Source organism: Hymenobacter saemangeumensis (assembly GCF_039541835.1).
GTDB classification, from domain to species: domain Bacteria; phylum Bacteroidota; class Bacteroidia; order Cytophagales; family Hymenobacteraceae; genus Hymenobacter; species Hymenobacter saemangeumensis.
The window spans coordinates 1-41,767 of the sequence record NZ_BAABGZ010000026.1; the positions used below are offsets into that span (position 1 = coordinate 1).

The window sequence follows — 41,767 nt, forward strand, 5'->3', positions numbered from 1 at the left end:
TAGCGGCGGTAGGAGGCCGCCCCGAGCAGGCCCACCACCAGCAGGGCCCCGGCCAGCAGGTTGCGGTACTGCCGCTGCCAGCTCGCCTCGGCCCGCTGCAAGGCCGCTTCGCCGCGTAGCTGCCGCAGCTGCGCTTCCTTTTGCTCGGATTCGTAGCGCGTACGCAGCTCGGCCATCTGCTCGGCTTTCTCGGCTGTAAACAAGGAGTCCTTGATGGCCTGGCCCCGGCTTTGGTAAGCGTATGCTGTAGCAAAGTCGCCGCTTTTTGCGCTGAATTGGGCAAAATCTGCATAGGCCCTGGCCAGGTCATTGGGTACTTTAAACTGCCGGCTCAGCGCCAGTGCCTGCCGGGCCGACTGCAGCGCCACGGCCCGTTGCCCGTGTTGCAGCTGCACTTCAGCCAAGGCGTAGAGGGCATCGCCCTGCTGGGTAATCAGGCCTGTGCGCGCAAATAGATTGGCTGAATTTAAGTAATGGCGTTCGGCTTTACGGTAGTTCTGCTCAGACGCGGCTACATCCCCCATACCGTATTCCAAGTAGCCGAGCCAGTCGAGCGCCTGAGCGGAACGCTGCTGCCGAGCCAGTTTGATGCCGGTCTGCAAGTGCGGTCGCGCCTGCTGATATTGCTGCTGGTCCACGTATAAAATGCTAAGCAAGGAATGAATCCCGATTAGGACCAAGGTATCAGGCCGGGGCTGCTTGTTCAGCAGCGTCAGCGCCCGACGGCTGTACTCAACCCCGGCGGCGGGGTCGTGGAGCAGTTGACTTAAGCTACCCAAGTTATGCAGGATTGCAATTTGAGCAGACTGGTTTGAGGAGCTTTCGGCCAGCTGCAGGCCCTGCAGATATGCCTGCATTGCCTCTGAGTAGTGTCCTTCCTCTCTGTAAATTCTGCCCAGATTGTTGTGGGCCGTTGCCAGCTCTTTCTGGTTACCCATCTGTCGCCACAACTTTATCTCGGTTCCATAGGCAGTGCGGGCTGCTGCCAGGTTTTTCCGGTTCTCTTCCACATTGCCCTCGCCCCGGTACGAGCGGGCCAGTGCGCTACGCAGCGCCTGCGTATAAGCTGAGCGGCGGGCTGCGCGCAGGTGAGCCAGCGCCCAGTTGGCGCGGGTCGTATCTGCCACCCCACACATTCCCAGTTGCACGTGGGCCAGGGTTGACAGTGTGTCGAGCCCGGCAGTGCGGGCCAGGGCATACGCCTGCTGGGCCGTGCGTCGGGAAGCGGCCGTGTCGGTAGTGAGCTTGCGCTGGCTGGCTGCCAGCAGGGCCTGCACCCGGGCCGCGGGGCCGGTCTGGGCCCAGCCGCCGACGGTGGCTGTAAGCAGCGTCAGTACCGTGAGGCAGCAGCGCCAGCGCAGGGGCGAGGGAAACATGCCAGCGTTAGCTAACTGTGGACCCACCGAGCAGGTTGAGTCTGCTCATCAGGGCCGATTGGTAGGTGCGGCCCACGGGCACGCTCTGCCCGGCTACCGTTACGGCCTGTCCGTCGACTGCCGTGATATGGGCCAGGGCCACCAGATACGACTTATGAATGCGCAGAAAGTCAGCCGGCGGCAGGTGTTCCTCAACCTGCTTGAGGGAGGCTACGGCCGTGTAGCGCTGGCCCGACCGGGTATGGAGCGTGGTGTAGTTGCCATCGGCTTCCAGCCAGCAGAGGTCGGCAAAGGCCACCTTCACCAGCTGCTTGTGGTCGCGCACAAAGAGGCTGGTGGGAGCGGGGGGCAATGGAGCGGCCGGTGCAGCGGTGCCGGCCGCCGGGGCCACGGCATCGAGGGCCATTTCCAGGGCTACAAATACTTCCTGCTCGTCGAAAGGCTTTACCAGATACCCCAGGGGGCGAGCCAGCTTGGCGCGGGCTACAGTGGCAGCGTCGGCCAGGGAGGTGACGAACACGAAGGGCAAGCCAAACTCCGCCCGCAGGCGCCCGGCCAGGTCGATGCCGTCGAGCTCCCCCCGCAGGGTAATGTCGAGCAGGGCCACGGCGGGTAGCGCAGGCAGGCTCCGGAGTATAGCCAGCGCCTCGGTGGCGCGGTCGGCTACGCCCACTACTTCGTGCCCCATGCCCTCCAGGATGGCCCGTAGGTGCTCGGCAATTATAAACTCGTCTTCAACAATCAGAATCTGCGCCATGGGAATTAGTAGAAAGGGTGTTTGGGATACCTAATGTTTGACGGCCTAACTGTTCTTAAGCCAGTGCCCGCAGCGCACTCGCCTGAAGGACGTGGCCGCGGGGGCACCATTCAAGGCCCGCTTGGTTTTCAGAAATGGGGCCGCTTCGGCTGGGCGGTGATTCACCTGAAAAGCCTCCTCGCGGCAGGTGACGGCACCTGACTGCCACAGTACCAAAGGGGCGGCGGCCTTCACCTTATGTTCCCTCATCCTGTATCCGTGCCCATGAGCCCGTACCGGGCGGGCCAGTGACCAGCCGAGGGCCAAATCAATAACGGCGGAGCAGGGTCTGAAAGCCACCTGAGCTTCTGCCTCGGCCCGTGGGCTGATGGGCGACACTCCTGCTGCCGCAGGCTCTTCTATCACCATGTCCAGCCAGGCGTTGAGTAGAAGTGGAGGCATAGGCAGCACGTAGGCAGTAGAAGCTCTGAGCGGGAGCAAGCAATATACACATGGTTGCGGCCTCCTGCCAAGCCTGTAGAAGTGCAGCCTGACTTGCTGGACGCCTTGCGCCCTTGCCCGGTATAGCGGCCCAGGTACAATTAGCCCTTTAGGCGGCCTTAACTGGGCATGCTGGGGGGCTGAAGCTGCTGAATCTGCGCGGTGAAGTAGGCGGCTTTCTCCGGCTGTTTGGCCATCAGGCGCTGGTAAATCTCAATCGCGCGCTCGTTCTTCCCCTGGCGGGCCAGGATGCGGGCCAGGCTTTCGGATGCCAGCTCGGGCTCGGGGCGGGTGCTGCGCACGCTCAGGTCGGCCTGGGCCTGGGCTTCGGTCATGGGGGTAGGCGCCGCGGGCCGGGTCAGGCGGGGCTGGCGCCGCAGGAAGTTGTTTATCAGGTCGAGCGAGCTGGGCGCCGGGGCGGGGCGGTGCTCGGCCCAATGCTCAGCCAGCAGCAGGTCGGGCTCGAAAAAGGAGCCCGGCGGCGGCAGGGCGGCGGGCACATCCCAGGAAGTGCCGGCAGGCAGCTGCTCGGGCTGGGTCATCATGGCAAAGCCGAAGCGGCTCCCCATGGGCAGGCCATAGCCAATGCTTTCGTCAGCTATAAAGGCTGCCGGGGTCAGGGCTGGGGCTGCCCGGCCGGGGGCGGCAGCCGGCTTCGGGTCGGGCAGCAGTATTTCCGTTTCCTCTTCCAGACCGGGCAGCACATAGGGCGTAGCCGGCAGGGAGGAAGGCTCGCTCAGGCCAAACTCAAAGCGGGCGGCGCCCTGCTCCACCGGCGGGCGAATGGGCGGGGCGGCAGCAGGCAGGTCGGCCCCCGCCTCGGCCAGGGGGTCTGGCTCCGGAATTAGGGGTGGCTCCGTCTGCTCGGGTGTCGGCGCGGTAAATTCGGCAGCAGCCTCCTGGGTGGCGGTGACCTCCGTGGCCACCGCTTCCGCAGGCTCCGGCGCTGCTGCGTCAGCCATAAGCTCCTGGTTCGTCTCTGCCACGGGGGCCGCAACGGGTGCGGGCTCAGCCAGCGGAGCTGGTACGGGCTCGGGCTCCGGGTCGGGAGCAGCCACGGCCAGGGCTGCCGGCTCAAACTCCGGCACCGCTTCCGAAACTGGCGCTTCCAGAGAGGCTACCTGCTCGGAAGGAGCGGGTGGCGTGATTGGCGCAGTAAGCTCTTCCAGAGCAGGCTCAATGACGGGTTCGGGCACTTCTACTACCTGCTCCATCAGGCGGCGCAGCAGCTCGCGGTCGGCGGCATAGGTGGCGGCACGCCGCAGGCGCTGCCCGGCCAGCATGGTGCCCTGGTCGTGCGCGGCTTTGGCCAGCAGCACATGCGCGGTCTGGCAGTAAGGAAACGCCTGGGCCAGCTGCTCCAGCTCCCGCACCTCCTCCGGGCTGATAGCCGCCGGGTGGTCGAGAATGTGCAGGAGAGTGGCGCGCGTCATGGAAGGGAATTATTAATTATGAGTTATGAATTATTTGCTTACCAGCCGGGCGGCGAATGTAAGGCGCGGCGGGACAATAGGTCCAGAACCACCCCGTCCGGCTTTAATAATTCATAATTAATAACTCATAACTCATAACTCATAACTCAACCTTACCAGTTAGCTACCGATTTATTGAAAATCTCGGTGATGACGTTGGTGGTGATGCGGCGCACGGCGTTTTGATCGTTGTTGACCGTGGCAATGTCCTGGCTGGCAGGGAAGTCGCCGAAGCTCTGGAAGGTCTGGTCGAAGCTTTGGGTGTCGTCCTTGGTGTTGACGAAGCGGATTTTCACCTGAATGGTCAGGCGGTTTTGGCCCGCCACATCGGTGCCGCCCACCTGCTGAATAGCGGCCGGCGAGAAGTCGTAGGCCACGATGGCGCCCTCAAACTGCAGGTCGCCGTCGCGGTTCACCATCTGCAGGTTGGTGTTGCGCTGGAAGTAGTCCTTCATGTCTTCCGTGAAGCGCTGGGTGAGAAATGCCGGCCCCGTGGGCGAGTTATTCTGGATGGTCTGAATGGAGAAGGTGCGAACGGCCGGGTCGATGTTGGTACCGCTAAACGAGTACACCCCGCAGCCACTGAGGGCAAAGCACAGTGGTACAAAAAGGCCAAGCACCAAGCACCGAGCACTAAGCACCAACTTAAATCTGCTCCAAATCATACTGCTTCAGCTTGCGGTAGAGGGTGCGCTCGGAGATGCCCAGGTCGTGGGCCGCGTACTTGCGCTTGTTGTTGTGCTTTTTCAGAGCCTTGAGTATCATTTCCTTTTCCTTCACGTCCAGGGAAAGGGTTTCTTCCTCGGTTTCGTGGGAGATGTCTTCCACGCGGTGGCTCTCGTCATCGTCGTAGCTAACGACAGGCTCCACGTTTAGTGTGCCCGAGGACGGGGCGGGCAGGAAATATTCGCTGGCATGGCCGGTTTCGTAGGCTGTGCTGCCGGCGCCCGCGAAGAGGTGGCTGTTCTGGCGCAGCAGCTCCTGGGCGTCGTGGGGGCGCTGCCCGGCGGCCAGCTCCAGCACCAGCTTTTTCAGGTCCGTCATGTCGCGGCGCATGTCGAACAGGATTTTGTACATCAGGTCCCGCTCGGAATAGCCGGCGGCCTGGCTTTCCTGGCCGGCACCCAGCAGCATGGGCAGCTGGCTGCTTTGCTCCACGGGCAGGTACTTGGCCAGCTGCCGGGCGTCGAGCTCACGCTCGAGCTCCAGCACCGAAATCTGCTCGGCAATGTTCTTGAGCTGGCGGATGTTGCCGGGGAAGCGGAAGCGGTTGAGCAGCTGCACCGCATCGGGCAGCAGGGTGATGGGCTTCACGCGGTGCTTCTCGGAGAAGTCGGACGTGAACTTGCGGAACAGCAGGTAAATATCCTCGCCGCGCTCGCGCAGGGGCGGCACCGTAATGGGCACCGTGCTCAGGCGGTAGTACAGGTCTTCGCGGAACCGGCCGTTGCGCACGCTTTCCATCAGGTTCACGTTGGTGGCGGCCACCACGCGCACGTCGGTTTTCTGCACTTTGCTGGAGCCCACCCGAATAAACTCGCCGTTTTCGAGCACGCGCAGCAGGCGGGCCTGGGTGCCCAGCGGCATCTCTCCAATCTCATCCAGGAAAATGGTGCCGCCGTTGGTTACCTCAAAGTAACCCTTACGGGCCTCGTTGGCGCCCGTGAAGGAGCCTTTCTCGTGCCCGAACAGCTCCGAGTCGATGGTGCCCTCCGGGATAGCGCCGCAGTTGATGGCAATGAACTGCCCGTGCTTGCGCGGCGACAGCGCATGGATAATCTTGGAAAACGACTCCTTGCCCGACCCGCTTTCGCCGGTAATGAGCACCGTCATGTCGGTCGGCGCAACTTGCGCCGCTACCTGAATGGCGTAGTTCAGCGCAGGGGCGTTGCCAATGATGCCGAAGCGGAGCTTGATAGATTGGATTTCTTGTTGGGTCAAGTTTTAGTTGTCAGTTGTCAGTTGTCCGTTGTCAGGAAAATAAGCGGGTGCTTCTTCGGCTGTGTGTGACGACTGAGGAAGTGAACGATAGTATCGAATGAAGCCCTGCAGCAGTTTTTTACACTCATGGAGTGCCTGCAGTAGTTCACTCAGGTGTGGTGCAGCTAAATAGCCTAAATCATTAGCTAAGTAAAGCTGCGTTTCAAGTTCAAATAAGGAGCCGCGGGCAATGAAGAGAAAACGAACGGTATCGGCTGAAGATTGCCGGCCACATCCTTCTGCAATATTGGAGGGCACAGAAACAGCTGCCCGGCGCATTTGATTAGTTAACCCAAACAATTCCTCTTTTGGGAAGCCTTGTGTTTGCTCATATGTACGCTAGGCTAATTGCCGGCTTTTAAGCCAAACCGCTAATTCTGTGTAAGCCTTTTCCATCACAGACGCGGTTAAGATTATTTAAAAGAACAAGCTGACAACTGACAACGAACAACTGACAACTAAATAGCTTCGCCCAGCAGCGCCGCCCCAGTTGTGCTGGTTGCTAGTACGTTCACATAGTCGCCCTTCTTAGCCGTACCCTTCGGAAAAATCACGACTTGATTCTGGCTGTTGCGGCCGCTCAGGTGCTCGGCCGAGCGTTTGGAGGGGCCTTCTACCAGCACCTGGTGCACCTTGCCAACCATGCGGGTGTAGCGGGCGCGGGCGTGCAGCTGCTGGCGGTCGATGATTTCCTGCAGGCGGCGCTTTTTCACTTCCAGCGGAATATCATCGGCGAGCTTGCGGGCGGCCAGGGTGCCGGGGCGCTCCGAGTAGAAGAAGTTGTAGCCCATGTCGTACTGCACGAAGTCGAGCAGGCTGAGGCTGTCCTGGTGCTCCTCCTCGGTTTCGGAGCAGAAGCCCGAAATCATGTCGGTCGAGATGGCGCAGTCTTCTCCCAGGATGCGGCGGATGGCCAGCACCCGCTCCTCGTACCAGGGCCGGTCGTAGGTGCGGTTCATCAGCTTGAGCACGCGGGAGTTGCCGCTCTGGGCCGGCAGGTGAATGTACTTACAGATGTTGTCGTACCGGGCCATGGTATGCAGCACCTCGTCGGTAATGTCCTTGGGGTGGGAGGTGGAGAAGCGCACACGCAGCTCGGGGCTGATGAGGGCCACCATTTCCAGCAGCTGGGCGAAGTTGACGTGCTCGGCGCCATCGGCCGAGGTCCACTTGTAGGAGTCCACGTTCTGGCCTAGCAGGGTTACTTCCTTGTAGCCCTGGGCCACCAGGTCGCTGGCTTCGCGCACGATGCTGTGGGCATCGCGGCTGCGCTCGCGCCCGCGGGTGAAGGGCACCACGCAGAACGAGCACATGTTGTCGCAGCCCCGCATGATGCTGATGAAGGCCGTGATGCCGTTGGAGTTCAGGCGCACCGGCGTGATGTCGGCGTAGGTTTCGTCGCGGCTCAGCAGCACGTTCACGCCCTTCTGCCCGCTATCCACTTGCGCAATCAGGCCGGGCAGGTCGCGGTAGGCGTCGGGGCCTACTACCAGGTCAACGATTTTCTCTTCTTCCAGGAACTTGCTTTTCAGGCGCTCGGCCATGCAGCCCAGCACGCCCACCAGCATGCCGGGGCGACGCTTCTTGTGGGAGTTAATCTGCTTGAGGCGCATGCGCACGGTCTGCTCGGCCTTTTCGCGGATGGAGCAGGTGTTGAGCAGCACCAGGTCGGCGTTGGCCAGGTCCTCGGTGGTATCGAAGCCTTCCTCGAACAGGATGCTGGACACGATTTCCGAGTCGGAGAAGTTCATCTGACACCCGTAGCTCTCAATGTAGAGCTTGCGCTCGCGGCCGGTGCGGGTGGCCGCGCTCACGCGCACCTCGCCGCTGGGCGTGTGCTCGGCGGCAGGGGCTTGCTTGTCAAGAAAATCGAGGGTTAACAGAGGCTGGGACATGGATAAACTCACTTTTGGGCGGATTACAAAGATACGTCTTATGGGCTGAAATGACAGAATGGCAGCAAGGCCACGGCCGGGAAACCTCACCCCCGGCCCCTCTCCAAAAGAGAGGGGAGCCTGTTCCGGTTGTTCTCATAGTAGCATTTGCCATCATAAAAGGGTTTGTTGCCTTCGTAACATACCCTTTCGCTTTTAATCGTCCGGCTCCCCTCTCCGCGGGAGAGGGGCCGGGGGTGAGGTTCCTTAGGCTGAGGCAGCCCTTACTCCACTACCCTCGTTCCCAGCACTTCCAGCATGGCGCGGGCTTTTAGCAGGCACTCTTCGTACTCGCGCTCGGGCACCGAGTCGTAGGTGATGGCCGAGCCTACCTGGAACGAGAGGTAGCCGGTATCCGCCCGGTACTGCAGGCTGCGAATCACCACGTTGAACTCAAACGCGCCACTGGGCCAGACATAGCCGATGCTGCCGCTGTAGAGGCCGCGGCGGCTGCGCTCATAGTGCTCAATGAGCTGCATGGCCCGGATTTTTGGGGCGCCGGTCATGGAGCCCATGGGGAAGGTGGCCTTCAGCACATCTACCAGTCCGGTACCGGGGCGCAGCTCGGCCGCCACGGTGGATATCATCTGCCAGACGTGGCGGAAAGGATAGAGGCCGAACAGCTCGGGCACGCGCACAGTGCCGGTGCGGGCCACGCGGGCCAGGTCGTTGCGCACCAGGTCCACAATCATCAGGTTTTCTGCGCGCTCCTTTTCGTCGTGCAGCAGGGCGTGGCGCTGCTGCTCGTCTTCGGCCGGGGTGCTGCCGCGCCGGATGGTGCCTTTGATGGGCTGGGAAATAATGGACGGCGGCCGGTGGGCCAGAAAACGCTCGGGCGAGGCGCAAAGCAGGTAGTGCTGCTGGTGGCGGTAGAAGCCCGCAAAAGGGGCGGGCGAGGCTGCATTCAGGCGCAGAAAAACATCCACCGGGTCCAGGGCCACGTTTTCGGCGTAAAATTCCTGGCAGAGGTTGAGCTCGTACACCTCGCCGTTGAGAATGTCTTCGCGCACGGCGGCCACGGCTTGCAGGTAGTCGGCCCGGGGCAGACGCGGCGTAAGGGAGGGCACTTGCAGGGGAGCTGGAGCTTGCGGCTCCGAAGCCAAAATCTGGGCTAGCACATCAGTTGTCTGCCCGTAGATTTCCAGGCTCTCGTTGTGCCAGCGCAGCCAGGTTTCAGGCCGGAAGAAGTGCAGCTGCGGCCAGCTAAACCCGGCGTAGTTGGAGCTGCTCAGCGCCTCAATCTCATTCTTGACATCATAGGTAATAAAGCCGCAGCCCGGTGCCGAGCCCGGCGCCTGCTGCAGCCAGGCTTCCAGGTCCACCAGCGAGGCTGGCGTATCAGCAGCCGAATCGGCCACTGCCAGCAGGCGCTGAAAGGGGCCTTCGGGGTAGCTTAGGTCGTTGGGCTCGAAGTAGGCGCAGTAAGCGAAGCGGGCAGCCCAGCGAAGCGCGCGGGCCCGAAAATCGGCGGGCAGCTGGGCAAGCGGGACGGTAAGCATGGTCCAAAGGTAGGAGGAGAGAGGAGGCTACGGCAGTCGTTGAGCTCAGAAAACGAGCCTTTGGGCAGCTTCCTGGCTTACGGCAGCTACTTCAGCTCGCGCAAGGCCAGCTTGGCTTTGGCATCGGTACTGTTCTTGTACTCGTGCCAGGGGTAGTTCAGGGCTTTCTCGAAGTACATTTTTGCCTGGGCCCGCTGCCCATCGGCCAGGCAGAGGTAGCCCAGCTGCAGGGCGGCCTGCGGCGCAAAGTAGTAGGGGGCATTGTCGCCGGAAACCTTCAGCGTCAGCTCATAGCCCAGGCGGGCTGAGTCGAGGCGGCCCAGGCCGTGCAGGGCGCGGGCCCAGCGGTAGGGGTTTTCGATGTTGTCGCGCTGCGGCGTGGTGGGCGTGCCGCGGAAGGTGCGCAGCGTAGCCAGGGCGGGGCGGTAGTAGCCGCCGTCAATCTGCAGCCGGGCCCTGGTGAGTATGGGGTTCAGGGCCAGCGCTTTGTTGTAGTACTGCTGGGCGTAGTTGTCTTCCTCCACGTCGGTGGGACCGGCCAGGTTGATTTGCTGGCGGTAAGCTGCCACGCTGGCCGCCGGCTGCCCGCCCAGCCAGGCGGCCAGGTAAAGCTTAAAGGCGGCGTCCTTGCGGTAGTGGCGGCCCTTGTACTCGCGCAGAAAGGCCAGGTTTTCCCGCTCCGAAGCCGCGTAGCTGCCCTGGTAGAGCAGCAGGTCGGCCACCATGTGGCGCAGGTAGGGCAGGGGCTGGTAGCCCGGGCCCTGGGGGCGGGCTTCGTAGGCAGCCAAGGCTGCTTCGGCCCGGTGCTGGCGCTTGTTGCAGCTGATGCGCAGAAACGTAAACAGCAGGTTGTCGGGCTGCTGGGCGTGCAGGCGCTCGGCCAGGCGAATGCCCTCTTCGGGCTGCTTGAGGTAGGCTTCCCGAATCAGGGCCAGGTAAATTTGGCTTTCGGTCTGGAAGTCGTGCCTTTGGGTTGCCGCCAGCTGCAGGTTTTTCAGGCCCGCGTCGACGTCGCCGGGCAGGCCGAGCAGGCGCAGCAGCCAGTGGTAGCCCTGGGGCAGGGAGCCCACCGCAAACTGGCAGATACCAAGCGTTTTGCGGGCCGGCAGAAAGGTCGGGTAGCGCTTCACCACGGCCTGCATCTGCTGAAAGGCCTGGCGCAGGTTCCAGGTACCCAGCACCTCGTGCTGAAACACCAGCTGGTTAAGGCCCAGGTGCATGCGAATCTCCGCCCGGGCGTAGTCGCGCAGGGCACTGGCCGGCGCCTTGCCCAGGGCGCTGAGGCGGGCCTGCTGGGCATCCACAATGGCCTCGTAGCGGGAAGCATCCTGCGATACCAGCAGCTCGGCGAAGTCGGCGCAGTCGGCCACCAGCAGGGGAGCGGGGGCGTTGGGGGTAAGGGCCAGCTCCGGCCGCAGCATCATGCGAGCCGGCCCGATGCGCAGCTTCAGCACCTCCTCGTAGGCCCGGCGGCTGGTAGGGGTGAGGGCGCCTGCAACGTTGCTGGCTTCCTGTTCCTGGTTGCTGGTTTCGGGTTCCTGGTTTCTTGTTTCTTGTTTCTTGTTGTTGGCTCCAGCTCTTTTCTCTGGGAAAAAGGATGTATGCTGAACGGGGCTGGCCATGCCCAAAAGCAGGCCGGAAGTGGCCACCGCTGCTAGCATGCGAACTTGCCGCACAAGGGAGCGGGGCATTTTTGACGTGAAGCTGGCAGGGGAAAAATACATCGAACAAGCAACAAAAAAGGAACGGCACTGCCGTTCCTTTTTCAATTTATAACCAGTAGCTAGAAACCAGCAACAAGAAACCGGCCCTTAGCCGTTGTTGCGGCCTTCCACGTCGGCCAGGATACGGCCGCAGTGCTCGCACACGATGATTTTCTTGTGCGAGATAATGTCGGCCTGGCGCTGGGGCGGCACGGTGTTGAAGCAGCCGCCGCAGGCGTCGCGGCGCACCAGCACCACGGCCAGGCCGTTGCGCACGTTGCCGCGGATGCGGGTGTAGGCCGTCAGCAGGCGGTCTTCCACCGGCTTGGTAGCATCCTCACGCTGCACCAGGATGGTGCGCTCTTCCTCTTCGTTTTCGGCAACGATGGTTTCGAGCTCGCCTTTCTTGTTGTCGAGGTCCTTGCGGCGCTCGTCGAGCTTCTGCTTGGTACCGCTGATTTCGGCGTTTTTCACGTCAATCTGGTACTGAGCCTCCTTGATTTTCTTGTCGGCAATCTGGATTTCCAGGCGCTGCAGCTCGATTTCCTTGGCAATGGCCTCGTACTCGCGGTTGTTGCGCACGTTCTGCTGCTGCTCATCGTACTTCTTGATGAGGTTTTCAGCGTCCTTGCTGGCTTGCTTGCGGCTCTTGATGAAGTCGTTCAGGGCCTGAATCTCCTCGTCGAATTTCTTGACGCGCACTTCATAGCCGGCGATTTCATCTTCCAAATCCCGCACTTCTTCGGGCAAATCGCCACGTACGCGCCGGATTTCGTCGAGCTGCGAATCGAGGCTCTGCAGGGTGAGCAGGGCTTCGAGCTTGGCGGCTACGGGAATATCAGCGGGGGCCACGGCGGCACTTTTAGCAGTCATACTGAACGGGGTTCGTGTTAGTTTCGGCGATTAAGACCGCAAAAGTACGTTCAAATCCGGCCGTTAGCAAATCGGCGAACACCTCGCCGGTGTACTGCTCGCTTTCGAAGTGGCCCACGTCGCAGAGCATGAGCCGGCCTTCGGCCCCAAAAAACTCGTGGTACTTCACGTCGCCGGTCACGTAGGCGTCGGCCCCGGCGGCGCGGGCGGCCCCAATCAGAAAGGCGCCGGCCCCGCCGCACAGCGCTACTTTTCTGATTTCCTTGTCGAAGGCCGTGAAGCGCACCACGGGCACCTGCAGCCGCTCTTTCAACAGCTGGCGGAAGGCCGCCGGGGCCAGGGGCTCCGCCAGCTCGCCCACCAGGCCTGCGCCCACGTCCTGGTGGGTATTTTCGAGCTTAATCAGCTCGTATGCCACTTCCTCGTAAGGATGGGCGGCGCGCAGGGCCTGCAGCACGGCGCTTTGCCGGTGCAGGGGCAGCAGCACTTCCAGGCGCAGCTCCGCCACCTGCTCGGCCTGCCGGGGCTTGCCAATGGCGGGCCGGGTACCGCTGCCGGGCGTGAAGGTGCCGGTGCCGGCCGTGCGGAAGCTGCACTCGCTGTAGTCACCCACCTGGCCCGCCCCGGCCTGGTACAGTGCGGCCAGTACGCGCCCGGCCAGGTCGGCCTGCTGGTCTTCGGGCCGGTTGGGCACGTAGGTGATAAGGCGGCCCAGGGTGCCGCTCTGCGGCGCCAGAATGCGCGTTTTTGTCAGGCCCAGCTTGTCGGCCAGCTTGTCGTTGACGCCCTGGCGCACGTTGTCGAGGTTGGTGTGAGCGGCGTAGATGGCCACGTCGTTTTTCAGGGCCATGATGATGGTCTGCTCCACCTCATTGGCCCCGGTAAGGCGCTTGAGCGGCCGGAAAATGACGGGGTGGTGGCATACCACCACGTTGCAGCCCCGGCGCAGGGCTTCGGCTACGATGGCCGGGGTGCAGTCCAGGGAGATAAGCACGCCCTTTACTTCGGCCCGCGGGTCGCCGCACTGCAGGCCGGCATTGTCGTAGCTTTCCTGGTAGGCGAGGGGGGCGCGGCTTTCCAGCAGGCGCGCCAGGTCTTGAACGGTAGGCACCTTTTGAGTTATGAGTTTTGAGTTATGAGTTAGTGGGCAGGCAGGCAGGCTCCCAGAGTTTGCACGTAGTGGGCCACGTTGGCGTCGAGGTCGCGGCGGCGGTACTGCATGAGGTAGCGCGGGTGGTCGAGCACGAGTAGCTGGTCGAATAGGCCTAGCTCATCATTGAGCTGCTGGAAGAACTTGCCATTGCGCTTGCCCAGGCACACGGCCACGTCGCGGCGCAGGCCTACTTCCTCCACCTGCTGGCGCAGGGAGCGGCGCATGTCGTCCCACAGGGCTTTAATCAGGGCGGGGGAGTCGTAGTAGTTGTAGTTCAGGCCCTGGCGCAGCAGCACCAGCGGGTAGATGGAGCCCAGGTAGAAGTGCTGGTAGAAAATGCCGGGGCCGCCCAGGGCTTCCACTACTTTGTACACAAACTGGCTGGACAGCTCGGGCTGCTTCAGGGGCAGGCCGTGCGCGATGCCGCAGTGCCGGGTAAGGGCAAATGGGTCGGTGAAGGCCACGCCGGTGCGCCCGCCGCCCAGCCGGCCGGGGTTGATGCCGAGCAGGGCCACGCGGGCCTGGCTGCCAGCGTAGTAGCGCCGGGCGAACTCCGTAAGCAAGGGCAACACCTCGGGCTCCCGGTAAGGGTTGTAGGCCTGCACGCCCTCGGGCAGGGCGGCCGGGGCCGGAAAACCGGTCAGGAAGGCAAGCAGGCGGTGGGAAAAGCTGGACATGCGGCAGGGCAAAGATAGGAGCGGGGCGGGGCGCCCCCGGGCTTATACGCCACGCTTTATCCGGACGTACTTTTGTACACTTTATGTCGCGTCTGCTCACCTGGTTGCTGCTGCCCTTGTCCTGGCTTTACGCCGCCGTGCTGGCCGTGCGCAACAAGCTGTACGACTGGGGCTGGAAGGCTTCGGAATCTTTCGATGTCCCCCTGCTCAACGTGGGCAACCTGCGCGTGGGCGGCACCGGCAAAACGCCGCACGTAGCCTGGCTGGTGGCCGAGCTGCTGCGCCTGGGCCACCGCCCGGCCATCCTCAGCCGCGGCTACGGCCGCCAGACCCGCGGCCCGCGCCTGGCCACGCCCAAAGACTCCGCCGCCACCGTCGGCGACGAGCCCTGGCAGTACTACCAGCAGTTTGCCGCGGCCGGCGTGCCCATCGCCGTGGCCGAGGCGCGCCGCCTGGGGTTGCTGCTGCTGCGGCAGCAGCAACCGGAAGTCAGCGTGGTGGTGCTCGACGATGCCTACCAGCACCGGGCCGTGCGCCCCACGCTCAACATCCTGCTCACGGAGCTGGCCCGGCCGTTTTATGCCGACTACGTGCTGCCCGCCGGCCGCCTGCGCGAAAGCCGGGCCGGCGCGGCGCGGGCCGACGTGGTGGTCGTAACCAAGTGCCTGCCCGGGCTGGATGAGGCTACCAGGCAAGCTGTGACCCAGCGCATCCGGGCTTATTCCACGGCGCCGGTGCTTTTCTCCGCCTATGCCTACGGGGAAGCCCGCGCCCTGACGCCGGGCCCGGCGCCCTGCCCGCCGCCCCCGGCTACGGCCTTGCTGCTCACCGGCATTGCCCAGCCCGGGCCGCTGCGCGACTACCTGGAAAGCCTCGGCTACACCATTGCCTTTCACGCCGATTTTCCCGACCACCACCGCTTCCAGCCCAGCGATTTTGAAGCCCTGCGCCGTCACTGGCAGCCGGGCCGGGTTATTTTTACCACCGAAAAGGACGCTACCCGCCTGCAGGCGCCTGCCCTGGCTGCTGTGCTGACGGACCTTCCCCTGTATATTATTCCGGTGCAGGCTGCGTTGCTAGGCGACGGCGCCGAGCAGCTGCGCCGCCGCTTACCACCGCCCCCGGCTCCGCAGCCGTAAAGCGTTTACCCTTCAGATAATACGCCGGGGAAAGGCAGCCTCTACCCGGCTTTGACAGTGTTTGCTTGAACTTCTTGCTGTATTCTTCTTTACCCCTAGTGGCCAGTAGACGCGTGAAAGCGCCGGGTAAGCCGGTCCTGCTGCTTGTGCTGGCCGCTTTCCTGTTGCTGCTGGCCAGCCCCCGCCAGGCCCGGGCCCAGGTGCTCGACGACTCCACCAAGGTGCTGTACGGGCCCAAAACCACCCGCGTGATTTACGAGGCCGAGGTGCTGCGCGACTCCACCAGCGGCACCATGCTCGACACCACGCTTACGCGCTGGACCCAGCACCGCTTCTGGTTTCACGACACCACCTTTCAGCAGGATTTGGGGCAGATTGGTACGGCCTCGCGCCCCATGCTTTATCAGCCCAACCTGCAGCTGGGCGCCCGCTTTGGCCGCAACGTGTTCGACAAGTACGCCCGCGACGCCAGCAGCATTCCCTACTACGACTCCCGCTCGCCCTACTCCTTTTTTCGGGTGGTGCAGTCGGGCGAAGGCGAGCAGGTGTTTGAGTTCAGCTACAGCCGCAGCCTGCGCAAAAACTTCAGCGTGGGCGTGGCCTATGAGCGGTTTGCTTCCAACAAGGTGCTGGCCGCCAACGGCCGCTCGGGCCTGGTAGAGCATTCCAACCTGCTGTTTTTCGGGCGCTACCAGACCGAGAACGACCGGTACCGCCTGCTGTTCAACTTCAGCAACGTGCGCCACCGCGCCATCGAGCAGGGCGGCATCCGGCCCATTATCAACGTCACACGGCTGCCCACGGGCGAAGTCATGCTCAGTGGCGAAACCCGGCCCCAGGACCTGTTCAAGTACGAGCGCCAAAGCATCAACCTGCTCAAGGCCGCCAACACCGAGGACCGCGACCGGCTGCACTTTGCCCAAACCTACCGCCTGCTCAGCCGCGGCCTCACCCTGTTTCACATCTTCGACGGCCACCGCCAGTACAACAGCTACCTCGACACCGAGCTGCCCCGCGTCAACATCACGGGGCGCCCGGCCAGCCTGCTGTTTTACCCCCGCACCCGCCTTAGCTTCTCCGCCACGCTCGACCGGGCCGAGTACCGGCAGATAGAAAACACCCTGGGCGTGCTCGGCCGCACCGAGGCCGTGGAGTACCGCCTCTACGCCCGCCGCCGCGATGCCGAGCTGCTCACCCAAACCCTGAAGCCGGGCAGCGCCGGCAACTCCCTCAACCTGATGGAGGCCGCCCCCCGCCGCAGCTTCGGCCAGGTGTTCCTGGGCGGCACGGCTGCTTTCAACTACCGGAAAATCTACGCCATCGAAGCTGCAGGCGAATACAAGCTCTTCGATGAGTATTGGGCCCGCGCCTCCGTGCGTACCGGCCCGCTCTCGGCCGAAGTGCTGCGCACCTCTTACTCGCCCACGCTCACCCAGCAGGAGTTTGTGGGTAACCACTACGCCTGGCGCAATCTGGACGAGGACGGCAACTCCAGCTTCCGCAACACCACTGCCGACCACCTCACGCTGCGCGTCAGCCAGCGCCTGCCCCTGTTCAGCGACCACCTCGTTGAAGCCAGCGGCAGTGCCGTCAACCTCAGCCGCCTGGTGTACTACGGCCCCAACGCCGAGCCTGCCCAGCTCGAGGCCGGCCAGGACCAGCAGCTGCTCATCATCACGGGGCGCCACCGGGTGCGGTTTGGGAAGGTGGCGTTCGACAACCAGGCCACCTACACCCAGGGCGGCGACGGCCGGGCCATCCGCATTCCCCGCCTGGTCACGTTCTCGCGCCTGTACTACCAGAGCTACATCTTCCGCAAAGCCATGTTCAGCCAGATTGGGGCCGAGGTGTACTACCAGTCGACGTTCCGGGCCTACAACTACAGCCCCAGCAACCAGCAGTTCTACGTGCAGGACAACTTCACCATCCGCAACTACCCCGTCGTGGACCTGTTCCTGGTGGCCGACATCAAAACCGTTTCCATCTTCCTGAAGTGGGCCTACGTGAACGAGGGCGTGTTTTACGATGGCTACTTCACCACACCCTACTACACCGGCTACCCCCGGCGTATCATCCTGGGCGTGAAGTGGAATTTCTTTAATTAGGGGAGTTGTCAGTTGTCAGTTGTCAGTTGTCAGTTGTCAGTTGTCAGTTGTCAGTTGTCAGTTGTCAGTTGTCAGTTGTCAGTTGTCAGGAATAGGCCTATAGAACAATCTGACAACTAACAACGAGCAACTGACAACTATATCAAGTCATGAAAGAAAAAACCATCCTCAAGCTTAAGCTCAACACCGACCCGCGCTGGGTCGACATTGCCAGCAAAAACATCGAGGACATCCTCGTCGACCATGCCTGGTGCGAGCAGAAAGCGGCCAGCACCGGCATTAGCATGATTATCCACTACCCCGAGAAAGCCCGGCTGGTGGAAGAGTTGACCGCCCTGGTGGCCGAGGAGTGGGCCCATTTCGAGCGGGTGCTGGAGGAGCTGCGCAAGCGGGGCTACGCCCTGGGCCGCCCCCGCAAGGATGAGTACGTGGTGCAGCTGCTCACCCACGTGCGCAAGGGCGGCGCCCGCGAGCGCCAGCTCATGGACCAGCTCCTGGTGTCGGCCCTCATCGAGGCCCGCAGCTGCGAGCGGTTCAAGCTGCTCTGGAAACACATTCCCGACCCCGAGCTGAGCAAATTTTACTACGAGCTGATGGTGTCCGAAGCCGGCCACTTCGTAAGCTACGTGGACCTGGCCAAGGAATATTGCGACCCGAAAGAGGTAGATGTGCGCCTGCAGGAATTGTTGAAGATTGAAGGCGAGATTGTGACCAGCCTGCCTGTGCGCGACGACCGGATGCACTAGCATTTTCTGCAGCCTCTGCCCGGTTTTTAAGTCCTTATTCTATTCAATTGCACTTGGCCGGTAGGCCGTCTGAAAAGCCCGAGAATGTCTCAGCTAGCTAAAATTGCCGGCCTGGCCCTGGCCGCGGCGACCATTGCAGTACAGGGCTGCAACTATGCAAAATCCAACCAGCAGGTGGTCGTTTCCACCGACTGCGGCATGAGCTGGAAACGTATTGTGGCCGGGGAGTCGGTACCGAAAGGTATAGGAAACCCCTGCTTTATGAAGGTAGTAATGCCCAACTACCCCATGCAGGGCGACAGCCGCTTCGTGTCGAACTTCAAAGACCGGGTCCGGGCCGCCGTGCACATCGACTACGACTATTCCATTACCGACCCCCTGGCGTTTATCAAGCAGGCCAAATACCTGGGCAAAGCCAACAAGGACGCCGACTCCAACGGCGCCCTGGACCCGCAGGCGTTTGAAGGCGCTGAGAACATGGTCATCGACAAGCGCATCCGCGACATCAGCAAAGGGCTATTGCTTTCCGAAGACATTGTAGAGCTGGAGCAGGCCGAATTGGAAAACAAGCTGTTTGTGGAGTCCAACAAAGTGTTGGAGCCCCTGGGCGTGCACCTGAACTTCATTACCCTGACCTTCGACCTGGACGAGCAAACCCGGGAAGCCATTGACGTATCGACGGCCATGAAAATCTACGACAGTAAGTCCCTGTCGGAGCTGGGCAAGGAGGTTATTGCCGCCAAGGCCGGTGCCAGTAAGCTGGTAATAGAATCCAAGCAGCCGGAGCCGGCTAAGGAAGCCGATTAACTCAGAATGGGCTTGTCGCTCGATGAAATAGCAATTAGATGAAATAGCAAAAGGGCATTACGAGCTGATAGTTTCCGAAGCTGGCTATTTCGTGAGCTATGTGGAACTGGCCAAGCTGTACTGCGACGCTAAGGAAATGGACGTGCGCCGGCAGAAATTATTAAAGCTTGAAGGCGAGATTGTGACCAGTCTGCCGGTACTGGACTACCGGATGCATTAGCAGCGGCTGATTGGTAAGCCCCGTTTCAGCATGACGTTCAAAAAGCCTTATAAACAACAAAAATTTCGGATGACCTAAAAAAGTAACGCTAGCTCCTGCTAGCGTTACTTTTTTTAATGGGAATGTAAATGCCCTCTTCCGAGGCGGTGTCGTTGTTCCGGTACTTCTCCCCAAGCAATTCGAACTGGGGCCGGTCGTCCAGCACATAGGCCGAAGCTGGCAGCCAGGAGGAGAAGATGTACTGATAGATGGAGGTATCGGCGCTGGAGCCTTTGTAAGAGAAAACTGCATACAAGCCCGCTGGCAATTGAAACGACTCCAGGCCCGCCGGCACGGTACCCAATTCGAAAACTGCGACCGCGGCCCATTTTTCAAATTCCCGACCTGGGTTAAAGGCCGCGAAGTAGTCCAGTGGATACACCTGCAAGGAGTACAGCTCCGGGCCTGCAGCGTATGGCACCTGCGGGAGCAGCGGCATAAAGCGCTGCCAAAGCACGCTCGTCTGATTATTCGCCAGCGACATCGTCAGCTTCAGGCCAATGAGCTGCCGGGCAGGCAGGGTTTCAATGCGGGGTTCCACCAGCTACCGGCTTGCTAATTCGTTTCTACGTTCTCGTCGTACTTGAGCACGAAGTTTTCCACCTTGGCCGGCACCAGCGCGCAATTCGTCAGGGTGCCATCGGTTATTAGCTTTTTTACCAGCAGCTTCTTCGTGAAAATGTACGACTTCGACGTCATGGTCAGCTTCTGATTAAGGAAGGTGACTTTGGTATAGAGGGGCGCGTACTTGCTGTTGCGAATAAATTTTAGGAAGAATATTTCATTACCCTCCAAATCCAGAAAAGACACGTTATTCGGGTCGCTGTCATTGACTTTTAAGCAGTCTTTGCCATCGACGGAAATAATATCTTTTTTGTAGACAATTTCCTGGGAAAACGCCACTTGGCTTAGCAGGATGAAGAATAGGAAAGTAAATAAACTTTTCATCGATTTTAATTAAGTGCTGTGTGGATTTGTAGAAAGAAATTAAGGTACTAGATTTAATTAGCAGCGCTACTTTATGAATGTGCCAATTAGTGTTATATTTTCGGTATGAAATAGCCCATTAACTCCTGGTCATAATTGTAGCCGGTTTCAGTTGGAAAATTGCCATTCGTGTCTGGATAGACAGCCTGAAGGTACTTGTAGGGTTGTTCTTCATAAAATTTTGCACTGGAAAGGACATAATCTTTCAAGTTTGAAACAGGCACGTCAATTAAATAAACCGCAAACTTATCTGTTAAAAAATCTAATGGCTCATTAAGCGGAATTGCCATCTTTGTTTTAAATGCTTCCACGTAATTATCTGCTATATCAGCACAAATCCCTTGCGGTAAGGATGAAATAATTATCTCGGGGATTTTGTGCGTCAGATAAATACCAGTTGAATAACAAAAAGGAATTGGGGCTGAGACGTAAGTTAGTTGATAACCGAAACGGTCGATATTGTCTTTCAACTTATCAAAATAAGCTTTTTTAACCTCTTTATCCATCTCAGTGGTTAATATGAAGCATAATGGGAGCTATATGAACACATGCTGTGAATAGGGGCAAGACAACCAACAGAAGCTGTCTTGCCCCTATCTATTTATCCTACAGCGCCGGCAGCACCTTTCCACTCACCTCGCCAAACCCAATGCGCACGCCATCCTTCTCGGCATAGCCGCGCATGGTCACGGTGTCGCCGTCCTGAATGAATTTGCGCTCCGAGCCATCGGCTAGTGGGATGGGGCGGGTGCCGCGCCAGGCCAGCTCCAGCATGGAGCCCAGGGAGTCGGGCGTAGTGCCGGAGATGGTGCCGGAGGCGTACAGGTCGCCCGCTTCGAGGTTGCAGCCATTGGAGGCGTGGTGGGCCAGCTGCTGGGCCATGCTCCAGTACATGAGTCCGAAGTTCGAGCGGCTGATGGTGGTTTCTTGGCCGCCTTCGGGGCGCAGGGCCACCTCCAGGTGCACGTCGAAGTTGTGGGCGCCGGGCAGCTGCAGGTAGGGCAGGGGCATGGGCTCCTGCACGGGGCCGGCCACGCGGAAGGGCTCCAGCGCATCCAGCGTCACCACCCAGGGGGCCACACTGCTGCCGAAGTTTTTGCCCAGGAAGGGGCCCAGCGGCACGTACTCCCAGCTTTGCAGGTCGCGGGCGCTCCAGTCATTGAACAGGCAGAGGCCGAAGATGTGGTCTTCGGCCTGCTCAATGGGCACGGGCTGGCCCAGCTGCGTGGTCTGACCCACCACGAAGGCCATTTCCAGCTCGAAGTCCAGCTGCCGGCTGGGGCCGAAGGTGGGCAGCGCCTCATCCGGGCCCTTGCGCTGCCCATTGGGGCGGCGGATGTCGGTGCCGCTCACCACGATGCTGCTGGTGCGGCCGTGGTAGCCGATGGGAATGTGGCGCCAGTTGGGCAGCAGGGCATTGGCCGGGTCGCGGAACATGATGCCCACGTTGGTGGCGTGCTCGATGCTGCTGTAGAAGTCGGTGTAGTTGTTGGGCTTCACCGGGCGCAGCATCTGCACGTCGCGCTGGCGCACAAGGCATTCGCGCACGGCTTCCTCGTGGTCGCGCAGGCTATGGTTGTCGTGGCGCAGCAGCTCGCTCACGCGCTGGCGCACGGCCCGCCAGGCCGGGCGGCCCAGGCGCAGGAAGCCGTTGAGGGAGCGGCGGCGGAACACCCGCGGCTGGGCATCGCCCAGCTCGGCCAGGTCTTCGAAGAAGCCGTACTGGCTCAGGGCATAAAGGTCCAGGGCGTAGTCGCCGATGGCCACGGCCAGGCGCGGGCCCCGCCTCTCGGTAAAGAACACGCCGAAGGGCAGGTTCTGGATGGGAAAGTCGTGGTGGGGTGGGATGTCAATCCAGGAGCGCAGGGTGGGCGAGTTGGGCGAAGTAGCCATAGGAAAGCAAGCAGGTGAATGCGGAAGCCCAAAAGTAAGTCCAGGCTAATGGAAACGTAATGAAGAGCCAGTGGAAACGCACCAGGGCTAAAAGTTAAAAGCCTGAATTTTTTGGCAGAGGTCTAAACCGTGGTGGTGCCACGAATTCCGCGCAGCGGTTCGTGGTACCACTAATATCCCAGAACGACAGGCGTAAGCTCGTTCTATGAATTAGTGGTACCACGACTAAAAAGTCGTGGCACCATTGTGTAGACCACAGCCAATTTTTTAACTTTTACTCTCAACTTTTAACTAGACTTACGCCGCTTTATTCCACCTCGCCCCATGATTCACCCCGACACCGAGCTTCGCTTCATCAGTCCCGAAATCGGGTTTGGGGTGGTAGCTACCAAGCTGATTCCCAAGGGCACCATCACCTGGGTGTTCGATTCGCTCGACCAGATAATTACGCCCGCTGAGCTGCAGGCCCTGGAGCCGCTGCAGCGGGCTTTCGTGGACAAGTACAGCTACCGCGACCACCTCGGCGACTACGTGCTCTGCGCCGACAATGCCCGCTTCGTCAACCACAGCTTCCGCTCTTCCTGCATGAGCACGGCCTACAACTGCGAGCTGGCCGTACGCGACATACAGCCCGGCGAGGAGCTCACCGACGACTACGGCTACCTCAACCCCACCGAGCCCTTCGACTGCGTGCCCGAGCCCGGCAGCAACCGCACCCGCGTCATGCCCGACGACCTGCTCAACTTCCACCAGGAATGGGACGCCCAGCTGCTCGACGCCTTCGCGCAGTTCAACGCCGTGGCACAGCCCCTGCTGCCCCTGCTGGCCGCCCCGGAGCGGACCCAGATGCAAGCCGTGGCCAATGGCGAGACAAAGATGGAGTCCATTCTGAGCTGCTATTACCCCGGAGACGGATTGTAAGCAGCTGAAGCAGCGGCTGCCGGCCGCAGTTTATCAACCGCAGGTCGTAAAACTGCCAGCCGATAGTAGGGCAATTTGTAACTCGACCTACCCAAGAGAGCGCACTCGTCGCGGCGCTTAGACAGCGGCCAGCAAGCTGTACCTATAAGCCCCAGCGGGGCGACCCTCGACCGGGGAGGGCCGCCCCGCTGGGGCTTTGGTGTTTTATAATCCTTAAGCTACCGGCGTGCGGCACTGCTGGGCTTAGTTGCCCGGAATGTTTGCTTACTTCGCCTCTACAGCCGTGATTTCGGGTACGGCTTTCTTCACGGTGTCTTCCAGGCCGGCGCGAGTCATGGGCGACATGGGGCAGGCCCCGCAGGCGCCTTCCCATTCCAGCTGGAGAACGCCCTCGGGCGTGATGTTGGCCACGCGCACGTTGCCGCCATCGGTCACGAGGTAGGGGCGCAGCGCATCCAGGGCAGCTTCGACGCGCGGAAGGAGAGGGTGATTTTCCATTGGTATGATTAACTGGGGGCAATTAGCAAGGAAGGCAAATGAGTCAACAGCGAACAAAAAGACAATTGTTCATTGCTCATTGCTAATTGTTCATTGTCACGACCTGGGTTTTCGGGGCTACGTTGTTGCGGATGCTGATTTGGCGGGCCACCGACTCGGCCAGCTCGGCAAAGGCCAGGCCGACCGGCGACTTGGGGTCGAGCACAGCCGGCTGGCCCTGGTCGCCGTTTTCGCGGATGCTCTGCACCAGCGGCAGCTGGCCCAGCAGCGGGATGTCGTGCTGCGCGGCCAGGCGCTGCCCACCGCCTTCGCCGAAGATGAAGTACTTGTTCTCGGGCAGCTCGGCCGGCGTAAACCAGGCCATATTCTCCACCACGCCCAGCACGGGCACGTTAATCTGGGGCTGGCGGAACATCTGCAGGCCTTTCTGGGCATCGGCCAGGGCCACTTTCTGCGGCGTGGTCACGATGACGGTGCCCGTTACGGGCACGGTCTGCACCAGGGTGAGGTGAATGTCGGAGGTACCGGGCGGCAGGTCGAGCAGCAGGTAGTCGAGCTCGCCCCAATCCACTTCGGTGATGAACTGCTTGAGGGCCGAGGAGGCCATGGGGCCGCGCCACACAATGGCCGACTCGGCCGGGGCCAGGAAGCCGATGCTCATCAGCTTCACGCCGTACTTGACGATGGGCTGAATCAGGTTTTTGCCGTTGGGGCCCTGAAATACGTGGGGCTGGGCGTCTTCCACGCCAAACATGACCGGCATGCTGGGGCCGGAGATGTCGGCATCGACCAGGCCCACCTTGGCGCCGGAGGCGGCCAGGGCCACGGCCAGGTTGGCCGTCACGGTGCTTTTGCCCACGCCGCCCTTGCCCGAGGCAATGGCCACTATGTTTTTCACGCCCGGCAGCAGGTCGCCGCGGTTGTTGCGCATGCTGGTCACCCGCGAGGTCATCTGAATCACCACGTTGGCGTCTTTGTCGACCATGGTGTGAATGGCGCGCTCGCAGGCATCGTGAATCATCTGCTTGAGCGGGCAGGCTGGCGTGGTGAGCACCACCGTGAACGACACGGTTTTGCCTTCTACCACCACGTTTTCAATCATGTTGAGCGTCACCAGGTCCTGGCCCAGGTCGGGCTCTTCCACGTAGCTGAGGGCTTTCAGGATGGCGTCGGTCGTATAGGCAGCGGGTGCAGACATAGCAGGAATCAGCGGGTAAAGCTGCGGCAAAAGGGCCGCATCAACACAACAAAGATACGCCGGCAATGGCCCGCAACGGCCAAAAAAACACCGGCCCCTGGGTGGGGGCCGGCGAATTCGGGGTACTTGCAGGAAAAATAGCGGTGAGAAAAGCCTCAGGGGTAACTGAGGCAAATCTCCGGCTATTCCCAACGGGTAGCAATACCTACTTTTGGGTATTTTGAGGTCGTAAGCCAGTATGCCCGTGTGCCCTATCTGGTTGGTGATAATTCCCCTGCCCTTTGCTCAAAAGGTTAAGTTGAAGGTGCCGCTGATGGTGATATTAGGAGGGGACGGAATCCTCATTGGATACATATTTATGCAGGTAAAGGTGCCGGATATAGTGCGAGTAGCAGGGTCGTAGGCAGCAACTTGCATGTTGCTAGGGGAAGTACTTGTGCGGTAGTTTATTCGGTAGCCATCAAGAAAGCGTCCATAATTTGCCTCGTGATACGGGTAACTGCTACTTGTATTAATGGGGAACGTGTAAGTGCCAACACCCGAAAAATTCGGTACCATAATGTTAATTCCTCGCTCTGCTGTGCCTTGTCCGAAAGTAGCGTTCAAAATAATTGTATTGCCGGGTAGCGGGACAAAGCCACCAACTACGGTTGTGGTATAGGTAGTATCATTGGCCCGCAATTCCATCCTGCCGCTGGGTGGGCCAGATAATAGTCGCACCGCTGCGATGGTCCCGAGCGCGGTATGCTGTCCCGCTACTACTTGCACCGTGCGTGGCCTAGGTGCAGTATAGTTGCTATTTGCCTGGAAGGTTAATGTATAGTCGTCCGAAGCGAGGTTTTTCAACGAGAAAGCCCCTGTTGCAGCATTCGGCAATACCGTAATAAGCTGGCCACCTGAGCTTAGTATTGATAACTGCGTAACTGCCCCGGCCGGGCTTACGATGCCATCGAGCGTGCCGGTGGAAGGTATAGGTTCCTCCTTTTTTGAGCATCCGCTGACTGAAAGTAGAAAAAAAGCGCTCAACAGCAGCCAGTAGCAAGACAAGGATTTCATGAGCAAAGAGAAGCCGAGCGAGAGGATAAGTAAATGTATACAATCTTCATTGCCCGGCTGACCTTTCCCTATAATCACCTATAAAAGTCGCTTTTTCAGCAAATCTTGGTCTTCAGTCACCCTTGTGGCTTTTCCTCTCCATGCGATTTCAACAGTCCCTCGGGCACGCTCAAGGCTCCGCTGTGCGGGTCAATCAGCCCGTTGCGCTCGTCTTCGATGTTGGTGGCCTGGGTGTAGACGTCGCCGGCGATGGGGCGGCGGCGCAGCTCCTGCTTGAAGGCGGCGATGCTGGCCGTGCGCGCCTCCGCATCCTGCGGCCCGCCGTAGTCGGGAAAGCCGAAGCCGCCCCATTCGCTTACAATCAGCGGTACCTGGCGGCGGTAGAAAAACGGGTCGCCCACCACCAGCGGAAAGGCTGCGGTGCCTTCCATCTCCCCGTTTACCAGGCGGTCGAGCAGCTCCTGCCAGCGCGTGAGGTCGGGGGTGTAGAGGTGGGCCGTGAGCAGGTCCGACTTCAGGCGGCCGGTGTGGGAAATGTGGTGCCAGCCATCGTTGTCGACCACCAGGAACTGGGGGTGGGCAATCTGCATGTAGTGGTAGGTATCCACGATGTAGCGCCGGGTTTCGGGGTTGGTGGCAATGTCCTGGGCGCCCCAGTCTTCATTGTAAAGGCTCCAGATAACCACCGAGGGGTGGGTTTCGATGAGGGCCAGCATGCGCAGCAGCTCGGCCTGGTGGTTTTCGCGGCTGCGGGGCGTGGAGCTGTGCGGGCTGGGCACTTCCACCCACAGCAGCAGGCCCAGCTCGTCGGCCAGGTTGTAGAGGCGGGGGTCGACGCCGGCGATGTGTACCCGCACCAGGTTGCAGCCCAGGGCTTTCATGGCGTGCATGTGGCGGCGCATCTCCTCGTAAGTGGCCGTGCCGGGCTGGTAGAGGATGCCGTCGAGGTAGGTGCGCTCGTTGTTGAGGTACACGTAGCAGCCGCGCGACTCAATCTTGCGCAGGCCGAAGTGCGACTCAATCTGCGCCACGTAGCCAGATTCGTCGATGAGCTGGGCCACCAGGCGGTAGAGGTTGGGCGAGTCCGGCGACCACAGCCGGGCGCCGGGCAGCTCCATGGGCAGGCGCTGCTCGCGCTGCCCGGCTTCGAGGCGCATGGGAAAGTCGGAGGAGGCCAGGGGCACCGAGTCGGGTGACGCACTGCGCTCGAATACCTGCAGGCGCACCACGTAGTGGCCTGGGTCGTGAATGCGCAGGGTAAAGTTGAAGCGCACGAGCTGGTCTTCCACCACGCTCACCACGCCCACGCGGGAGCGCAGGCGGTTGCGCTCCACCATTTCCAGCCACACGCTGCGCACGGCCCCGGTGTAGGTCTGGTACCAGATGCCGCCGCGCTTGTACACGTGGCTTTCCTGCTTGCCGCGGGGCGTTTCGGCGTCCATGGTGTCGGCAATGCGCACGGTGAGGCGGTTCACGGGGCGCAGGTTTTCCTCGCGCAGCTCGTACGAAAACGAGGTGTACTCGCCGTAGTGCACTTCCTCGCCCTCGATGGTGCGCAGCAGGCGGCCGTTGAGCCACACGCGGGTTTCGTAGCCGCAGGCGCCGAAGGTGAGCTGAAACATGGAGCTGTCCTGGGGCTCGCCACGGGTGGGGAGCTCAAACTCCCGCTCGTACCATACCACCACCTTATCGTGCCAGGCAGCCGGCTCGGGCTGCCCGTGGGCCTTGGCAATGTGCTCTTCCACCGAGCCGGGCCAGCTGGCTTTGTACTCGTAGTAACGGCCCAGGTGCCAGCCGTCGCGCAGGCCCACATCTTCGGTGTCGATGGCAAAGCGCCACTCGCCGTCGAGCAGCACGTGGTTGTTGAGGCGCAGTACTGCCCGGGGCAGGGGGTTGGCTGCTGTTTCTTCAGCCGGCTCTTCGCGGCTGGCCGAGAGGCCGTAGTTCGTGGGGTGGTTGAGGTCTTCCATGCAGAGACAGTCGGACAAGCGCTGCCGGCGAGCGGAGTGCCCGCCAGGTTCGGCTTTAAAACTGTTCTAACGGGAGGGGCGGGCTGAATGATGCACGGCCGGGTTGGAATGAGCTGCCAGCCCTGAATAGCTGCTGTTACGCACGAACTTGTGCGATGCGTGCTGTAGCCGGGTGTCTCTGGTTGCTGGTTTCTGGTTGTCGTTCTGACCAGAAACAAAAACCGATGCTTCGGCAGCTACTGCCAAACAGCAGTGATTAAAGAATCTAAGCCGGATACTAGTGCGAAGCGCTTTCCTGCACCCTCAAGCAAAAGTCTATGCGGATAGAGTCGCCGGCCTCCACGGTCAGGTCGCGCACATAGGCAGTGTTTATACCTATCATTCCAGCTTTTAGCAGATGAGTGCCGGGCATCAATGTGCGGACGTAGCGGCCTTCCTCATTCGTAAAATGAAAACGCTCAGGGTTCTGCTTTGTGTCGTCATCCACCCAGATACAAATTCCCACACCCGTGAAAAGCTTCTGGTACTGCACCAACTTCACCTGGCCCGTTAGCACGGGAGCTCCGGATAAGTCACGCCGCTTGTAGCGGGTTACCTCATATTCGCGAGGCAGCTCTGGTGCTTGGCTGAGGGTGGGGCGCGGAGCGGCGCAGGCTGTTAGCAAAAGGCCCAATAGCAGGGCGCAGGCGCGAAGGCATTCGATGAAACCGGATGGGCTCAAGCGGGCTAAAAAGCTAAGCATTCTGACTATTGTTAACACAGTGAGCCCCTGCTGTCACATAGGACAGGGGCTTCGGCTATCAGGAATAGGCTAGTAGCTCAGCGTAAAGCTGCCATTCGACACCGTGACGCTGCCCGTGGCCAGCGGGGGCTCGTAGGCCACAAAGCCAAAGGTGCCGCTGAGGGTGCGGGCGGTAGCGTCGATGGCCGTAATCGTGACGGTGCCGTTGGTGCCGTTGCGGTTGCGCGTTTCGTAGGAGGGGCCCGGCACCCCGCCGTAGGTGCGCAGGTAAGTGCCGGTGTTGCTGGTGGTGGTGCTCAGGTAGTACACCCCGGGAGCGGTGCAGCCGCTGGACAAGCCCAGCAAATCGGCCACGGTGCCGTTAAGTGAGGTGGCCGACAAGGAAAACGAGCTGGGGGCGCCGTTGTTGAGGAACATGTTGCCCGTCAGGCTGGTGCTGCTGTAGCCCGTGCCGTTGGTAGTCCAGCGAACCGTGCCGCTCAGGGGGCGGGAGGTGGGGCCCGTAGGAGTTACGGCGATTACACCCAGCGAGGAGGTGCCGCCGCTCACCGTGATGGTGCGCGGGGCCGGCTGCTGAAAGCCCGAATTGGCGTCGAAGGAAACGTTGTAGGTGCCGGGCGCCACGTTGGGAAAGCGGAAGTAGCCGTTCACATCGGGGTACACGATGGGGCCGCCCTGGGTGCCGGGCTCGCTGAGCACAATGGCGCGCAGGCCGTTGGCCGGGCTGCAGCTGCCCTCTACGCTGCCAATGACGAAGGCCGTGGCCCGGATGGTGCCCACGTTGTTGGTTTCACCCGCCGCCACCGACACGTTGCGGTCGGCCGGGTTGGTGTAGCCGGTCGCGGCCGAAAAGCGCAGCACATAGCTGCCGGCCTTCAGGTTGGCAATGGAAAACTCCCCGTTATCGGTGTTCGGCGAAACCGTGGTCGAGCTGCCGTCCGGGCCTTCGGCCAGGATGCTGGCCACGGCGGCGGCCGGCACAATGGTGCCGGTGATTTTACCGACGGTGGGCGCAGCGCTGTCTTTGCTGCAGGAAGTCAGCAAGGCAAAAAACAGTGAGAAGCAGGCGAGGAAGGATGAGGAACGGTTGAGGCGTAGAAAATTCATTGTGAAATCGAATAGGCTACTAAGGTCGGGGCAAAAGCCTGTTCAAGCACCAACCCAGGGCCGTTTCCTTTGCGCTAGGGCTGAAAGGCCAGGGCAATGCCGGCCCCGCCGGGCAAATACGTGGGCACCAGCAAAAGCTTCTGGCCTACTTTCTCGGGCATCAGCTTGGTCAGCAGGGGGAAAACATGCCACGCCGCTTCCGCTGAGAGAAAGCCGATGGCGCCGCCTGCCAGCACGTCGTTTACCCAGTGGCGGTTGCCCAGCACGCGCAGGGCGCCGGTGGCGGTGGCCACGGCGTAGCCGCTCACGCTCAGCCAGGGATATTCCCGTCCGTACTGCTCATGCAGCAGCGTAGCCGTAAGGAAGGCCTGGGAGGTATGCGACGAGGGAAAGGACGTGAGCGAGTTGGGGTCGAAAGGCCGGGCAATGGCTGTTTCGCGCTTGAGGTTGCTCACTACGGCGCCATCCAGCTCGTGGGCCATCACATAAATCAGGGTAAAGGCCAGGGGCGTGCGCTCGCCCCGGCGGCCGGTGGCCATCATGGCGTAGGCCATGGCCAGGGGAGCATGGCGGGAGTAGTCGTCGAGCCCGTTGGCGTCGAAGTTCGGGAATGCCGCCTGGGTGCGGGTCTGCAGGTCCGATTTAGCCGTATTGACGACGTTGCCCTGGGTATGCCCCAGCCAGGCCAGGCCCACTAGGCCTACCGGCACGCCGACCTTTAGTGCCGTGCGGCGAAGCGCCCCATTGTGGCAGGATGCCTTACGTAGGGAGTCGCCGGCAGCCAGCGGGCTCACTACCTGGGCCTGCGCATTGGTAAATAAAGAAAGAACCAGTAGAAGTGCAATCAGAAGATAACGCATAAAATAAGGAAGGGGACATAGTGGGGGCAATGCAAGTTAAGCCCTTTTCAACTAATAAGCCTGATTTTATGGGCTGAGCATGGATAATTGATGTAAATAGTTGGCCAGGCACAATTGCTTCTTGTTTCAGGATAAAAGACAAAAAAGCAAACGCAGCTAAACGAATGAAAAAAGCCCCGGCTTCTGGGGCCGGGGCTTGAGGTTTGGCTCACGAGGTGTGGGCCGGGCTTAGGTTTTCTGCTTCTTCTTCTTGGCGGCCGGAAACAGCACGTTGTTCAAGATGAGGCGGTAGCCGGGCGAGTTGGGGTGCAGGGTGAGGTCGGTCGGGTCTTCGCCTACCAAATGCTGGTAGTCTTCGGGGTCGTGGCCGCCATAGAACGTCCAGGTGCCCTTGCCCAGGGTGCCGTGAATGTAGCGGGCTTCGCCGGTCTGCTTGGTGTCGCCCATAATCACCACGTCCGACTTAATCAGGCTTTTGCGGAAGGCCGTGGTCTGGCCCATGAAGCCGTGAATGGTTTTTTCGTGGTTCTGGCACAGCATGGTCGGCACGGGGTCGTACTTGGCCGAGAAGGTAAAGAGCGAGAAAAAGTCGTTCTGCTCGTACAGGCCGCGCTCCTGCTGCTGCATGTCGATGTTGGAGTACTCGTACTGGTAAGGGTCGCGCACGAGCTGGAAGTTGTGGAAAGCCAGGCAGCGGTTGTAGTTGAGCTTGGACTGGGCTGCGGGGTCGGAGCCGTCGCCGTCGTACATGCTCTCCACCATGTCGACGCCCAGGCCCGCCAGGGCAATGTCGTAGGAGTCGGTGGCCGAGCACATGGCAAACTGGAAGCCGCCGCCGGCAATAAACTCCTGCATCTTCACGGCCACGGCGGCCTTCATCTGGCTGACCTTGGCGAAGTTGTTGCGCTTGGCAGCCGCTTCGGCGTCGCGCTGCTGCTGCTGGTACCAGGAGGCAAAGCGGTAAGTAGCGTAGAACTTGCCGTACTGCCCGGTAAAGTCTTCGTGGTGCAGGTGCAGCCAGTCGTACTTGGGCAGCACGCCGGCCAGCACCTCGTCGTCGTAAATCTGGTCGTAGGGAATCTCGGCGTAGGTCAGCACCATGGTTACGGCGTCGTCCCAGGGCTGCTTGCCCTTGGGCGTGTACACCGCAATCTTGGGCACCTTCTCCAGCTTCATCACGTCCATGTTGGCGTTGGGGTCGGCAATCTCGGAGAGAATGCCGGTGTACTGGGCCTCGGAAATCACCTGGTAGGTGATGCCACGCACGGCCAGTTCGTTTTCGGCGCCGCTCACGGTTTCAAAGGCAAAGGACCCGCCGCGGTAGTTCAGCAGCCAGTCGACGGGCACCTCGCGCTGCAGCAGCCAGAAGGCCAGCCCATAGGCTTTAAGGTGCTCCTTCTGGGTGTTGTCCATGGGAATGAACACGTGGTTGGCGCGGGCCGCAAGCGGAGCCGCCAGCCAGCCCACCAGCAGCAGCAGGGATAGAATAAAGCGCTTCAAAAGCATAGTTTTTATAAAAAGAGACGCAAACAGCAAACGGGGTTGCCGCAAAGGTGGTTCAAGTTACGCCGCAGGGGCGAACTTTGGGGCGTCCATTGTTACCCGACCTGCGCACATTGGCCGCAGTGCCCTGGTTGCAAACTGCCTACTACTCGCCCCATGAATCTGCTCGAAAACATCCGGGAATCGCTGCGCTCCATTCACGGCAACCTGCTGCGCACGGTGCTTACCGCCCTTATTGTCAGCATCGGCCTGTTTGCGCTGGTGGGCATTCTTACCGGCATCGATGCCATGAAGGCGTCCCTGACCGACACCTTTGCCAGCCTGGGAGCCAACTCCTTCGACCTGCGGGCCAAGGGCTACACCAACCGCTTCCGGCGCGGCGGGCGTAGCGGCAAGCAGTACCCGGCCATCAACTACCTGCAGGCCCGGCAGTACAAGCAGCAAATGAGCGAGCAGCTGGGCGCCGATGCCCAGGTGGGCATCTCTGCTTTTATCGCCGGGGCCACGGAGGTGAAAGCCAACGGCCAGAAAACCAACCCCAACATGGAGGTGGTGGCCGGTGATGAAAACTACCTGCGCATCAAAGGCTACAACATGGCCGAGGGGCGGGTATTTTCCCAGGCCGAGCTCAGCAGCGGGGCCAACGTGATGATTGTGGGCCAGGAAATCCGCGACAAGCTGTTTCCGCGGCAGTCGCCCGTGGGCAAGTACGTGTTTGCGCTGGGCCGCCGCTTTCAGGTGGTGGGCCTGCTCGAAAAAAGCGGCAGCACCATGGGTGGGGGCGGGGCCGACCGCATCGCGCTGGTGCCGCTGGAAACCGGCAACCAGCTGCCACGGCAGCGGGCCCTGACCTACGACATCAAAACGGCGACTATGCGGCCCGAAACCATGCGCTTTCTGATGGGCCAGGCCACCGGCATTATGCGGGCCGTGCGCCACGACAAGCTGGGGCAGGAAGACAGCTTCGAGGTAGAAAGCAGCGAGTCGCTGGCCAACGACCTGGACAGCCTCTCCGGTAAGATGAAAATGGGCGGCGGCATCATTGCCTTTATCACCCTGCTCGGCGCCAGCATCGCCCTGATGAACATCATGCTGGTGTCGGTAACGGAGCGCACCCGCGAGATTGGCATCCGCAAAGCCCTGGGGGCAACGGCCCGGCAGATACGGCAGCAGTTTTTGATTGAGGCCATCGTTATCTGCGTGCTGGGCGGGGCGCTGGGCATTCTGCTGGGCGTGCTGGGCGGCAACGGCGTGGCCCTGCTGGTAGGCACCGGCAGCTTCCTGGTGCCCTGGGGCTGGATGATGCTGGGCCTGTTCATCTGCGTGACCGTGGGCCTGGCTTCGGGCTACTACCCGGCCGGTAAGGCGGCGGCGCTCGACCCGATTGAAAGCCTGCGCTACGAGTAGGAACGCAGCTTTTAACGGGTTTGACGGATGATGCGGAATGTCTGTTTGCTTGTGGCCGTGGCCTGGCTGCCAGCGGGAGTGCAGGCCCAAGCTGTTGCCGCGGGCCGTGCCCAAATTACTACTGTGACCGAAGGGCGTCGGGACGGCCGCTTTCAGGTTCCACAGGTAAAGCTGCCTGATGCGACTGTGGCTGGGCTCATCAATCGCCGCATCGCGGAGCTGATGACCCAGTCGGAAGCCAGGCCCGGGCAAAGCCTGCGCCAGCGGCTGCGCGCGGCGGAGCTCGAATGCTGCTACGATGCGGAAGCCAAACGCTGGATGGCCGCCGGCTCCGGGCTCACCGGCAGCAGCTACGCAGTGCTGCTCAATCAGCAAGGGCTGCTGTCGTTGGCGTACACGCTGGAATCTACCGGTGCTTATTCGTGGGAGGCGTTTCGTCACGTCACGTTCGACCTGCGCACCGGCCGCGAGCTGCAGCTTTTCGACCTGGTGGCCGAGTCGCCGGAACAATTGGAAGCCCGAATGCGCGGCGCCATCAACCGCCGGTTTGGCGAGGCGCTGGCCAAGGCCCGCACGGCGCGGGTCGATTCCGAAACCCTGGCATATATGACCGAGACCCTTCATTGGAACCAACAGGCCGGGCGGGTGCGGTTTGGCACCGAAATCGAAGACGGTGCTAGTCCGCCCGACTTTCAGGATTTTGCCCTCACGCCCAAGCAGCTGCTGATTTTCTATAGCGCCGGCTTCCACCGCCTGCGGCCCAGCGGCGAGCCCGACGCCACCTACCGCTTTCCCTACACCCGGCTCCGCCTGAGCCCCTTGTTGCAGCCGTTGCTGTTGCCTGAAGCGGTAGGAAAAAGCGTTAAGAAGTAGGATGCGGCTTTACATTTGTGCGAAACCACATTTGTGTAAGTGCTATGGCGCCCAAATCTTCTGAAACCATCAACCAGCGCTTTGCCCAGCTAATCAAGCAGCTAGGCATAAGCAAAAATGCTTTTGCGCTCTCTCTGGGAAAAACCGCCAGTGTAATCCAGCACCTGATGGATGGGCGCAACAAGCCCGGCTACGACCTGCTGTACAAGGTTTTCGAGATTTACCCAAATGTATCAAGAGACTGGCTGCTGCTTGGCAAAGGCCCCATGATGCTTGACGCTGAGCCAGCAGAAGCTTTGCCGCCAAAGGCGAGTCCGGCCATACCGCCCACAGTGAAACAGGAGGCTCTGGAGTTTGAAGAGTTGGAAATACCAGCCCCCCGTCGCGCCGCAGCGGGCAACGCCCTGCAGCCGGCCGACATTGCTGCTACCCTGGCTTTGGCAGCTTCGGCCACGGTGCCGGCCCGCGCATCGGTTACCCCGCCGCAGGAACAATCGGCACCAATACCGGATTCAACTTCGGCTCCTGCTCCAGCACCGGCACCAGCAGCCCCCCAGCCCACTGCCCTGCCCCCCACAGCGGCCCCGGCCGCGCCTGCCCCAGCACCTGCGGCCCCGGCCGATGCCAGCCTGGCCCTGGCCCTGCAAACCCAGCACCTGCAGCACCAGCTGGCCCTGGCCGAGCTGCGCAATCAGCACCTGCTGGAGCAGCAGCAAATGCTGCGCGAGATGCTGGAGCTGACCCGAAAAGCTGTCTGAACCGCAGATTGACGCGGATTTAACGGATAAGAACGGATTCAGGACCGCAGATTTGACGGATAAGAACGGATTCAACGCAGCCTATTCTTCTTTCAAAAGCAAAATGGCCACTGCTCCTGTTGCAGTGGCCATTTCATTTGGTGTTTGCTGACAACTGGACTTTCGAATCTGTGTAATCCGTTAAATCTGCGTCAATCTGCGGTTCAGACGAGAATGCCTACTTCTTCAGCTTCCATCAGACCCAGGTTATTGATTTGGGTAAGCCGCAGGGTTTTCAGCTCGCCTACCAGCAGCGGGTCGTATTTAGCGGCTACGCGGATGTAGTTGGGGGTGAAGCCTTCCATACGGCCGTCGGTAACGTCGTCCTCGAACAGCACATCGGTTTCCAGGCCCAGGTGCTGCTCGTAGAAAAAGCGCTTTTTCTTTTCCGACAGGCTGCGCAGCTGGGTGGTGCGCTCGTGCCGCACCCGGTCCTGCACCCGCCCAGGCAAGGTGGGGGCCAGGGTGTCGGTCCGCTCGGAGTAGGGGAATACGTGCAGGTAGCTGATGGGCAGCTCGTTCAGGAAGTGATAGGTGTCGAGGAAATCGGCATCGGTTTCGCCGGGAAAGCCCACAATCACGTCCACGCCAATGCAGGCGTGGGGCATCAGCTCCTTGATGCGGGCCACGCGGCTGGCGTAAAGCTCGCGGCGGTAGCGGCGGCGCATCAGGCCCAGAATCTTATCGGACCCGCTTTGCAGGGGGATGTGGAAATGGGGCATGAAGCGCGAGGAGGCCGCCACAGTTTCCAGAATCTGGTCGGTGAGCAGGTTGGGCTCGCAGCTGCTGATGCGGAAGCGGCGGATGCCATTTACCTGGTCGAGGGCTTTCACCAAATCCGTAAAGTTTTCCAGCCGCGCTCGCTCCGGCCCCTGCAGGCCGAAGTCGCCAAGGTTGACGCCGGTAAGCACAATCTCCTTCACGCCGGTTTCGGCCAGCTTCTCCACGCGCTCCACCACGCTGGCCACGCTGCCCGAGCGGCTGCCGCCCCGCGCCAGCGGAATGGTGCAGAACGAGCAGGAGTAGTCGCAGCCGTCCTGCACCTTCAGGAAGGTGCGGGTGCGGTCGCCAAAGGAATGAGCCGCCACAAACTCCGTGGCCTCGCTGATGGGCGAGGCATGCACCGCGCCGGGCTGCCCGGCAGCTGGCTTCTGAAAACCGGCCAGGATATCCACGAGCTGAAACTTCTCCGCGGCACCCAGCACGGCACTCACGCCCGGAATTCCGGCAATTTCCTGGGGCTTGAGCTGGGCATAGCAGCCCACGATGGCCACAAACGCCTCGGGATTATGCTTCAGCGCCTGCTGCACTACCTTACGGCACTTGCGGTCGGCATGGTCCGTAACGGAGCAGGTATTAATAATGTATAAGTCGGCCCCGGCTTCAAAAGCCACCTTCTGAAAGCCCTTTTCTTCGAACTGCCGGCCAATAGCCGAGGTTTCAGAAAAGTTAAGCTTGCAGCCGAGGGTATAAAAGGCAACGGATTGGGGAGTAGGCATAGCAGGCGCAAAGGTACGTCGGCATTGCCTGATGGGGTGATGGGGTGAAGAGGTGATGAAGTGAGGAGGTGATGTGCTGATGTGCTGATGTGGCAATAAGAACGTCATGCTGAGCGCAGCGTAGCGGAGTCAAAGCATCTCTACCACGAGAGTAAGCCCAATCAAATGGAATTACTGCTGCGGGCAAGATGCTTAGCCTACGCCTTCGGCTCCGCTCAGCATGACGTTCTTCTTTCTACTTCCTCACCTCCTCACCTCTTCACCCCATCCCAAACTCACTTACGCGAGAAGTCGGCCATCGATACCTGCTCCATGGCCTGCCCCAGGCGCTTCAACGAGCTGAGGGCCATTGAGTCGCCTACTGTTACTTTCCGGCTCACATTATCGAAAGCCAGCCAGCCATTGGGGCCGACGGCGCCGAAGCCGTCATTATAGCAGTAATATGCAAAGGGCCTGGCGGCGGGTGCGAGCAGGTCGCGGCTCCAGACAAACGCGTTGGCGGGCAGCTGCAGCTGCCGCAGCAGGGTGGCGGCCACGTCTGTCTGCGAGCCAATGGTGGCCACTACTTTGCCGCGTACCTCGGGGCGCAGAGCGCCGCCGGCCAGCACCAGCGGGATGTGAAACTTGGTGTATTCGTCGGTAGTCCAGGGGCCAGGCAGCATGTGGCCGTGGTCGGCCACGAGCACCAGCAGGGTATGGGCATACCAGGGCTGCTTACGGGCTTCACGCAGGAAATTGCCCAGCGCATAGTCGGTGTAATGCACCGAGTTGCGGAACAAAGCTGTCTCGTCGCTGCCCGCAAACCTGGGCTTTGTGGGTATCTCGAAGGGCTCGTGGCTGCTCAGGGTAAAAGCAGTAGCGAAAAATGGCTGGGGCTGCTGCCGCAAATCGCGCAGCAGCCGGTTGAACAGCACGTGGTCGTGGGCTCCCCACTTGGAGTTCTGCTCGGCCTGGCTAAAGTCGTCGCGCTCGGTAAACTGCTCGTAGCCGCCGGTGCGCAGGTAGCTTTTCATGTTGGCGAAGGCCAGCTCGCCGCCGTAGTAGTAGCTGGAGCGGTAGCCGGCCCCTTTCAGTGTGCGGCAGAGGTGGGGGAGCTGCTCAATCTTACGCGGAAACTTGATGATGCTGGTGGTAGGCTGGCTCGGGTAGCCCGACAGCAGCGACACCAGGCCTTTCTGGCTGCGGTCGCCCGAGGCATACACCTGGGTGAAGGCCACCCCCGTGCGGGCCAGGCTGTCGAGGTTGGGCGTCACGCCTTGCTCGCCGCCCATGCTGCCCACCAGCTTGGCAGTGAAGCTTTCCAGAATGATGAACAGCACGTTGGGCCGGGGCTCGGCCAGAATAGAAGGCGTGGAGTTGACCGGAGCCGGAGCCCCCACCGCCAGGGGGTAAACGCTGGCTACCAGCCGGCGGGCCGCGCTATCGGGCATGAAAGCCACCGGCGCCTGCTCTTCCTTGCGAAGCAGCAGCGCGCTCATCAGGTTCCAGGGGGCGTTCAGGGCCGCGTGGTTGGCAAACTGCTGCTCGGAAAAGTAAGCGTCGCTTTGGTTTAGCGGTACCTGCTGGGTGCCGCCCCGCATGGGTACAAACAAGAGGGCCAGGTACAGCAGCCCGGCCAGAGCAGCCCGCCGCCGCCCAAACCAGGCGGGTAGCGCAGGTAGCGGCCGCAACAGCAGCCGGTACAAGCCCCAGCCGGCGCTCAGCAAGACCAGCAGGGCCATTCCTAATAGTAGGAGAGGGGCGCTCCCGGCCGATGCCGCCATTTCGGCCGGGGAGTTGAGATATTGCAGCGGGGTGTCGTCGAGCCGAAAGCCCCAGGCCCGGTACAGCTCCAGGTCGGCGGTCATTAGCAGGGCCAGCAGCGAGGCCACCAGGGCAGTATATGCGCCGGCCACTTTGCCCAGGGCAAAGCGGGGGCCCGCGATGCTTGCTATTATAAAGAAGAGAAAAGGGGGGATGGACAGATAAGCGGCGGCCGAGGCATCGAGGCGCAGGCCATAGAGGAAGGTGCCTCCCAGCGTGGCAGCCGGCAAGAGCTTAGCAGATGCCAGGTGATAGAGCAGGAAAAGGCCCCGGCCCAGCGCGAAAAAAAGCAGCCAGAACAAAAAATAGCGCGGCTGAAACGCAAAACGGTTCTTCACCCGGCAAAGATAACCGGCCCTTCTTAGCTCGTTTTTGAAAAACCATCATAGGTTTCCCGAGCTTTTTACAAAAAAAAACGAGTTAACAAAAAAATAATCTTGGCCCAAAAGGCCCTGTAAGCGAGTTATAAACGGGCGCAACTGGCGGGGGAACTCGGGTGGTAAGCCGGAGTGCAAACGTTTGAATTGGTACCGCAATCGATTGCGGAAGCATGGCTTTGCGAAAAAAAGGGGGTGCCCAGAATTTAATCGCCTTTTTCTTTAACACCCCTTCAATTTAGGAGGGTGCTTGTGCAAAAAGATTCTGTTCGTATACATTTGCCATTGAAAACACACCCTCCTTTCCTTGGTCTTCCAACTCCTAGGAACTTATAAATCCCACCCGCATGGCCACCCTTCGATTCAAGGCACTAGAACTGGTAAATCAGCGTCAGGCAAAAACGGTAGTACCGGTAGCCACCCGGCGCAGCGAGAGCTACGGGCAGAATGTGTTTAACCTCGAAGCCATGCGGGCTACTATGCCCGGCGAGTACTTCAAGAAGCTGCAGGCCGCCATCAAGCAAGGCGCTACCGTAGAGCGCAGCGTGGCCGATGCCGTGGCGTCGGCCATGAAAACCTGGGCCATGGCCAAGGGTGCCACCCACTACACCCACTGGTTTCAGCCCCTGACCGGCGCCACCGCCGAAAAGCACGACTCCTTTTTCGACCTCAATTCCGACGGCCGACCGATTGAGAACTTCAAAGGCTCGGCGCTGGTGCAGCAGGAGCCCGATGCCTCCTCGTTCCCCAACGGCGGCATCCGCAACACCTTCGAGGCCCGCGGCTACACCGCCTGGGACCCCACCTCGCCGGCTTTCATTATTGAGACGGTAGGTGCCAAGACCCTGTGCATTCCCACGATTTTCGTGGCTTACACCGGCGAAGCCCTCGACTACAAGGCCCCGCTGCTGAAGTCGCTGGGTGTGCTCGAGCGCGCTGCCCTCGACGTGTGCCAGTACTTCGACAAGGACGTGAGCCGGGTGCACACCACCCTGGGTATCGAGCAGGAGTACTTCCTTGTCGACCGCGCTTTGTTCGACGCGCGCCCCGACCTGGTGATGACCGGCCGCACGCTGTTCGGCCACGCCCCGGCCAAAGGCCAGCAGCTCGACGACCACTACTTCGGCTCCATCCCGGCCCGCGTGCACGGCTTCATGCTGGAGTTTGAAGAAGAAGCCAACCTGCTCGGCATTCCGCTGCGCACCCGCCACAACGAAGTAGCGCCCAACCAGTTTGAGTGCGCCCCCACCTTTGAGGACGCCAACCTGGCGGTGGACCACAACCAGCTGCTGATGGACGTGATGGAGCGCGTGGCCGAGCGTCACAACTTCAAGGTGCTGCTGCACGAAAAGCCCTTTGCCGGCGTGAACGGCTCGGGCAAGCACAACAACTGGGCGATGAGCACCGACACCGGCGTGAACCTGCTGGCTCCCGGCCGCCGCCCCAAGGAAAACCTGCAGTTCCTGGCGTTCTTCATCACCACCATCAAGGCCGTGCACCGCTACGGCGACCTGCTGCGCGCCAGCATCGCCTCGGCTTCCAACGACCACCGCCTGGGGGCCAACGAGGCGCCGCCGGCCATCATGTCGGTGTTCGTGGGCTCCATGCTGGACTCGGTGCTCGACGAGCTGGAGCGCACAGCCAAGGTGCCGCTCGACAAAGGCGACAACATCTACCTCAAGCTGGGCATCGACAAGATTCCGCCCATCCTGCTCGACAACACCGACCGCAACCGCACCTCGCCCTTCGCCTTCACCGGCAACAAGTTCGAGTTCCGCGCCGTGGGCTCCTCGGCCAACTCTTCGTCGGCCATGACCGTGCTGAACGCCATCGTGGCCGACCAGCTCATCGACTTCAAGGAGTCGGTAGACGCGCTGATTGACCAGGGCAAGAAGAAAGAGGTGGCCATCGTGGAAGTGCTGCGCGAGTACGTTATCAGCTCCAAGAACATCCGCTTCGAAGGCAACGGCTACTCCGACGAATGGAAAGAAGAAGCGGCCCGCCGCGGCCTGGCCAACGTGCCCACCACGCCCCACGCCCTCGACGCCATTGTGCGCGAAGACGCCGCCGAGCTATTTTCCCGCCACGGCATCTTTTCGGAAGTGGAGCTGCACGCCCGCCACGAAATCCTGCTGGAAGACTACCAGAAAAAGATTCAGATTGAAAGCCGCGTGCTGGGCGACCTGGCCGTGAACCACATCATCCCCACGGCCATTGCCTACCAGACCAAGCTCATCACCAACGTGCGCGGCCTGCGCGAGCTGGGCCTCGACGACGAGAACAGCCAGGTGACGGTGGACATGATTAAGAAGATTTCGGGCTACGTAGCCGCCATCAAAACCAACGTCGACGAGATGACGGAAGCCCGCAAGGCCGCCAACCGCATCGAAGACGGTCGGGAGCGGGCCGTTGCGTACTGCACCGAAGTAAAAACGAAATTCGACCCCATCCGCCGCGCAGTCGACAAGCTGGAGCAGATGGTGGCCGATGAGGACTGGCCCCTGGTGAAGTACCGCGAACTATTGTTCCGCCGGTAATCGGATGGGGTTAGAATCGGGTCCGGTGTTGGGTGGGAATTCTCGCCGCGCCCCGGTTTTGAAAGGGCCAGCTCGGGTGAGCTGGCTTTTTTTGTGTTATTGCCTGGGGAGGAGGTGGGTACCGGTTTTCATAAACATTTTGTTTGCCCATTCTACCCTTTCGCTGAACTAGAAGGGCTTGCACCCGAATAAGTCCCTGGCTACACTCCACAATTCCATGCAGCAACCACCCCTGTTGGACACCATCAACCAAGCCATTGTCATTGCGCACGGTTCGGCCACGGCTCCGCACTACGGTTTTCTACAAAAGACGTACGATAAGCGGCCTTATCAGCGGTTAATAGACGAACTGGCATTGCGCTTTGCCATCACGGACACCACTGACCTGAACTACGATTCGGCCATGGTTTACCACTTGCTCCAGCAAGAAGCGCACTGCCTGTTACTGTCGCTGGTAGGCAAATTTTTTCTGCTCTTTGACTCCATTATGGACCGAGAGCGCCTCGTTGAACAACCCGCCACCGAGGAAGCCCGCGCGGTGTTTTTGGCGGCGCAGCAACACGGGTTTGTTCCCATCGACCGGGCTACCCTCAAGCGACGCACCTGCTTGGTGGACTATAAGGGCCGTACTAAAACCGTGTGGGAGGTTCTTTTCGACCGAAGCTGAAAAGTCCGCAGGTGAGTACACTACAAACGCTCGTGGCTGTTGCAGAACTCGGCTTAAATTGTTCTATTGCTGAGTAGCCACTTGGCAAGCGCCCGAGTTGGCGCTTCGGTGC

The 41,767-nt window shown here is 60.8% G+C and carries 35 protein-coding genes and 1 pseudogene; 10 read left to right on the forward strand and 26 right to left on the reverse strand.

All coding sequences use genetic code 11. The features are described 5' to 3' along the window. The 12 genes and pseudogenes from ABD919_RS11655 to ABD919_RS11710 form a co-directional block, all read right to left on the reverse strand. On the reverse strand, positions 1–1,376 hold a 1,376-nt coding region (locus ABD919_RS11655; protein ID WP_345236187.1), incomplete at its 3' end, for a tetratricopeptide repeat protein. A 7-nt stretch (positions 1,377–1,383) separates the two neighbouring features. Further along, positions 1,384–2,133 (reverse strand): LytR/AlgR family response regulator transcription factor, encoded by a 750-nt coding sequence (locus ABD919_RS11660; RefSeq protein WP_345236188.1) that lies wholly within the window; start codon positions 2,131–2,133, stop codon positions 1,384–1,386. A gap of 599 nt (positions 2,134–2,732) precedes the next feature. Then, positions 2,733–4,046, reverse strand: a complete 1,314-nt coding sequence (locus ABD919_RS11665) for a hypothetical protein (protein ID WP_345236189.1) — start codon at positions 4,044–4,046, stop codon at positions 2,733–2,735. Between the two features lie 152 nt (positions 4,047–4,198). Then, positions 4,199–4,705 (reverse strand): LptE family protein, encoded by a 507-nt coding sequence (locus ABD919_RS11670; protein WP_345236221.1) that lies wholly within the window; start codon positions 4,703–4,705, stop codon positions 4,199–4,201. 25 nt (positions 4,706–4,730) lie between these two features. Continuing rightward, positions 4,731–6,026 carry a sigma-54 interaction domain-containing protein gene (locus tag ABD919_RS11675; RefSeq protein ID WP_345236190.1) on the reverse strand — a complete coding sequence of 432 codons (1,296 nt, stop codon included), beginning with the start codon at positions 6,024–6,026 and terminating at the stop codon, positions 4,731–4,733. Positions 6,027–6,029: 3 nt separating this feature from the next. Then, positions 6,030–6,389: pseudogene (locus ABD919_RS11680) on the reverse strand (four helix bundle protein); the annotation flags it as partial. Positions 6,390–6,523: 134 nt separating this feature from the next. Beyond that, complete coding sequence (gene miaB / locus ABD919_RS11685; RefSeq protein WP_345236191.1) at positions 6,524–7,960, reverse strand: tRNA (N6-isopentenyl adenosine(37)-C2)-methylthiotransferase MiaB; 1,437 nt, start codon at positions 7,958–7,960, stop codon at positions 6,524–6,526. 263 nt (positions 7,961–8,223) lie between these two features. Next, on the reverse strand, positions 8,224–9,498 hold the full coding sequence (locus tag ABD919_RS11690; protein WP_345236192.1) for an anthranilate synthase component I family protein: 1,275 nt from the start codon (positions 9,496–9,498) through the stop codon (positions 8,224–8,226). Between the two features lie 86 nt (positions 9,499–9,584). After that, the gene (locus ABD919_RS11695) at positions 9,585–11,189 is read right to left on the reverse strand and encodes a tetratricopeptide repeat protein (protein WP_345236193.1); all 1,605 of its coding nucleotides are present in this window, start codon (positions 11,187–11,189) and stop codon (positions 9,585–9,587) included. 120 nt (positions 11,190–11,309) lie between these two features. Then, positions 11,310–12,074, reverse strand: a complete 765-nt coding sequence (locus ABD919_RS11700) for a zinc ribbon domain-containing protein (RefSeq protein ID WP_345236194.1) — start codon at positions 12,072–12,074, stop codon at positions 11,310–11,312. Then, positions 12,064–13,185 carry a Nif3-like dinuclear metal center hexameric protein gene (locus tag ABD919_RS11705; RefSeq protein ID WP_345236195.1) on the reverse strand — a complete coding sequence of 374 codons (1,122 nt, stop codon included), beginning with the start codon at positions 13,183–13,185 and terminating at the stop codon, positions 12,064–12,066. Before ABD919_RS11705 ends, ABD919_RS11700 begins: the two co-directional genes overlap by 11 nt. A gap of 29 nt (positions 13,186–13,214) precedes the next feature. Continuing rightward, positions 13,215–13,904, reverse strand: coding sequence for a uracil-DNA glycosylase family protein (locus ABD919_RS11710; protein WP_345236196.1), 690 nt, complete (start codon positions 13,902–13,904; stop codon positions 13,215–13,217). Between the two features lie 83 nt (positions 13,905–13,987). Here ABD919_RS11710 and lpxK point away from each other — a divergent pair, with 83 nt between their 5' ends. From lpxK to ABD919_RS11730, 4 genes are all read left to right on the forward strand, one after another. Further along, complete coding sequence (gene lpxK, locus ABD919_RS11715) at positions 13,988–15,043, forward strand: tetraacyldisaccharide 4'-kinase (protein ID WP_345236197.1); 1,056 nt, start codon at positions 13,988–13,990, stop codon at positions 15,041–15,043. 98 nt (positions 15,044–15,141) lie between these two features. Continuing rightward, complete coding sequence (locus ABD919_RS11720; RefSeq protein WP_345236198.1) at positions 15,142–17,148, forward strand: putative porin; 2,007 nt, start codon at positions 15,142–15,144, stop codon at positions 17,146–17,148. A gap of 149 nt (positions 17,149–17,297) precedes the next feature. Beyond that, positions 17,298–17,894 carry a MiaE family protein gene (locus tag ABD919_RS11725; RefSeq protein ID WP_345236199.1) on the forward strand — a complete coding sequence of 199 codons (597 nt, stop codon included), beginning with the start codon at positions 17,298–17,300 and terminating at the stop codon, positions 17,892–17,894. 84 nt (positions 17,895–17,978) lie between these two features. Then, positions 17,979–18,701: a hypothetical protein gene (locus ABD919_RS11730; protein WP_345236200.1), complete on the forward strand. Its 723-nt coding sequence runs from the start codon at positions 17,979–17,981 to the stop codon at positions 18,699–18,701. A 308-nt stretch (positions 18,702–19,009) separates the two neighbouring features. Here ABD919_RS11730 and ABD919_RS11735 read toward each other — a convergent pair whose 3' ends face one another. The 4 genes from ABD919_RS11735 to fahA all read right to left on the reverse strand — a co-directional run bounded on the left by ABD919_RS11735 (position 19,010) and on the right by fahA (position 21,840). Beyond that, entirely contained in the window at positions 19,010–19,501 is a 492-nt protein-coding gene (locus tag ABD919_RS11735; protein WP_345236201.1) for a GyrI-like domain-containing protein, read from the reverse strand. Positions 19,502–19,515: 14 nt separating this feature from the next. After that, the gene (locus ABD919_RS11740) at positions 19,516–19,908 is read right to left on the reverse strand and encodes a hypothetical protein (protein ID WP_345236202.1); all 393 of its coding nucleotides are present in this window, start codon (positions 19,906–19,908) and stop codon (positions 19,516–19,518) included. Between the two features lie 92 nt (positions 19,909–20,000). Beyond that, entirely contained in the window at positions 20,001–20,453 is a 453-nt protein-coding gene (locus tag ABD919_RS11745; protein WP_345236203.1) for a DUF4262 domain-containing protein, read from the reverse strand. A gap of 100 nt (positions 20,454–20,553) precedes the next feature. Further along, entirely contained in the window at positions 20,554–21,840 is a 1,287-nt protein-coding gene (gene fahA, locus ABD919_RS11750) for a fumarylacetoacetase (protein ID WP_345236204.1), read from the reverse strand. Between the two features lie 324 nt (positions 21,841–22,164). Here fahA and ABD919_RS11755 point away from each other — a divergent pair, with 324 nt between their 5' ends. Continuing rightward, a complete protein-coding gene (locus ABD919_RS11755) occupies positions 22,165–22,761 on the forward strand; it encodes an SET domain-containing protein (RefSeq protein WP_345236205.1) in 597 nt (198 codons plus the stop codon). A 264-nt stretch (positions 22,762–23,025) separates the two neighbouring features. On the opposite strand, the gene ABD919_RS11760 is transcribed toward ABD919_RS11755, so the two are convergent. From ABD919_RS11760 to ABD919_RS11795, 8 genes are all read right to left on the reverse strand, one after another. Then, on the reverse strand, positions 23,026–23,259 hold the full coding sequence (locus ABD919_RS11760) for a NifU family protein (protein ID WP_345236206.1): 234 nt from the start codon (positions 23,257–23,259) through the stop codon (positions 23,026–23,028). Between the two features lie 82 nt (positions 23,260–23,341). Next, a complete protein-coding gene (locus tag ABD919_RS11765) occupies positions 23,342–24,457 on the reverse strand; it encodes an Mrp/NBP35 family ATP-binding protein (RefSeq protein WP_345236207.1) in 1,116 nt (371 codons plus the stop codon). Positions 24,458–24,742: 285 nt separating this feature from the next. Continuing rightward, the gene (locus ABD919_RS11770) at positions 24,743–25,513 is read right to left on the reverse strand and encodes a hypothetical protein (protein WP_345236208.1); all 771 of its coding nucleotides are present in this window, start codon (positions 25,511–25,513) and stop codon (positions 24,743–24,745) included. Between the two features lie 116 nt (positions 25,514–25,629). Next, positions 25,630–27,483, reverse strand: a complete 1,854-nt coding sequence (locus tag ABD919_RS11775) for a glycoside hydrolase family 2 protein (RefSeq protein WP_345236209.1) — start codon at positions 27,481–27,483, stop codon at positions 25,630–25,632. Between the two features lie 277 nt (positions 27,484–27,760). After that, positions 27,761–28,225: a carboxypeptidase-like regulatory domain-containing protein gene (locus tag ABD919_RS11780; protein ID WP_345236210.1), complete on the reverse strand. Its 465-nt coding sequence runs from the start codon at positions 28,223–28,225 to the stop codon at positions 27,761–27,763. A 69-nt stretch (positions 28,226–28,294) separates the two neighbouring features. Then, positions 28,295–29,332, reverse strand: a complete 1,038-nt coding sequence (locus ABD919_RS11785) for a DUF6252 domain-containing protein (protein ID WP_345236211.1) — start codon at positions 29,330–29,332, stop codon at positions 28,295–28,297. Between the two features lie 74 nt (positions 29,333–29,406). Beyond that, positions 29,407–30,192, reverse strand: a complete 786-nt coding sequence (locus tag ABD919_RS11790; protein ID WP_345236212.1) for a phosphatase PAP2 family protein — start codon at positions 30,190–30,192, stop codon at positions 29,407–29,409. Between the two features lie 228 nt (positions 30,193–30,420). After that, complete coding sequence (locus tag ABD919_RS11795) at positions 30,421–31,698, reverse strand: asparagine synthetase B (protein ID WP_345236213.1); 1,278 nt, start codon at positions 31,696–31,698, stop codon at positions 30,421–30,423. A 153-nt stretch (positions 31,699–31,851) separates the two neighbouring features. Between ABD919_RS11795 and ABD919_RS11800 the strand changes: the two genes are divergently transcribed. The 3 genes from ABD919_RS11800 to ABD919_RS11810 all read left to right on the forward strand — a co-directional run bounded on the left by ABD919_RS11800 (position 31,852) and on the right by ABD919_RS11810 (position 34,733). Next, positions 31,852–33,102, forward strand: a complete 1,251-nt coding sequence (locus tag ABD919_RS11800; RefSeq protein ID WP_345236214.1) for an ABC transporter permease — start codon at positions 31,852–31,854, stop codon at positions 33,100–33,102. Positions 33,103–33,288: 186 nt separating this feature from the next. Continuing rightward, the gene (locus tag ABD919_RS11805; protein WP_345236215.1) at positions 33,289–33,975 is read left to right on the forward strand and encodes a hypothetical protein; all 687 of its coding nucleotides are present in this window, start codon (positions 33,289–33,291) and stop codon (positions 33,973–33,975) included. 44 nt (positions 33,976–34,019) lie between these two features. After that, a complete protein-coding gene (locus ABD919_RS11810) occupies positions 34,020–34,733 on the forward strand; it encodes a hypothetical protein (RefSeq protein ID WP_345236216.1) in 714 nt (237 codons plus the stop codon). Positions 34,734–34,936: 203 nt separating this feature from the next. Here ABD919_RS11810 and mtaB read toward each other — a convergent pair whose 3' ends face one another. Together mtaB and ABD919_RS11820 are read right to left on the reverse strand one after the other, a co-directional pair. Continuing rightward, positions 34,937–36,271 carry a tRNA (N(6)-L-threonylcarbamoyladenosine(37)-C(2))-methylthiotransferase MtaB gene (gene mtaB, locus ABD919_RS11815; RefSeq protein WP_345236217.1) on the reverse strand — a complete coding sequence of 445 codons (1,335 nt, stop codon included), beginning with the start codon at positions 36,269–36,271 and terminating at the stop codon, positions 34,937–34,939. 275 nt (positions 36,272–36,546) lie between these two features. After that, the gene (locus ABD919_RS11820; protein ID WP_345236218.1) at positions 36,547–38,376 is read right to left on the reverse strand and encodes an LTA synthase family protein; all 1,830 of its coding nucleotides are present in this window, start codon (positions 38,374–38,376) and stop codon (positions 36,547–36,549) included. A gap of 422 nt (positions 38,377–38,798) precedes the next feature. On the opposite strand from ABD919_RS11820, the gene ABD919_RS11825 reads away from it, so the two are divergent. Further along, complete coding sequence (locus ABD919_RS11825) at positions 38,799–40,988, forward strand: glutamine synthetase III family protein (protein ID WP_345236219.1); 2,190 nt, start codon at positions 38,799–38,801, stop codon at positions 40,986–40,988. A gap of 217 nt (positions 40,989–41,205) precedes the next feature. Further along, positions 41,206–41,655 carry a hypothetical protein gene (locus tag ABD919_RS11830; RefSeq protein ID WP_345236220.1) on the forward strand — a complete coding sequence of 150 codons (450 nt, stop codon included), beginning with the start codon at positions 41,206–41,208 and terminating at the stop codon, positions 41,653–41,655. Positions 41,656–41,767: the final 112 nt, after the last annotated feature.

Bases quoted from the DNA above. Each gene is read 5' to 3' on its own strand.
- ABD919_RS11660 (WP_345236188.1), bottom strand. From the start codon at position 2,133: ATGGCGCAGATTCTGATTGTTGAAGACGAGTTTATAATTGCCGAGCAC.
- ABD919_RS11665 (WP_345236189.1), bottom strand. From the start codon at position 4,046: ATGACGCGCGCCACTCTCCTGCACATTCTCGACCACCCGGCGGCTATC.
- miaB (WP_345236191.1), bottom strand. From the start codon at position 7,960: ATGTCCCAGCCTCTGTTAACCCTCGATTTTCTTGACAAGCAAGCCCCT.
- ABD919_RS11690 (WP_345236192.1), bottom strand. From the start codon at position 9,498: ATGCTTACCGTCCCGCTTGCCCAGCTGCCCGCCGATTTTCGGGCCCGC.
- ABD919_RS11695 (WP_345236193.1), bottom strand. From the start codon at position 11,189: ATGCCCCGCTCCCTTGTGCGGCAAGTTCGCATGCTAGCAGCGGTGGCC.
- ABD919_RS11700 (WP_345236194.1), bottom strand. From the start codon at position 12,074: ATGACTGCTAAAAGTGCCGCCGTGGCCCCCGCTGATATTCCCGTAGCC.
- ABD919_RS11710 (WP_345236196.1), bottom strand. From the start codon at position 13,904: ATGTCCAGCTTTTCCCACCGCCTGCTTGCCTTCCTGACCGGTTTTCCG.
- lpxK (WP_345236197.1), top strand. From the start codon at position 13,988: ATGTCGCGTCTGCTCACCTGGTTGCTGCTGCCCTTGTCCTGGCTTTAC.
- ABD919_RS11725 (WP_345236199.1), top strand. From the start codon at position 17,298: ATGAAAGAAAAAACCATCCTCAAGCTTAAGCTCAACACCGACCCGCGC.
- ABD919_RS11730 (WP_345236200.1), top strand. From the start codon at position 17,979: ATGTCTCAGCTAGCTAAAATTGCCGGCCTGGCCCTGGCCGCGGCGACC.
- ABD919_RS11740 (WP_345236202.1), bottom strand. From the start codon at position 19,908: ATGAAAAGTTTATTTACTTTCCTATTCTTCATCCTGCTAAGCCAAGTG.
- ABD919_RS11745 (WP_345236203.1), bottom strand. From the start codon at position 20,453: ATGGATAAAGAGGTTAAAAAAGCTTATTTTGATAAGTTGAAAGACAAT.
- fahA (WP_345236204.1), bottom strand. From the start codon at position 21,840: ATGGCTACTTCGCCCAACTCGCCCACCCTGCGCTCCTGGATTGACATC.
- ABD919_RS11755 (WP_345236205.1), top strand. From the start codon at position 22,165: ATGATTCACCCCGACACCGAGCTTCGCTTCATCAGTCCCGAAATCGGG.
- ABD919_RS11760 (WP_345236206.1), bottom strand. From the start codon at position 23,259: ATGGAAAATCACCCTCTCCTTCCGCGCGTCGAAGCTGCCCTGGATGCG.
- ABD919_RS11765 (WP_345236207.1), bottom strand. From the start codon at position 24,457: ATGTCTGCACCCGCTGCCTATACGACCGACGCCATCCTGAAAGCCCTC.
- ABD919_RS11770 (WP_345236208.1), bottom strand. From the start codon at position 25,513: ATGAAATCCTTGTCTTGCTACTGGCTGCTGTTGAGCGCTTTTTTTCTA.
- ABD919_RS11775 (WP_345236209.1), bottom strand. From the start codon at position 27,483: ATGGAAGACCTCAACCACCCCACGAACTACGGCCTCTCGGCCAGCCGC.
- ABD919_RS11780 (WP_345236210.1), bottom strand. From the start codon at position 28,225: ATGCTTAGCTTTTTAGCCCGCTTGAGCCCATCCGGTTTCATCGAATGC.
- ABD919_RS11785 (WP_345236211.1), bottom strand. From the start codon at position 29,332: ATGAATTTTCTACGCCTCAACCGTTCCTCATCCTTCCTCGCCTGCTTC.
- ABD919_RS11790 (WP_345236212.1), bottom strand. From the start codon at position 30,192: ATGCGTTATCTTCTGATTGCACTTCTACTGGTTCTTTCTTTATTTACC.
- ABD919_RS11795 (WP_345236213.1), bottom strand. From the start codon at position 31,698: ATGCTTTTGAAGCGCTTTATTCTATCCCTGCTGCTGCTGGTGGGCTGG.
- ABD919_RS11800 (WP_345236214.1), top strand. From the start codon at position 31,852: ATGAATCTGCTCGAAAACATCCGGGAATCGCTGCGCTCCATTCACGGC.
- ABD919_RS11810 (WP_345236216.1), top strand. From the start codon at position 34,020: ATGGCGCCCAAATCTTCTGAAACCATCAACCAGCGCTTTGCCCAGCTA.
- mtaB (WP_345236217.1), bottom strand. From the start codon at position 36,271: ATGCCTACTCCCCAATCCGTTGCCTTTTATACCCTCGGCTGCAAGCTT.
- ABD919_RS11825 (WP_345236219.1), top strand. From the start codon at position 38,799: ATGGCCACCCTTCGATTCAAGGCACTAGAACTGGTAAATCAGCGTCAG.
- ABD919_RS11830 (WP_345236220.1), top strand. From the start codon at position 41,206: ATGCAGCAACCACCCCTGTTGGACACCATCAACCAAGCCATTGTCATT.